The organism is Microcoleus sp., from assembly GCF_041354475.1.
GTDB lineage: Bacteria > Cyanobacteriota > Cyanobacteriia > Cyanobacteriales > Microcoleaceae > Microcoleus.
Map to the genome: position 1 here is coordinate 1 of NZ_JBGJZU010000026.1, position 57,671 is coordinate 57,671.

The 57,671-nt window shown below is 41.5% G+C and carries 45 protein-coding genes and 1 pseudogene (1 of these 46 running past the window's edge); 36 read left to right on the plus strand and 10 right to left on the minus strand.

Annotated elements, in window-relative coordinates; translation table 11 throughout:
* The 23 genes from ACBR23_RS12125 to ACBR23_RS12235 all read left to right on the plus strand — a co-directional run.
* The coding region (locus ACBR23_RS12125; protein WP_371125650.1) for a tetratricopeptide repeat protein at nt 1-1,365 on the plus strand (1,365 nt) is incomplete at its 5' end.
* Nucleotides 1,366-1,508: 143 nt separating this feature from the next.
* A complete protein-coding gene (locus ACBR23_RS12130) occupies nt 1,509-6,704 on the plus strand; it encodes a TIGR04372 family glycosyltransferase (RefSeq protein WP_371119267.1) in 5,196 nt (1,731 codons plus the stop codon).
* 16 nt (nt 6,705-6,720) lie between these two features.
* Nucleotides 6,721-8,748, plus strand: coding sequence for an SDR family oxidoreductase (locus ACBR23_RS12135; protein ID WP_371119266.1), 2,028 nt, complete (start codon nt 6,721-6,723; stop codon nt 8,746-8,748).
* Nucleotides 8,749-8,770: 22 nt separating this feature from the next.
* Complete coding sequence (locus ACBR23_RS12140; RefSeq protein ID WP_371119265.1) at nt 8,771-9,169, plus strand: VOC family protein; 399 nt, start codon at nt 8,771-8,773, stop codon at nt 9,167-9,169.
* A 98-nt stretch (nt 9,170-9,267) separates the two neighbouring features.
* On the plus strand, nt 9,268-10,383 hold the full coding sequence (locus ACBR23_RS12145; RefSeq protein WP_371119264.1) for an FAD-dependent oxidoreductase: 1,116 nt from the start codon (nt 9,268-9,270) through the stop codon (nt 10,381-10,383).
* Between the two features lie 175 nt (nt 10,384-10,558).
* Nucleotides 10,559-11,683 (plus strand): hypothetical protein, encoded by a 1,125-nt coding sequence (locus ACBR23_RS12150; RefSeq protein WP_371119263.1) that lies wholly within the window; start codon nt 10,559-10,561, stop codon nt 11,681-11,683.
* Between the two features lie 197 nt (nt 11,684-11,880).
* On the plus strand, nt 11,881-12,963 hold the full coding sequence (locus ACBR23_RS12155; protein WP_371119262.1) for a radical SAM/SPASM domain-containing protein: 1,083 nt from the start codon (nt 11,881-11,883) through the stop codon (nt 12,961-12,963).
* Nucleotides 12,964-12,969: 6 nt separating this feature from the next.
* Nucleotides 12,970-13,965, plus strand: coding sequence for an FkbM family methyltransferase (locus tag ACBR23_RS12160; protein ID WP_371119261.1), 996 nt, complete (start codon nt 12,970-12,972; stop codon nt 13,963-13,965).
* A gap of 62 nt (nt 13,966-14,027) precedes the next feature.
* On the plus strand, nt 14,028-15,023 hold the full coding sequence (locus ACBR23_RS12165; RefSeq protein WP_371119260.1) for an SDR family oxidoreductase: 996 nt from the start codon (nt 14,028-14,030) through the stop codon (nt 15,021-15,023).
* Nucleotides 15,024-15,027: 4 nt separating this feature from the next.
* Nucleotides 15,028-15,537 carry an NUDIX domain-containing protein gene (locus ACBR23_RS12170; protein ID WP_371119259.1) on the plus strand — a complete coding sequence of 170 codons (510 nt, stop codon included), beginning with the start codon at nt 15,028-15,030 and terminating at the stop codon, nt 15,535-15,537.
* A gap of 567 nt (nt 15,538-16,104) precedes the next feature.
* Nucleotides 16,105-16,764, plus strand: coding sequence for an SIS domain-containing protein (locus ACBR23_RS12175; RefSeq protein ID WP_371119258.1), 660 nt, complete (start codon nt 16,105-16,107; stop codon nt 16,762-16,764).
* Nucleotides 16,724-18,877 carry a TIGR04372 family glycosyltransferase gene (locus tag ACBR23_RS12180; RefSeq protein ID WP_371119257.1) on the plus strand — a complete coding sequence of 718 codons (2,154 nt, stop codon included), beginning with the start codon at nt 16,724-16,726 and terminating at the stop codon, nt 18,875-18,877. The genes ACBR23_RS12175 and ACBR23_RS12180 overlap by 41 nt, the downstream gene beginning before the upstream one ends.
* Nucleotides 18,878-18,946: 69 nt before the next feature.
* Complete coding sequence (locus ACBR23_RS12185; RefSeq protein ID WP_371119256.1) at nt 18,947-19,375, plus strand: DUF5678 domain-containing protein; 429 nt, start codon at nt 18,947-18,949, stop codon at nt 19,373-19,375.
* 30 nt (nt 19,376-19,405) lie between these two features.
* The gene (gene rfbF, locus ACBR23_RS12190; protein ID WP_371115409.1) at nt 19,406-20,182 is read left to right on the plus strand and encodes a glucose-1-phosphate cytidylyltransferase; all 777 of its coding nucleotides are present in this window, start codon (nt 19,406-19,408) and stop codon (nt 20,180-20,182) included.
* The gene (locus ACBR23_RS12195; RefSeq protein WP_371119255.1) at nt 20,179-21,177 is read left to right on the plus strand and encodes a GDP-mannose 4,6-dehydratase; all 999 of its coding nucleotides are present in this window, start codon (nt 20,179-20,181) and stop codon (nt 21,175-21,177) included. The genes rfbF and ACBR23_RS12195 overlap by 4 nt, the downstream gene beginning before the upstream one ends.
* Nucleotides 21,178-21,221: 44 nt before the next feature.
* The gene (locus ACBR23_RS12200; RefSeq protein WP_371120915.1) at nt 21,222-22,451 is read left to right on the plus strand and encodes a methyltransferase domain-containing protein; all 1,230 of its coding nucleotides are present in this window, start codon (nt 21,222-21,224) and stop codon (nt 22,449-22,451) included.
* Nucleotides 22,448-23,014, plus strand: a complete 567-nt coding sequence (gene rfbC, locus ACBR23_RS12205; protein ID WP_371119253.1) for a dTDP-4-dehydrorhamnose 3,5-epimerase — start codon at nt 22,448-22,450, stop codon at nt 23,012-23,014. The genes ACBR23_RS12200 and rfbC overlap by 4 nt, the downstream gene beginning before the upstream one ends.
* Nucleotides 23,015-23,044: 30 nt before the next feature.
* On the plus strand, nt 23,045-23,899 hold the full coding sequence (locus ACBR23_RS12210) for a phytanoyl-CoA dioxygenase family protein (RefSeq protein WP_371120916.1): 855 nt from the start codon (nt 23,045-23,047) through the stop codon (nt 23,897-23,899).
* Nucleotides 23,900-23,921: 22 nt separating this feature from the next.
* Nucleotides 23,922-25,082, plus strand: a complete 1,161-nt coding sequence (locus ACBR23_RS12215) for a methyltransferase domain-containing protein (RefSeq protein ID WP_371119251.1) — start codon at nt 23,922-23,924, stop codon at nt 25,080-25,082.
* Nucleotides 25,083-25,093: 11 nt separating this feature from the next.
* Nucleotides 25,094-25,621: a GNAT family N-acetyltransferase gene (locus ACBR23_RS12220; RefSeq protein WP_371115403.1), complete on the plus strand. Its 528-nt coding sequence runs from the start codon at nt 25,094-25,096 to the stop codon at nt 25,619-25,621.
* On the plus strand, nt 25,608-26,345 hold the full coding sequence (locus ACBR23_RS12225; RefSeq protein WP_371120917.1) for a WbqC family protein: 738 nt from the start codon (nt 25,608-25,610) through the stop codon (nt 26,343-26,345). Before ACBR23_RS12220 ends, ACBR23_RS12225 begins: the two co-directional genes overlap by 14 nt.
* Complete coding sequence (locus tag ACBR23_RS12230) at nt 26,342-27,079, plus strand: cephalosporin hydroxylase family protein (RefSeq protein WP_371115401.1); 738 nt, start codon at nt 26,342-26,344, stop codon at nt 27,077-27,079. Before ACBR23_RS12225 ends, ACBR23_RS12230 begins: the two co-directional genes overlap by 4 nt.
* Nucleotides 27,080-27,083: 4 nt before the next feature.
* Nucleotides 27,084-28,205, plus strand: coding sequence for a DegT/DnrJ/EryC1/StrS family aminotransferase (locus ACBR23_RS12235; RefSeq protein WP_371115400.1), 1,122 nt, complete (start codon nt 27,084-27,086; stop codon nt 28,203-28,205).
* A 103-nt stretch (nt 28,206-28,308) separates the two neighbouring features.
* On the opposite strand, the gene ACBR23_RS12240 is transcribed toward ACBR23_RS12235, so the two are convergent.
* The gene (locus ACBR23_RS12240; RefSeq protein WP_371119250.1) at nt 28,309-32,934 is read right to left on the minus strand and encodes a tetratricopeptide repeat protein; all 4,626 of its coding nucleotides are present in this window, start codon (nt 32,932-32,934) and stop codon (nt 28,309-28,311) included.
* A 371-nt stretch (nt 32,935-33,305) separates the two neighbouring features.
* On the opposite strand from ACBR23_RS12240, the gene ACBR23_RS12245 reads away from it, so the two are divergent.
* The 4 genes from ACBR23_RS12245 (at nt 33,306) to ACBR23_RS12260 (ending at nt 38,189) form a co-directional block, all read left to right on the plus strand.
* Nucleotides 33,306-34,265: a GDP-mannose 4,6-dehydratase gene (locus ACBR23_RS12245; RefSeq protein ID WP_371119249.1), complete on the plus strand. Its 960-nt coding sequence runs from the start codon at nt 33,306-33,308 to the stop codon at nt 34,263-34,265.
* Between the two features lie 117 nt (nt 34,266-34,382).
* Nucleotides 34,383-35,651 carry a glycosyltransferase family 4 protein gene (locus ACBR23_RS12250; protein ID WP_371119248.1) on the plus strand — a complete coding sequence of 423 codons (1,269 nt, stop codon included), beginning with the start codon at nt 34,383-34,385 and terminating at the stop codon, nt 35,649-35,651.
* A gap of 21 nt (nt 35,652-35,672) precedes the next feature.
* Entirely contained in the window at nt 35,673-36,929 is a 1,257-nt protein-coding gene (locus ACBR23_RS12255; protein WP_371119247.1) for a glycosyltransferase, read from the plus strand.
* Nucleotides 36,930-36,986: 57 nt separating this feature from the next.
* Complete coding sequence (locus ACBR23_RS12260) at nt 36,987-38,189, plus strand: glycosyltransferase family 4 protein (RefSeq protein ID WP_371119246.1); 1,203 nt, start codon at nt 36,987-36,989, stop codon at nt 38,187-38,189.
* Between the two features lie 200 nt (nt 38,190-38,389).
* Here ACBR23_RS12260 and ACBR23_RS12265 read toward each other — a convergent pair whose 3' ends face one another.
* The 5 genes from ACBR23_RS12265 to ACBR23_RS12285 all read right to left on the minus strand — a co-directional run bounded on the left by ACBR23_RS12265 (nt 38,390) and on the right by ACBR23_RS12285 (nt 46,414).
* Complete coding sequence (locus ACBR23_RS12265; RefSeq protein ID WP_371115394.1) at nt 38,390-39,424, minus strand: FkbM family methyltransferase; 1,035 nt, start codon at nt 39,422-39,424, stop codon at nt 38,390-38,392.
* A gap of 112 nt (nt 39,425-39,536) precedes the next feature.
* The gene (locus ACBR23_RS12270) at nt 39,537-40,538 is read right to left on the minus strand and encodes an FkbM family methyltransferase (RefSeq protein ID WP_371115393.1); all 1,002 of its coding nucleotides are present in this window, start codon (nt 40,536-40,538) and stop codon (nt 39,537-39,539) included.
* Between the two features lie 105 nt (nt 40,539-40,643).
* A complete protein-coding gene (locus ACBR23_RS12275; protein WP_371115392.1) occupies nt 40,644-43,433 on the minus strand; it encodes a tetratricopeptide repeat protein in 2,790 nt (929 codons plus the stop codon).
* Nucleotides 43,434-44,197: 764 nt separating this feature from the next.
* Nucleotides 44,198-44,740, minus strand: coding sequence for an acireductone dioxygenase (locus ACBR23_RS12280; protein WP_371115391.1), 543 nt, complete (start codon nt 44,738-44,740; stop codon nt 44,198-44,200).
* A 465-nt stretch (nt 44,741-45,205) separates the two neighbouring features.
* On the minus strand, nt 45,206-46,414 hold the full coding sequence (locus ACBR23_RS12285) for a NupC/NupG family nucleoside CNT transporter (RefSeq protein ID WP_371115390.1): 1,209 nt from the start codon (nt 46,412-46,414) through the stop codon (nt 45,206-45,208).
* A gap of 72 nt (nt 46,415-46,486) precedes the next feature.
* Between ACBR23_RS12285 and der the strand changes: the two genes are divergently transcribed.
* The 9 genes from der (at nt 46,487) to ACBR23_RS12330 (ending at nt 54,067) form a co-directional block, all read left to right on the plus strand.
* On the plus strand, nt 46,487-47,851 hold the full coding sequence (gene der / locus ACBR23_RS12290) for a ribosome biogenesis GTPase Der (RefSeq protein WP_341733844.1): 1,365 nt from the start codon (nt 46,487-46,489) through the stop codon (nt 47,849-47,851).
* 338 nt (nt 47,852-48,189) lie between these two features.
* Nucleotides 48,190-49,185: an energy-coupling factor transporter transmembrane protein EcfT gene (locus tag ACBR23_RS12295; protein ID WP_371115389.1), complete on the plus strand. Its 996-nt coding sequence runs from the start codon at nt 48,190-48,192 to the stop codon at nt 49,183-49,185.
* Nucleotides 49,186-50,177: 992 nt separating this feature from the next.
* On the plus strand, nt 50,178-50,447 hold the full coding sequence (pipX, locus tag ACBR23_RS12300) for a transcriptional coactivator PipX (protein WP_340522155.1): 270 nt from the start codon (nt 50,178-50,180) through the stop codon (nt 50,445-50,447).
* 30 nt (nt 50,448-50,477) lie between these two features.
* On the plus strand, nt 50,478-51,143 hold the full coding sequence (locus ACBR23_RS12305) for a YggS family pyridoxal phosphate-dependent enzyme (RefSeq protein ID WP_371119245.1): 666 nt from the start codon (nt 50,478-50,480) through the stop codon (nt 51,141-51,143).
* Between the two features lie 10 nt (nt 51,144-51,153).
* Nucleotides 51,154-51,345, plus strand: coding sequence for a MerR family DNA-binding transcriptional regulator (locus ACBR23_RS12310; RefSeq protein WP_371115387.1), 192 nt, complete (start codon nt 51,154-51,156; stop codon nt 51,343-51,345).
* 221 nt (nt 51,346-51,566) lie between these two features.
* On the plus strand, nt 51,567-52,184 hold the full coding sequence (locus tag ACBR23_RS12315; protein WP_371119244.1) for a cell division protein SepF: 618 nt from the start codon (nt 51,567-51,569) through the stop codon (nt 52,182-52,184).
* 277 nt (nt 52,185-52,461) lie between these two features.
* Nucleotides 52,462-53,307 (plus strand): pyrroline-5-carboxylate reductase, encoded by an 846-nt coding sequence (gene proC, locus ACBR23_RS12320; RefSeq protein WP_340522163.1) that lies wholly within the window; start codon nt 52,462-52,464, stop codon nt 53,305-53,307.
* Between the two features lie 16 nt (nt 53,308-53,323).
* On the plus strand, nt 53,324-53,599 hold the full coding sequence (locus tag ACBR23_RS12325; RefSeq protein WP_371119243.1) for a hypothetical protein: 276 nt from the start codon (nt 53,324-53,326) through the stop codon (nt 53,597-53,599).
* 246 nt (nt 53,600-53,845) lie between these two features.
* Nucleotides 53,846-54,067 (plus strand): hypothetical protein, encoded by a 222-nt coding sequence (locus ACBR23_RS12330; RefSeq protein ID WP_371115386.1) that lies wholly within the window; start codon nt 53,846-53,848, stop codon nt 54,065-54,067.
* A 110-nt stretch (nt 54,068-54,177) separates the two neighbouring features.
* Here ACBR23_RS12330 and ACBR23_RS12335 read toward each other — a convergent pair whose 3' ends face one another.
* From ACBR23_RS12335 to ACBR23_RS12350, 4 genes and pseudogenes are all read right to left on the minus strand, one after another.
* The gene (locus ACBR23_RS12335; protein WP_341739722.1) at nt 54,178-54,786 is read right to left on the minus strand and encodes a Uma2 family endonuclease; all 609 of its coding nucleotides are present in this window, start codon (nt 54,784-54,786) and stop codon (nt 54,178-54,180) included.
* An 86-nt stretch (nt 54,787-54,872) separates the two neighbouring features.
* On the minus strand, nt 54,873-55,553 hold the full coding sequence (gene plsY / locus ACBR23_RS12340; RefSeq protein ID WP_371115385.1) for a glycerol-3-phosphate 1-O-acyltransferase PlsY: 681 nt from the start codon (nt 55,551-55,553) through the stop codon (nt 54,873-54,875).
* A gap of 219 nt (nt 55,554-55,772) precedes the next feature.
* On the minus strand, nt 55,773-57,119 hold the full coding sequence (locus ACBR23_RS12345; protein WP_371119242.1) for a DUF3086 domain-containing protein: 1,347 nt from the start codon (nt 57,117-57,119) through the stop codon (nt 55,773-55,775).
* Between the two features lie 81 nt (nt 57,120-57,200).
* Nucleotides 57,201-57,671: pseudogene (locus tag ACBR23_RS12350) on the minus strand (HNH endonuclease); its annotated part runs 108 nt beyond the window's last position; the annotation flags it as partial.

Below are 57,671 nucleotides of genomic sequence, written 5' to 3' on the forward strand. Positions count from 1 at the left end.
GGATTCGTACAAGCCTACGAAATGCTGCTGAAACTGCAACCGGATAACAGTGACATCTGGGCAAAATTCGGCAATAGTTTGGTGACACTCAAGCGAGAAGCCGAAGCAATTACTGCTTACCAACGGGCGATAGAAATCAATCCGGGATTCGTACAAGCCTACGAAATGCTGCTGAAACTGCAACCGGATAACTGGGACATTTTGTTTAGATTAAGTAATGTCCATGCTAAACAAAACACTTGGAAAAAGGCAATAGAAATATACGAAAAACTGATCTCGATTAAGCCTAATTTAGCAGAAACACACTACGAATTAGCTAAGGCGATAGCACGGAGCCGAAAAATTAACCACTCAATTAATAGTTCCGATACAGATATTACAATTAAACCTGATTTGGTAAAGGAACTTCGCCATCTGGCAGAGCAAATGTCTAAAGATAGTGAATCAAAGCAATTAATTGAATACGATAAACGACTTATAGAAACCTATCCTTACTCTTCAGAGTTCTTTTGGGAAATGGGACGTTTACTTTTAATGGAGAGTAAGCGGGAAAAGGCAATGCTTAACTTTTATAAGTCAAATCAAATCAAATTTTACCAAATGCTTGCCAAGGGAGAGTTAGGGGCAATTTTTGTATGTTCCTTACCTAAAAGTGCAACGATATATATTAGCGATGGGTTGTTGAAAGGATTGAATTTACCGGGTTTGTCATTAAACAGGAACATTGGTGGCATCAATGATTATTATTTGAATTTATCATACCCGGAAAAATTCTACAATTCCATCAATAGGTCTGTAACGTCAGGTGTGTGGGTAGACCATACAAATCCTTCTGAGTGGAATGTGTTTGCAATTAGCCTAACGTTAGACAGATTAGTCGTTAATGTTCGAGATCCTCGTCAAACAATTCTATCTTGGATAGCTCACATGAATAAAGCTAGAACTGAGGGGAATCAAATAGAGTTATTTAGAAACTTCAAATATCCCGAAGGCTATTATTTGATGACATTAAATGAAAAGATAGACTGGGAAATTAACAGCGGATTTTTGCCTTATGCTATCAAGTGGATACAAGGATGGTTAGATGCCGAAAAAAATCCATTATTCCACCCCAAAATTTTATTTACCAAGTTTGATGATTTGGCAACTAATCCCCAGGTTTTTTGGGAATCTATTTTAGACTTTTATGAAATAGAAAAATCACGATTTACTTTTCCCGAACCTCCGAAATTCAAGGAAGGAACTCATTATCGCAAAGGGAGTATTAATGAATGGCGAGAAGTGTTTACTCCTGAACAAGCGGATCAAGCTTCAAGTATGATTCCAAAGGAATTTATCGAAAAGTTTGGATGGTCGGAACGATAACAAATGTTGATATAGCAATCCTAAATCATTTGTGAGTTTCTTACTCCCTCCCCTTGGTAAGGGGAGGGTTGGGGTGGGGTAAAAATTTTACGACTCACTTAGGATTGCTATAGTGTGGTTCTTTAATTATAGGAGGAAAGGAAATGAATGTTAATTATTTACAACTAGCAAACGCTCTCATCAAGGAAAATAAATTAGAAGAGGCTATCGTAGTCTATGCACAAGCTATTGAACAAAATTCCCGATTTTATTGGTCTTACCATAATTTGGGAGAAATATTAGCAAAGCTGGGTCGATTGGATGAAGCTGTTAATGCTTACCAACAAGCAATTGAGTTAAATCCTAGTTCTGCTTGGTCCCACCATAACATAGGAGATATTTGGATAGAACTTGGTCATTGGGACAAAGCTATCGTGGAGTATGACCGAGCCATTAATTCCAACCCAAATTTTTATGGCTTTTACAATAAATTAGGCGATACATTTTATCAGCTTGCACTTGAGGTTAACTCAAAATCTTTGCCTGAATGTGAGCAATTATGTGAAAAATTATTAGAAGTTCTACGACAAATCAGGGATAGCGAAAACTATATCAGTGCTTTAGAATACCTTAGAAATGAAGATTTTTTGGAAACAACCTCTCAATTAAATGATGAGGATTTCTTAGAAAAATCTTATATGAATTACCTAAAACGTGAGCCAGATGATAGTGGGAAAAATCATTACCTTCAACATCTTATGAACGGGATGACTCGACAAGAAATTGTAGCGGGTTTTCACCAATCTCCTGAATTTATTGCAAAGTTAATTTTATCTACTGCTTCTGTATGTCTACAGAAAGCGATAGTCACCTACGATCATGCGATTAATTTAAAACCAAATATTCACAACAGTAATGAGAACTTAGCCAAAGCCATGAATGATTTAGGCTTGGTTCTGGAAAAACAAGGGAAATTCGACGAAGCTATTGAAATTTACCAAAAGATATTATCCCTGCCCCCTATAGAAGAAACCTATTACAACAATAGTTTGGTGACACTCAAGCAAGAAGCAGAAATAGCTTCTGCTTACCGGGCAATCAAACTGAATCCTAAGTTAGTACAAGCCTACGAAATGCTGCTGCAACTCCTACCGGATAACTGGTACATTTGGGCAAAATTTGGCAATATTTTGGTAACCCTCAAGCAAGAAGCCGAAGCGATTTCGGCTTACCAACGGGCAATAGAACTCAATCCTGGGTTTGTACAAGCCTACGAAATGCTATTGCAACTGCAACCGGATAACTGGGATATTTGGGCAATATTTGGCAATAGTTTGGTGACACTCAACCGAGAAGGAGAAGCTATTTCGGCTTACCAACGGGCGATAGAACTCAATCCTGGATTCGTACAAGCCTACGAAATGCTGCTGCAACTGCAACCGGATAACTGGGATATTTGGGCAAAATTTGGCAATAGTTTGGTGACACTCAACCAAGAAGGAGAAGCTTTTTTCGCTTACCAACGGGCGATAGAACTCAATCCTGGGTTCGTACAAGCCAAGGAAATGCTGCTGCAACTGCAACCGGATAACTGGTACATTGTGGGAAAGTCATTAGCAGCTAGCGGTCGATGGAATCAGGCAATTGATAGTTACCAACAAGCACTCCTAATTAACCCTAATCTTGAAGAAGATATAATTTCTAGCCTAGCTGAAGCTTACTTACAATTAGGAATATCATTTGATGAAATCAATCGTCAAGATGAAGCAATTTATTATTGGGAAAAGGTGGTTGAGCTAAAGCCTGACTGGATATGGGGATATCTTTTGATTGGAATTAGATTTTTGTTATGTGGGAAGCGTGAAATCTGGATTGACATACTTCAAATAGCATCCAATATTCAATATAGTTTGGCACAAGTTTATCGACTAGATAAATTGGGATTTAGGTTTCTCGACCCCATCTGGTACGGAGCTATTGGCCATCTAGGTATGTTAGATGGGTATGTAAAGATGAAAATTCTGGGCTGGTTGCCGCAGAATCGCACTCTTGCATTGGTAGATCCTTGTAATACTGCAAATCCTTGTATGGTGAGCTATTGGGGAGAATATATAGAAATAATCTCCGATCCTGTTGCCATCGAAAACTTTTCCCCATTAGTAAGCTACTTGACAGATACTTTATATTCGGTAAAACTCGCTGATGGAATAACAACTATTTACAATGAAATTGCCGCAGCCGTACAAAAACAATGGGAAATAGAAAAGCGTCCACCATTAATTTCCCTGTCAAGTATAGACTATGACCGAGGTTGGAATTGTTTGCAATCTCTGGGAGTTCCTAAAGATGCTTGGTTTGTTTGTTTGCACGCTAGAGGTAACGGGTTTAATGGTGATTATCATCAAGGGAAGCAGTGTCAAGATTATCGAAATGTGGAAATTGAGACATATTATTTAGCGATCCAGACAATAGTAGAGAGTGGTGGATGGGTAATCCGTATGGGGGATTCAACAATGCAGTCTCTACCAGCTATGAACCAGGTAATTGACTATGCCCACAGTCAAGTGAAAAGCGATTGGATGGATGTATTTCTTTGTGCTCAATGTCGTTTTTTCATAGGTACAAGTTCAGGACTATGTATGGTTCCTGAAGTCTTTGGAGTGCCATGCGTTTTGACTAACTGGGCTCCCTTGGGAACAAACAGTAAACCTTGGTACGGTCAAGATATTTTTATCCCTAAATTATATTGGTCTGAAAATAAACACCGTTATCTTGACTTTAATGAAGCTATGTCTCCCCCCGTAGGTCATGCCTTTAGTACCCAGGCTCTTTCCGAGTTAGGTGTTAGGGCTGTAGATAATAGTCCCGAAGAAATTAATGCTGTGGTTATGGAAATGTTGCAAAGGCTTAATGGCCAAGTTGAGTACACAGCTTTGGATCGCGAGTTACAAGAGCGGTATCACTCTGTAGCAAAAGCTAATCATATAGATAATAATGATCATACTTCAATTGGAAGAGAATTTTTGCACAAGTACGCTTGGCTACTACCAGAATCTGGGAAGGTGCAAAAGCGGAAAAAGTTGACAAGCGACATCGATTCCTATTCAGAAAAAGAAAATACTCTCACTTGGAAATTTCTCTTACCTAGTTCAGATTGGGAAAAAACTATTAGCGCTGAAAAATACTTGCGCGTAGGTAAGGCATTATTAAAACAGGACCAAATTTTTGAGGCAGTTGATAACCTTAAAAATGCTGTTAATCTGAGCAGCAAAAATTTTGAAGACAGCTATATAAGCAATAGTTCGGAAGAATACTGGAATTTTGGCAACTTACTCCTAGACAATAATTATCCCGAAGAAGCTATTAAGTATTATCAAAAAGCACTTTCTCTGAACCCAGGCTGGAAAGATGGACTGGCATACCTTTATGATATTTCTATAAAGTTAGATAAGGTTGAAATTGCGATTGATACTTATCAAAAAACAATTATTATCAAACCAGGCTGTCCAGAATCACATTATTATTTAGGTCTATCTCTCAAATATCTGTATGAAAAAAGTGTAACTCCTTTGTCGGTGGACAATGCAATGGCTTATTATCAACAAGCCATTGCCCCACAAATGGGTGGCGTAGAAAAAAATTATAACTCGGTCAAGGACGCGGATAATCTTCTGGAAAAAGCAATTGAAAATTTCCAAAACGCAATCACCTTGAGTCCAGACTGGTCTGAAGCACACTATCATTTGGGCAATGCTTTTTATTTGAAAAAACAGCTAAAAGCAGCAATTGAATGCTATGAAAGAGTGATTACCCTTCAGCCTAACGAGACAGTATACTTTCAACTTGGCAGAACTTTAATGTCAGATAAGCAGCCTGAAAATGCAATTCAAAATTTCCAAAAAGTTTTGGAGTTTGATCCTCACCGTTCAGACGCACATTGGCATATAGGGATGGTATTACATGAGCAGGATAAATTACAGGAAGCAGTAACTTACTACCGAAAAGCTCTGGCTATTCCCAATCAGCCATCTGAACACTACTATTATCTATTTCTTGGCAATGTACTTAGTGAAATTGAGCAGTATGATGAAGCCTTTGTGTGTTGGCAAAAGGTAATAGAACTGAAACCAGAATGGATTGAGATATATGCTTCGATAGCAATTCGATATTGGTTTTTGGGTAAACTTGATGAGTGGTTTAGCGTTCTTGACAGAGGGTTAGAAGTAAAGCAGAGTTTAGCAAAAGCACATCAACTTGACAAGATGGGAATCCAATTTCTTACAGAGGAATGGGCTGAGGCTATTGGTCACATATCTCTATTAGATTACTATGTCAAACAGGCAATTTTGACATCCCAGCCTCTGGAACAGACTATTTTGTTGTCAGACCCAAATCGAATTGCTAATTCTTCCTTGCTGGGTTACTGGGGTTCATATATCAGAATAATTACATCTCCATCAGAAGTTCAGCGTCTACAGCCACTTGCAAGATTGTTGCAATATTCTGTGTTTATCGCCAATCTTCCCAACGGGGAGGTAATTCCTTTCTATCAGGCAGCAGCCAGGGTGCAAAAACAGTGGGAATCTGAAAAGCGTCCTCCACTATTAACGTTATCAAATTCTGATTTAGAACGTGGTTGGTCTGTTCTTCATAATTTAGGACTGTCCAAAGACTCATGGTTTGTTTGTTTCCACATTCGTGAAGCAAGTTTTTATGATGAGCGACAAGGGTTAGCTTCCATTCGTAATGTGGATATTGCTGAATATTCGTTAGCCATTAATTCTATTGTAGCTAGTGGTGGATGGGTGATCCGTATAGGCAGCAGTAAAATGATGCCAATGTCACCGATGAAACAAGTAATTGACTATGCTCATAGTGAAGAAAAAAGCGATTGGATGGATGTGTTTCTTCTGTCGCAATGCCGCTTTTTTCTAGGTTCAAACTCTGGGCCTTGTTTAGTCCCCCCTACTTTTGGTGTCCCATGTGTCCTAACTAACTGGGTGCCGTTGATCACTCGACCTTGGCCTAGCCAAGATATTTTTATTCCCAAGCTATACTGGTCTGAAAGCCAACAAAGATATCTAACTTTTGCTGAAGTATTGTCTCCTCCTTTGAGTTCTATGTGGCATACTAAACTTTTATCTGAGTTGGACATTAAAGTTGTGGACAATACCGCAGAACAAATTAATGATGTTGTGCGTGAAATGTTAGATTATTTGGATGGGAACCTAAAGTACACAGAAGAGGATCAGAGGTTGCAACAGCGCTATGATATGCTTGCTGAGAAGCATAGTAGTTGTTATGGATTGGCCCGGCTAGGACGTGCCTTTTTATCTAGGTATAAAAATTTGTTGCAGTAGGAGGTTATTAATTAGTATGAAAAAAAAGCATAGTCTTGTTGTCGGTGGTACTAGAGGTATAGGACGTATCTTGGTAAAAAAGTTAGCTCAAGAATGTCAAACTGTATCGGTTATTGGCAGACGGGCTCCATCAGAAACAGATCTGCATAATATTGCCAATGTTTACTACTCTGTTGTGGATTTGTTGGATCAAGAACACCTGTATCAAATTTTGGCTGATATTATATCTCAAAACGGAAAACTAAGTAATGTAATTTTTTGTCAACGATATAAAGGAGAAAAAGATGATTGGACAAAACAGATAGAAGTTAGCTTGACAGCGACCAAAAATGTAATTGATAGCTTGAAAAATCTATTTATTGATGAGGGTGAAAAATCTATTGTTATTGTCAGTTCTGCTGCTGGTCATTTCATTGCAGAAGAACAACCTTTAAGCTATCATGTTGCGAAAGCAGGTATCAACCAAATGGTTCGTTTTTATGCTGTTGCTTTAGGCGATCGAGGAATAAGAGTGAATTGCGTTTCATCAGGCGCAGTTATTAAAGAAGAATCCAAGGAGTTTTATCATCAGAATGAAGAACTTCATAGTCTTTATAAAAAGATAACTCCTTTGGGACGGATGGCAACTTCCGAAGATATTGCTAATGTTGTAGAATTTCTGTGTAGTTCAAAGGCATCATTTATCACGGGTCAAAATATTGTTGTTGATGGTGGTATATCTTTACAATGGCATGAGTCATTGGCCCGTCAATTGACACCATTAAATAATTTAAGTGTTTCGACTAAAAGAAAGGAGCAAAAAATGAGTAAGTCAATATTCCGTCGAGATACCTGTCGTTTGTGTGGGAGCCACGAACTACAACTCGTGTTACCATTTGTGCCGACACCAGTTGGGGATGACTACATCGCAAGCGATCGTCTGAATGAAATTCAGGATGTTTATCCAATAGATTTGTTTTTATGCCATAATTGCGGTCTAGTACAGTTGCTGGATGTTATAGATCCAGAAGTGTTGTACAAAAATTTTATTTATACAACTTCAGTTTCTTTAGGTTTAGTTGAACATTTCCAGAAATATGCCGAGGATGTAATACAATGGGTTTGTCCTCCATCTGAAGGATTTGTAGTAGATGTTGGGAGTAATGACGGTACTGTACTAAGGTGTTTCCAAAAAAAAGGTTTACGAGTTTTGGGAATAGAACCAGCCGTTGAAATTGCCAGAAAAGCAACTGAATCAGGAGTGGAAACTTTGCCTGTTTTCTTTAACTCTGCTGTAGGAATTCAAATTAGGGAAGAGCGAGGAGTCGCGAACATAATCACTTCTAATAATACCTTCGCAAACATTGATAATTTAAAAGATATGTTTGCCGGAGTTCGGGAATTACTAGCACCTGATGGGGTTTTTGTGTTTGAAACTGGCTACATAGTTGATTTGCTACAAAAAGGTATTTTTGACTATATTTATCATGAGCATTTGAGTTATTTTTCAGTCAAGCCACTGGAATCGTTCTTTCGAGAAAATGGTATGGAATTGATAAATATAGATCGAGTGTCTCCTAAAGGTGGTTCTTTGAGGGGCTTTGTGCAACTTGCCGGAGGTTTGCGCCCTGTTTCACCCTCTGTGAAAAAACTAATCGAATTGGAGACAAGTCTTGGCGTAGATCGTGCTGAACCTTTTATCGCTCTTGGTGCTAGAATATCTGAAATTAAGCAACAACTAATTGCCCTTCTGAAAAATCTTAAGGCACAAGGAAAGACGATAGCTGGTTATGGTGCATCCGTAGGTGTTACCACGTTCTTATATCTCTTTGAACTTGGCGATTTACTAACCTTTATCGTCGATGATAATCCAGCCAAACATAACCTGTTTACTCCTGGAGATCATATTCCGGTACTTCCATCTTCGGCCATCTACGATCGCAAACCTGATTATGTGTTTATATTAGCTTGGAGATACTCAGAGCCAATTATGAACAGACATCAAGAATATATAGAAGGAGGTGGACATTTTATCTTGCCTTGGCCAGAAATACAAATTAAGTAGTTGACAAAATCTATTAAGCACAATGATTAAAAGACTTTCTCATGCTTGTCTAGGTGCAACTGACCTACAAAAAACTATAGATTTTTACTGTAATTTGCTTGGCTGTCAGGTAATTTATGAGTTTAAAAATCCATATGGTGAATTGTATGGTATATTTATGTTGGTCAAAAATGGAACATTTCTTGAATTTTTTAAAGAACAAGAACCTAAACCTTCTGGTGGTTTATTTAGGCATCTATGTTTTGAGGTAGAAGACATCAATAAATGGGCCGATTTAATTACAGAAAAAGGCTATAATGCCAATGTGTACAGATCAGACCGTGATGGTGCTTGGCAATTTTGGATAGAAGATCCCGATGGCAATAAGATTGAATTTCATCAATATGATGCCCAATCGGTTCAATATATCTATTCAAAATAAAGATATTTGCTTTTTGGCTCAGATTGTGAATTAATGATAATTCAATGTTTTTTAGCAAAGAGTAACTGGTAACAATATGCAAAACAAAAGGAGTAATTATGATTAAGGTACTTGTGATTGGCGGGGGATTTGCAGGCTGCTGTGCTACTCATCTTTTGTCAGATATGGGGTATAGCGTAACCTTGGTTGAAAAAGGTTCATTATTAGGGGGTGGCTGTAGGACTTTTTTCTATGGTGGTCATCCATACACTTATGGACCAAGGCACTTTTTAACCAAGGATGAAAAGTTATTTGACTTTCTAAATAAGTATGTTCCTATGAGGCGCATACCAGATCATGAGTTTTTGACTTACATTGAACGCGATCCTGGATTTTACAATTTTCCCATTCATCGAGATGATATTGACTTAATGCCAGATAGGGATCAAATTCTTTCTGAGTTAAATCAGTTAGATGAGGATAAAGTACAATCTGCTAAAAATTTAGAAGAATTCTGGCTTTTGTCTGTTGGTTCAACTCTTTACAGTAAGTTTGTTGAGTCCTATTCCAAAAAAATGTGGAAAATTGAATCGAATACAGAATTGACTGAATTTTCTTTTACAACCAAAGGGGTTGCTTTAAAGACAGGTGCAACTAAGGCCGCTTGGACAGAGGCAATTTCAGCTTTTCCTGTCAAAATCAATGGTTACGACGATTACTTTGACATTTCTACCGAAAAAGCTGAAGTTCATTTAAACACAACAATAGAAGCTTATGACATAGAAAACTATTCAGTGAAAATTAATGGTGAATGGTTTAAGTATGATATAATTATCAACACAATTTCACCAGATATTGTGTTAAACAATGTTTTTGGTGAACTCCGTTGGATCGGCAGGGAATTTTTTAAGATTGTTCTGCCAGTCCCAGAAGTTTTACCGCCCAAGATTTACTTTCTCTACTACGCGAATGATGAACCATTCACACGGATTGTGGAATATAAGAAGTTCTACAACTATGAAGCATCTTCTACATTGATAGGACTAGAAATTCCTTCATTAAAAAACAAATTGTACCCTTATCCTACGACTAAAGATAGAGAACTAGCCAAAAAATATTTGGATATTCTACCAGATAGGGTATTTTCAATTGGCAGAGCTGGCAGCTACCGATATCTTGATATTGCTCCCATTATTCAACAATGTATGGAGTTAGTAAGCCAACTAAAAGAATAATTGTCTAATTTTGTTCGTTTTGTCCAATTCTATTATTTATAGGGTTTAGACATAAGTTGGGAACAAAATTTAAGCAAAAATTGTCTGCTACGATTGTTTGGGTGAAAACCAAACATGACATGAGCGTTTTCAATGTCGCCTACGTTACACTTACTTTATTTTGGAGAAATGAGTTATGGCTAGTTTGAGTGTTTCTGAATATGACAATAAAGAGCAAGATGCCCTAGCAGAATTGCCGAACAGAATCATAGAAGCTTTTCAACCTGTGTTATGGAACAAAGAAATAGGCTACCCAACAAGAGTCAGTCGGGAATCTGCCTTGTTTAAATACATCGACGTATTGCATGAATTACGATTTGAGAATGATTACGTAAACTTGCTAGGTGGATTAACTCAACATGAATTTGAGTTACTAAAAAAGCTAACATCTTTAGTCTTAGATTTTAGTGAATCTCAATTTCAGCGTAAGGCAATAACCCGAACAAGCTTGCTTCGGATGATTAATGTTTTACGTCACGTTAAGTATTTATTTGGTGATGAGCGTCCAAGAGTATTTGAAATAGGTCCTGGTTCTGGCTACCTAGGTGCAATGTTACTTTTAGAGGGTTATCCTTATGCTGCCACTGATGTAACTCAAGCTTTTTACTTGTACCAAAATCATTTGTGGAACTTTATTTCTAAAGGAAATGTTTTTGAATGTGCAAAAGAAAAAATAACTCCTGACTTACTTGGTGCTATCCCACATGGCAGTGCAGTACACATTCCCTGGTGGGAATTCGTCCAGTTAAAACCAGAATCTGTTCCAGAATTCGATATTGTAACTTGTAACCATGCTCTATGTGAGATGCATCTTGACAGTTTAAGGTTTACTTTAAGAATTGCTCGTTCTTTCTTAGAGAGTCAAAATTCTCTCAAAGCTTTTGTATTTGAGGGATGGGGCTACAAACAGAATACTAAAATTAGCGTAGGTTCTGTAGCCTTGGCTACAGATATGTTTTATCGTTTTGGGTTTTCTTTGGTCTATAATGATTCCCGGTTGACTATTTTTGCCCCATCAGGCACAAAGAATGCAATTGGTAGCTGTCCCTGGGAAGACTTGAGCAACTCTTATGTTCCTAATTACTTTGCTGCTTTAGATAATCCCTTATCTCAAGCAGTTGTTAAGGGAAGACAAGAAACTCAATCTCTTGAAAAAGTAGACATTAAAGATGTTAACACTTTCTATACTGAGTTACTAGGCAGTGAAGATCATTTAAGCCCAGATGAGCATTTCTGCAAATTAGTCAGTAGAAGATACTAAAATAATCGAGAAAAAAGGAGGCGGAAAACATTTATCCATACTTTACTTTCTTTTCTGATTGGGGATAAGCTGTTAAGCATTAAAACTGGGTATGAGCAAAACGCCGAACCCTTACACCTAAATCTTGACAGCGAATCTGTAATTGTGAGCAAAAATGATAGCGACTGTTAAATTCTTTACATTAATGGAGTAAAAAAATGGATAGATTAAGCACGTTACCTCGACCATTTCGCGATATTGAACTTCACCAATCAAACCTAGAATCAGGATTCAATCATTTTCCAAAAAGGAAAGAAAATTATCTCAGATACCAAGCATCTCAAAAAGGTCAGTTGGTTGATTATATGCCTGTAATGCTTGATATAGAGAATGTTAGTCGTTGTAACTATCATTGTACTATGTGTCAAGTAAGTGATTGGAATGGTTACAAGAGAGCTGATGATATGTCCTTTGAGGATTATCAAGCACTGATTGATAGCCAGTATGGATTGATTGAAATCAAGCTACAGGGTATGGGGGAACCTTTTTTGGGAAAGTGCTACTTTGAAATGATAGAATATGCCAGGGAAAGGTATATATGGGTGCGATCAATAACAAATGGCTCGCTTTTACATATCAATGATAATTACAAGCGAGTAATTGATTCAGATGTGTCTGAACTGCACGTTTCAATAGACGGAGCCACATCTGAAACCTATGAGAAGATCAGGCGGGGAGGTCACTTTGAGAGAGTAGAAAAAAATTGCCGACTGCTCAATGAGTACGCTCGGCAAATGAATCGCCTGCGAACACGAATGTGGGTAGTTGTTCAAGAAGCTAATTTTGGTGAGTTAGAAATGTTTCCTGCTCTTGCTTCGGAATGGGGATTCGACCGCCTAACCTTTTCACTAGACTTGAATGACTGGGGACAAGATAAATGGCGAGAAGTTAACGATAAAGTTGATAAGCATAAAGAATTTGACTTTTCTCAAGCTGAACGACTGCTTGCACTGGGTAACAAACATAATATCAATGTTACCTTCTGGTTCCTAGATGAAAAATATGACTCTACTGATGCAAAAAATATCTGTCCCTGGCCATTTTATCGTGCCTATGTTTCTTCGGATATGCGAATTGTACCCTGTTGTATACTAGCAAATCCAGAAGTTTACGAACTTGGCGATGCACGTCAATTAACAAAGGAATGGAATAGCGAAAAAATGCAAGCCTTTAGACGAGAACACCTAGAGGGAAATATCCCCAAAATATGTCAATCCTGCTACAAAAATTCTGGTAAGTAGAACTTTATGAAACCTAGTGAAAGTACAACTGTTGTAATTGATGTCGGTGGACGTTATGGAATGCACCCCTCTTGGTCTGGATTTGCTGCTGATTTACTTTACCTATCATTTGAGCCTGACCCCCAGGAAGCAGAACGTCTAAGGCTTAATAACACTAAACCAGGTTTTGAAGTCGTTGATTTAGCATTAGACAAACAAGCCGGAGAACGTGATTTTTATATCACAAAACATAGAGGTTACTGCTCTTTTTATCCCCCTAATCCTGATTCAGAATGGTTTAAAATTTACCGACCAGGAGAAGGGGAAATCGAATCAGTTATTCAGGTAAAAACTTGTGCTTTAGATGATTTTGCCGAAAGTCGTAAACTTGATATTGATTTTCTAAAAATTGATACAGAAGGTTCTGAACTAGAAATATTAGAAGGAGCAGAAAACCAAGTATCATCTAATGTTTTAGGTATTAGAGTAGAACTTCACTTTGAGGATATTTACAAAGGTATGCCTCTGTTTCCAGAGATTTTTAATCATCTAAGAGCAAGAGATTACTTTTTCCTAAACCTTGACTACTTTGGACGGGGAGTACCACGCCCTACTTTATTTCGTAATCCCAATCCCTTAGTTCCTGATACCGATCGTTACGGAACCTTGATTGGCATGGATGGTGTTTTTTTAAGAAAATATGATTGGGTTTGTCAGCGCTACCAAGGAGAAAGTTTAGAATTGGCCACACTCAAATATGCCTATTTTTGCTTCTTAAATAGTGCAGCAGATGTAGCCATTGATACCTTAATGAGTTTTGTCAAAAACCATACCTTTAGTCCCACCACTAAACAATCTAAAATCTACATTTCCTTGAGAAAAATTTGTACAGAATATTTAGGGCGCTATCGAGTTAACCCAGAGGATATTCAATGGCAAATGGCTCGAACTATTCTCAAAGCAATTTTTGACCTAGAACTAGAAGCAGGTAACAAGTATTGGGAATTAATCCAAAGTTTGTAACCGATGAGTTTATTATCAAATTCAAGGAAGTCAAATGATATCAATATTTGAGGATAAACTGATTGACTACCTCTAAACACTGCTTAGTAACCGGTGCCGCCGGCTTCATAGGCAGCCACTTGTGCGATCGCCTGCTTTCCCTCGGCCACACCGTCACAGGTCTCGATAGCCTGATAGTAGGCCGCCTCGCTAACCTAGAACAAGCAAAAACGCATAAAAAATTTACCTTTATCGAGCAAGACGCAGCCACCATCACCCCCGCTACCCTCGAAGGAATTGACTGGGTATTCCACCTAGCAGGGCTGGCAGACTTAGTACCGTCGATCGAAAATCCCAGCCAATACTACCACTCGAACGTTCAAGGCACTTTTAGCCTGCTAGATGCTTGCCGCCACGCTCAAATCCAACGCTTCGTCTACACCGCATCCTCCACCTGCTACGGCATCCCAGACCAATATCCCACACCTGAAACCTATCCCTGTGCTCCCGAACACCCCTACGGCTTGACAAAGTATTTAGGCGAGCAAATGGTCATGCACTGGGCAAAAGTTTACAAACTCCCCGCCCTCTCCCTGCGGCTCTTTAACGTGTACGGGCCCCGATCGCGCACTACAGGGGCCTACGGTGCCGTATTCGGTGTCTTCTTAGCTCAAAAATTAGCAGGAAAACCCTTCACCCTTGTCGGAGACGGCACCCAAACCAGAGACTTCACCTTCGTCAGCGATGTTGTAGAAGCCTTTGTCACCGCAGCAGCATCGGATGTAACGGGTGAAATTATCAACATTGGCTCCGGCAATCCTCAAAGTGTCCTAACATTAGTGGAACTATTGGGCGGCCCTATCGTCCACATCCCCAAACGTCCCGGAGAACCAGACTGCACTTGGGGAGACATCACCAAAGCTAAAACTCTCCTAGGATGGGAACCAAAAGTTCCTTTCCCCGAAGGGGTAGCCCAGATGTTGGCAAACATCAACCTGTGGCGAGAAGCACCAGTCTGGACACCTGATTCAATTCAGGAAGCCACAAAAGCATGGTTTGACTATTTGGGAAAAACCTAAACTTATGGTTCAAAACACCGCCGCTCGAGTTAATCTGCAAGTTGCAAAAGCATTCATTTATCAAGGCGATCGCCTGTTACTGCAACTGCGAGACAACATACCTGAGATTATAGCCCCGAATCATTGGGGACTGTTCGGCGGTACTGTTGATGAAGGAGAAACTCCAGCCCAAGCGATGAAACGAGAAATCGAAGAAGAACTTTGCTGGATACCGCCCGAACCTAAATACCTGCTAACTTGGGAAGCACCCGATCGACCTTGCATCACCTATATTTTTGGTATTCCCTTGACAGTACAGACTAGCCAATTAACCTTAACGGAGGGGCAAGCCTTCCAACTATTTACCTTTGAGGAATTGACTAAAGTGCTGTTAGTGCCTAAAATCCCTCGGATGCTGCCACAAGTTGTCGAGGCGATCGCCTCTGATGAACTAACCGCAGCTTGGCAGGAGTTCAGCACTAAAAATTTAACATCGGGCATGATATCAAATCCGTTAGTATCGGAATTAATATAACCCACAGTCAGGACACGGCAGTAGCCTTCTTCGTGTCAACTTAACTTCAAACTCAGTCAGAGATTGTTGTTTAACTATCAAACTTCGATCCCCCCTAGCCCCCCTTAAGAAGGGGGGGACAGGAGTCTACTCAAAGTCCCCCTTCCCCCCCTTGGGGGCAGGGCGGTTTCATTCTCAGACAAATCATGGTTTTGTAGGGGTAGTGGATGGTGCGTGCCTACCCTCTTCGTCCACGATTTTGTATGTGTTTGGTGAGATTGGGGCGGGCACTCTTGGCACCGCCCCTACAAAGAATGAAACAGCCCTGCCCTAGCCCCCCTTAAGAAGGAGGGGACAGGAGTCTACTCAAAGTCCCCCTTCTTAAGGGGGATTTAGGGGGATCTAGACTAGGGTAAAAACGAGATTTCTTAAGGGTTTTACTCTTAAGTTGACACCAATGGGATCTTGGAGTGTCCCTACAATTAATCAGGGTAGGGAAACGGCAATGCCGTGTCCTCCGTTATTATCACTGACGGTGCAACCGGAATTGATATGACTCATGAACTAATACCAAAGCTGAAAAAATAAATGCAAACCTTTCCCTCACAACTCCCCTTTGCCACCGATTACTTCCGCCAACTTGCAAATTTAAGCGAAAGTTTTGAAGCGACTGACAAAAAATCTCAGCCTCTTTCCTTTGCCGAAGCAATTAGTCAAGCCGCAGCTTTGGTATCTCAACAAAGCCAACAGCAAAAAAAAGTAATTTTTATTGGCAACGGCGGAAGTGCAGCCGTAGCCAGTCACCAGGCGATAGATTACTGGCGAAATGGAGGCTTTCCGGCGATCGCCTTCAATGACGGTGCTCTCCTGACTTGCATCAGCAACGACTTCGGCTACGAACAAGTTTTTAGCAAACCGATCGCCACCTTTGCCCAAACGGGAGATATCGTATTTGCGATTAGCAGTTCGGGACAGTCTGCCAACATCCTAGCAGGTGCTCGTCAAGCAGCTCAAATGGGCTGTCACGTCATCACCCTATCAGCTTTTAAGCCAGATAATCCCCTGCGTCAATTAGGAGACATTAACTTTTTTGTCCCGACAATGGCCTATGGATTTGCAGAAATTACCCATTTGTGCATCTGTCATTGTATTCTAGATGGGTTGATGAAAGGTTCGTTATCAGCAACAGAAATTGATAGTTCGGTAAATGATGACAGCAAGCTATTTTCAAGCAGCCAACAAACTTAGGCAGGAAGGCAAATTAGAGGAGGCGATCGCGTCTTTCCGCCAAGCGATCGATCACAACCCCAACTTTTATTTGTCTCACCACAACTTAGGGGAAACATTAGCTAAACTCGATCGGTGGGATGAAGCCGTTACTTCCTACGATCGCGCTATTCAACTCAACCCTAATTCGGTTTGGTCTTATTACAATTTAGGGGAAGCCTTGGCAAAACTCTGTCGGTGGGAAGATGCGATCGCATCCTACCATCGTGCCATTGAGCTTTCCCCTGATTTTTATAGATTTTACATTAATTTAGGGGAAGTCCTCTGCAAACAGGGCCGTAGCGAAGAAGCAGCAGCCTTGTACTGTCAAGCTGCGGAATCCTTGGCCCAACACCAGCGGTGGGATGAAGCCGACAATTGTTACAGTCAGGCTATTAAGCTCAATCCATCAGTTAAGGATGACTACCGCAATTTAGCAGAAACCCTGACCAAACAGCGGCAGCTTGAAGTTGCGATCGCTAAAACAAGTAAATCCATTGAAAACGCTCCCGATAGTGCAGAAAGCTACTTTGAATTAGGCAAGCTATTAACACAGCAAAACAGGCGAATAGAGGCAATTGAAAGCTATAAAAAAGCTACCGCCCTCAACTTTGAGTTAGAAGAAGCACATATTAACCTTGTCAACTTATTGATAGAGCAAGCCGAAATAGATGAGGCTAAGCAAAAGCAAAATAAACCCTCTTTAGAGCAAGAGGCACTTTTTAACCTCGGAAACTTACTGATACAGCAAGGTAAATTAGAAGAAGCAATTGAGATTTACCAAAGAGCGATCGCCCTCAAACCCGATTGGACAGCAGCTTACCTCAAGCTAGTAGAAGCTCACATGATTAGGAGCTGGAATTTTTACGATGTCGGTAAATTACACGAATCAATCAGCTCTACTGAACGTGCGATCGACAGATATAACTCCCAGCTTGAAAAGCATCCCCTCGGCAATTTGGGTATCCGCTTCATAACGCCGGAATATTTCACAAGCTGGCCCTGGTTAGGCGCGATCGGACACCTAGCTATCAATATAGATATTTATATAAAAATGGGTATTCTTGGCTGGCGACCTCAATACCACACAATTCTTTTAGCGCCGCCCGAACAAGTCATCAACCCCTGTTTGCTCAACTACTGGCGACGCTATCTCCACATTATCACCGACCCCTCCCTGATTGAGCGTCTGCTGCCATTAGCAAAGACTATGCGCTGCTTGGAATACACCCTTTACCACATCAAACTTGCCAGCGGAGAGATGGTAGATATAGGCTACGCCTTCTCAACAGTTCAAAAACAGTGGCAAACACAGAGCAAACCGCCGCTGCTCGTCCGATCGCCCTCTGATTATGAGCGGGGATGGAACTGTTTGCAAGACCTCGGAGTGCCTAAAAATGCCTGGTTTGTGTGTCTCCACGTTCGAGAAGATGGCTTTCGAGCAGAAGGATTGATTACACACCGCAGTGCTGATATTAATACTTACTCCGCCGCGATCGAGTCGATCGTAGCGCGCGGCGGCTGGGTCATCCGCATGGGCGACCCTACCATGAAACCGCTACCACCGATGAAACAGGCGATCGACTACGCCCGCACTGACGCAAAAAGCGATTGGATGGATGTTTTTCTGTGTACTTCCTGTCGCTTCTTCCTGGGAAGTGCTTCAGGTCTCGCCTGTGTTCCCTTGGTATTTGGCGTTCCCAGCGCTATTACCAACACTTGGCCACTCTCGGGGCGTCCTGCGTCGAATCAGGATTTATTCATCCCCAAACTTGCTTGGTCTGAAGTTGAAAATCGCTATCTCACCTTTGAAGAAGCACTGGCGCCTCGCTTCTTTTTCAACCTCAACAGCAAACTCCTTTATTCGTGGGGCATTAAAGTGGTGGATAATACGCCAGAGGAGATTAATGACTTGGTGCTGGAAATGCTCGATCGACTAGAAGGAAAATTTCAGTACACAGAAGAAGACGAAATTTTACAGCAGGAGTTCAACTCTCTGCCAACACCTTATGGGCCGAGTGCTTTCAATAGCCGGATGGGACGCTCTTTCTTGCAAAAGTATTATAATTTGGGACTGAGGCAAACAGGCACTTGAGGCCCGATACATCGGGAGTCTGTTGATACCCGTGCTGTGGGAACATCCTGAGAGGGGCTGCGGTCTGGTATGTTCGTGGGTGGTGATGGCTTGAGTTCCTTGGGGGCGATGGCAAAACTTACTCCAAATTGTGGTAGGCTTTTGGGAAATCATTCTGGAAGTGCGTTGTCCAGGGATAACTGGGAGTTGCAGCCATTCGGTTGGGTGGTGTTTCGATCGCAAATGAGTTTGAGACGAATATTATGGGCTGAAAATATGGCAGCAGAATATCCAACAGCTAAGGAGTGGTATAAGGCTAATCGCCGTGGGTTGAAAAAATATCTAGGTGAATGGATCGCTTATAATGATCAAGGGGTGATTAGTCACGATCACGATTATCGAAAGATGAAGGATGGCATAGCTCCAAGTTTTCCCAATTTAAGTTATGTGATCGATCGCATACATGAAAGCGAGTTTAGTGAGTCTGTTCGCTTCCCAGGATTTCGCTGTTATAAATAGAGAGTTGATGATGTTTAAAGCTGTGAAACAATGCAAGTAGTTATATTAGCCGGTGGTTTGGGGACACGTCTCCGAGAAGAAACAGAATTTCGTCCTAAGCCCCTAGTTGATGTGGGCGGGCGTCCGATTCTATGGCACATTATGAAGACCTATGCCCACTACGGCTTCCTAGACTTTATTGTGTGTTTGGGCTACAAAGGCAACATGATTAAGGAGTATTTCCTGAATTATGAAGCGATGAATAATGATTTTACTATTTGTCTTGGTCGCCAAAATCAGATTACTTATCACGAGGAACACCGCGAGCAAGATTTTCAGGTGACACTCGCGGAAACAGGACCAGATAGCATGACTGGGGGGCGGGTGAAACGGGTGGAGAAATACATTACTGAGGATACCTTTATGGTGACATACGGTGATGGAGTTACTGATATCGATATTGGGGCGCTGGTGGGTTTTCACAAGGCTCATGGTAAGCTGGCAACTGTTAGTACAGTGCGTCCGATGTCTCGATACGGTATTTTAGATGTGGACAACCAAGGCAAAGTTCTGGAATTCACCGAAAAACCTCAAATAGATGGCTGGGCTAGTGCGGGATTTTTGGTACTTCACCGTAGCATATTTGAGGCTTTGAGCGGGGATGATTGTTTTTTAGAACGAGAGCCACTAGAGCAGTTAGCGGCCCAAGGACAATTGATGGCATACCGCCACGAAGGTTTCTTTTTTGCGATGGATACCTACCGTGAATATAAGTATTTGAATGAACTGTGGGATAATGGACAAGCTCCTTGGAGGGTGTGGGAATGAGTGAATTTTGGCGCGATCGATCGGTATTGGTGACAGGTTGCACAGGTCTTTTGGGTAACTGGTTAGTGGCTGAGTTGCTGGAAAGAGGAGCCTTGGTAACGGGATTAGTCCGTGACTTGATACCCCAATCTCGACTTTATGCTGGAGAGTGGTATCGGCAAATTAATATCGTTCGCGGTTGTGTCGAAGATTTGCCAACGGTAGAACGATCGATTAATGAGTATGAAGTAGATACGGTGTTTCACTTAGCAGCTCAGACAATTGTGGGAGTTGCAAATAGAGAGCCACTGGCAACTTTTGAAACTAATATTAAAGGCACTTGGAATATTCTCGAAGCCTGTCGCCGCGTTGGAGGTGTGAGTCGAATTGTCATAGCATCGAGCGATAAAGCCTATGGAGACCAGCTTGTGTTGCCTTATAGCGAAACTACTTCGTTGCAAGGAGAACATCCTTATGATGTTTCTAAAAGCTGTGCAGATTTAATCAGTCGCGCTTATTACGTCAGTTATGGTTTGCCTGTGTGCATTACTCGCTGCGGCAACTTTTACGGGGGCGGAGACTTGAATTTTAATCGAATTGTTCCGTCTACAATTCGATCGGCATTACGCGATAAGCCAGTAGTCATCCGCAGTGATGGCACTTTTATCCGGGACTATTTTTATGCGAAGGATGGGGTTTTAGCTTATCTCCATTTGGCTGAGCAAATGGACAGGAAAGAAATTTTGGGAGAGGCATTTAATTTCAGCAACGAGCTGCAAATTTCTGTGCGGGCCATGGTAGATCATGTTTTGAAATTGATGGGTAAGAGTCATTTAGAGCCAGTCATATTGGATCGGGCTAAGAATGAAATTAAACATCAGTATCTTTCGGCAGATAAGGCGAGAAAAATGCTCGGTTGGGAATCTAAATATCCTCTAGAAGAAGGGTTGAAAGAAACAATTGAGTGGTATGAGCAATTTTTGATGGATGAAAATCCCTGTCTCATCAGCCTGTGATTAAAGGTACTCAAAACTCAAAATTTTTAAAGGGGGCTAATTCTGTGCCATCTAAATGTCGTTTTTGTAGTCACCCATTGGAGCATACTTTTGTAAATCTGGGGATGTCGCCATTGGCGAATGCTTTTCTGTCTCAAGAGCATCTGAATTGTGCACAGAAATTCTATCCGCTTCATACTTATGTCTGTGCTAATTGTTTTTTAGTACAGTTAGAAGAGTTTGAATCACCAGATAGCATCTTCAGCGACTATGCTTACTTTTCTTCCTATTCAGACTCTTGGCTGCGCCATGCTCAGAAATACACAGAGTTGATGGTGGAGAGGTTTGGATTTGACGAAACCAGTCAGGTAATTGAACTCGCTAGCAATGATGGCTACTTACTCCAGTATTTTCAGCAGCAAGGAATTCCCGTATTGGGGATTGAACCTGCTGCAAATGTAGCTAAGGTGGCCCAGGAAAAAGGGATTCCAACTTTAGTCAATTTTTTTGGTGTAGCAACGGCTAAAGAGTTGGTTTCAGAAGGGAAGCAGGCAGATTTATTGCTGGGCAATAATGTGTTGGCTCATGTGCCTGACTTGAACGATTTTGTGGCGGGGATGAAAATTCTCCTGAAACCAAATGGCGTTTTGACAATGGAGTTTCCTCATGTATTGCAACTAATTCAAGACAATCTGTTTGACACGATTTATCACGAGCATTTCTCTTATTTTTCGCTGTTGACGGTTGAGAAAGTTTTTGCAAGTCATGGTTTAACTTTGTTTGATGTGGAGGAATTACCGACGCATGGGGGTTCTCTGCGGATTTATGGGAGGCATAGTGAGGTCGATGGAAAAATTAGCGATCGCGTCACGGAATTGAAAGCAAAAGAAATTCAAGCAGGGCTCAACCAACTTGAAATTTATGTAGGATTTGGCGAACAGGTTAAGTCTACTAAACGGCAAATGCTCAGTTTCCTAATTGATGCCAAAAATCAGGGCAAATCAATTGTGGGCTATGGAGCACCGGCGAAGGCTAATACGCTGCTGAACTATTGCGGTATCCGCACGGATTTGATTGATTATACGGTGGATTTAAGCCCGCACAAGCAAGGTTTGTTTTTGCCGGGAACTCAGATTCCGATATATAATCCAGATAAAATTCGGGAGACTAAGCCAGATTATTTGGCTATCTTACCTTGGAACATTAAGGATGAGATAATAAGTCAGATGGATTATATCCGCGAGTGGGGAGGTAAGTTTGTGGTGTTGATTCCTCAAGTGGAGGTAATCGCGTGAAATTAACTGAAACGAAACTTAAGGGAGCTTATGTTATTGAGGTAGAGCCCCTAACAGATGAGAGGGGATTTTTTGCTCGCAGTTGGTGTCAAAAGGAGTTTGCCGAACATGGTTTGAATCCTAACCTAGTGCAGTGCAATATTTCTTTTAATCTGAAAAAAGGTACTTTGCGGGGGATGCACTACCAGGCTAAACCGCACGAAGAAGTGAAGTTGGTTAGGTGTACAATGGGTGCGGTCTATGATGTCATTATTGATCTGCGTTCAGAGTCATCGACGTTTAAGCAGTGGGTTGGGGTCGAGCTAACTGCTGACAATCGGAAAATGCTTTATATTCCTGAAGGAATGGCTCATGGGTTTCAGACTTTGGTAGATAATACAGAAGTTTTTTACCAGATGTCTGAGTTCTATAATTCTGAGTCGGCTACTGGGTTAAGATGGGATGACCCCGATTTTAAGGTAGAATGGTTGATTAAACAGGATTTAGTTATTTCCGAAAAGGATAAATCTTATCCTTTAATAGAAATAACCAATCTGTTTATCACTGAGCTAAAAGGTTATTGAATTTTACTTCAATCAAGGGAGTTGTTTATTTTGATCAAAGGAAATAATAATTTGTTAACTGAACAACAAGTGAGCGAATTTAATCAAAATGGCTTACTTATTGTCAAGTCTTTTTACAACCTTGAACAAGAAATAGAACCCATCCAGTATAGGATTTATCAAATAATTGGAATTGTCATTCACAAATATCAATTACCAATCAATCAGTTGCCATTTTCTCCTGATACTTTTGATTATGGTTATTTAGATTTAATTAATTTCGACCGCAAAATAGGCGGAGAAATATACGATGCTATTAAGCAAATTCCTGAATTTATAAGGCTGGTAGCTTCTGAGTCTCATTGTAAGCTACTTTCTCAACTAAGACAAACTAATCTACCCGGTATTGCTGCTGGAGGTTATGGTATTCGCATTGACAATCCTTGTGAGGAAAAGTATAGAGCTCCTTGGCATCAGGATTATCCTGCACAATTTCGTAGTTTAGATGGACTGGTATTTTGGAGTAGTTTAGTTCCAGTTACTTATTCTTTGGGGCCTGTTGACTTTTGTCTTAAATCGCATCATGATGGTTTAGTAAGAGTTCATACTAAAGATCCAAAAAATCCAGAAAAATCAGGTGCTTATGCTTTAATTTTAGAAAATGAGGAAAATTTAATTAATCGTTATGAGCGTGTATCACCTGAAAGTAATCCTGGAGATTTGATTATTATTGATTTTCTTACTATACATAGATCGGGATTGAATACAGGAGAACGATCAAGATGGTCAATGCAAATGCGCTACTTTAATTTTAATGATTCTACAGGAATTAAACTAGGCTGGCCTGGTTCTTTTGCTACAGCTACAAATATCAAAAACGTACATCCTGAATTGTTTTTAAATTAACTAGCACAAAAGGAGAAATAAAATGACTAAATGCAATGTTTGTCAAAACTCTATTAAGCAACCAGTATATGTTTCTACAGGAAATATATCTATCACTTCTTTGTGTCAAATATATCCAGAAAAGACAGAGGTATTTTTCTGCGAAAACTGTGGTCATCTTCAAACAACTGAAATAACTAATTTGGAAGAATACTATGATACGATATATAAGATTTTGATTGATTCAGAAGAGGAAGATCAGTTATATAAAGTCATTGAAGGGCAAAAAATATTTAGGATCGATCATCAAGTGAAAGTGCTTCTTGATAAAGTATCTTTGCCTCAGCACGCTAAAATACTTGACTACGGATGTGCCAAGAGTGCAACATTAAAAAAATTAGGTCAAACTAGACCTGATATAATCCCCCACTTATTTGATGTTAGTGAAATGTATATTCCTTTTTGGGCAAATTTTGTTAAGCCTGAGAATTGGGCAACCTATACAATCAAACCACATTGGTATGGATATTTCGATTTAGTTACTTCATTCTTTGCTCTTGAACACGTTGCCAACCCAAAAGAAATGCTAAAAAACATTAGCCAACTACTAAAACCCGGTGGTTTGTGCTATTTTGTGATCCCCAATGTATATACTAATCCGGCTGACTTCGTAGTGGTCGATCATGTTAATCATTTTTCCGAAACTTCTTTAAAATTTTTACTCAAAGAAGAGGGTTTTGATTCAATTGATATTGATGCTGAATCTCATGCAGGAGCTTTTGTAGTAGTAGCACGTCATTCGGATTCAGATGAGCAAAAATCTGTTCTTTTAGACAAGCAAAAGGTAAATCTTTTCCAAAAAAAAGTTAACAAAATGGCTGTGTACTGGCAAAATATTGCTGAAAAAATACTCGTATTTGAAGAGCAGCATACAAAAAATTCAGCCTCGGCTATATACGGATCAGGATTTTACGGTACTTTTATTGCATCATGTCTTAAAGATATTGGCAAAATAGAGTGTTTTATTGATCGTAATCCTTATCTACAAGGTAAGTTATTATTGGATAAGCCAATTGTCGATCCTCAACAGATTAGCAAAAATATTGATACTATATATGTGGCTCTGAATCCAGCGACTGCTGTTAAAAGCATAGAACAGATTGAGTTTTGGAAAGATTGCAATTTTAACTACTTTTATCTTTAAAGGAGGTGTTTATGCTTAATGGAGATATGATATGTTTGCGCGAACCCTGGGAATCAGATATCAGTTTACTTGTTTCGATTAGAAATGATATAGATTTACAAATTAAGTTGATGACTTTTCCCAAGGCAAATACAATCCAAAGAGTTAAAGACTGGCTAACAAATCATCTAAATAACCCTCAAACAGTGTTTTTCATTGTTGCCACAAAAACTGATAATAATCCTTGTGGATATATTCAACTTGTCAACATGGATTTTATTAACCGTTTTGGGGAGTTGGGAATTTGTTTGGTACAATCATCACAAGGTAAGGGTTATGGAAAAGATGCTATTCAAGTTTTAGAAAAATATGTGGAAGAAATATTTAATATCAGAAAAATAATTTTAAAGGTGCTTGCTGACAATCTGAATGCTATAAGTCTTTATGAGAGATTAGGGTATTCTAAAGTAGGTTGTTATCAAAAACATTTTTATAATCAAGGGAATTTTTCCGATATTGTTCTAATGGAAAAGTTTTTAGATTTAAGTGGTAGATGTTAAAGATATAATCAACATGAAAATAGTAATTTCTCAGCCAATGTTTTTTCCTTGGGTTGGCTTGTTTGAACAGATTCAACTGGCTGATATATATGTTCATTATAACGACGTTCAATTCTCCAAAGGAAGTTTTGTTAATCGAGTCCAAATTAAAACTAATAAAGGTTCTCAATGGTTAACAGTACCTTTGCAAAACTTGACTCTCGGACAAGAAATTAGAGAGGTTGAGCTAAGTCAAAAAAAATGGCGTGCTTCCCATCTTGCTTTTCTTTCTCAGTCCTATGCTAAAGCTCCATATAAAAATGATATGATTAAGTTAGTTGAGCAAGTTTACAATAATGATTATACTGATCTGTCAGAACTAGCTATAGCAAGTATAGAAACTGTATGTAGATATTTGGGAATAGGTAATCATACAAATTTTTTATACTCTTCATATCTAGGAATAGAAGGAAAAAGCGATCAGAGAGTATTGGAGATTGTCAAATATTTGAAAGGGACAACTTATGTAACTGGTCATGGGGCAAGAAACTATCTCGATCACGAATTATTTGAAGGAGAGGGTGTTAATGTGGAGTATATGAATTACCAAAAGAAAGCATACCCGCAATTACATGGCGGTTTTACACCTTATGTGTCTGTCTTAGATTTAATTGCAAACATGGGTCAAGAAGGTGGTAAAATAATTAGTCCAACAACTATAAATTGGAAGGAGTTTCTCAAATGAACGAGATGGAAAAATTTCTCAGCCAAGTGGCTACTAATATTGAAGGATTGAAAGCAGATCAGGATATTCAAGCACTCTCCCGGATTTGGGTTCGAGAAATCTCGCCTCACAAGTATCCATATAATTTTACTTGGATGGGACGACCAATAATCCAATTTCCTCAAGACATCATGGCAATGCAAGAAATTATTTGGGAAGTTAAGCCGGATTTGATTATTGAAACAGGAATAGCTCATGGAGGTTCCTTAATACTTTATGCTTCAATGCTGGAATTAATTGGCGGAGATGGTGAAATTTTAGGGGTGGATATTGACATTCGACAACACAATCGTGTAGAAATAGAAAGTCATTCTATGTTTAAACGGATCGCAATGATAGAGGGGTCTTCAATAGATGAAAAAACAGCACAGAAGGTCTATGATTTTGCTGAAGGCAAAAATACAGTATTAGTTTTACTGGATTCAAATCATACCCACGATCATGTTTTGAAGGAATTGCAACTTTACTCTTCGCTGGTCACTAAAAACAGTTACTTGGTCGTATTTGATACACTTATCGAAGATATGCCTGATAATCTTTTCCAAGATAGACCTTGGGGAAAAGGCAACAATCCTAAAACAGCAGTATGGGAATTTCTCAAGACGAATAAACGTTTTGAAATTGACAAAAATATCGAAGCTAAATTGCTTATTACTGTTGCACCTGACGGTTACCTGAAGTGTGTGGAGAATTAAAAAAATGGAACGCATTCCTGTTGCTGGCCCTTGGATCACTCAGAAAGAGATTGACTATGTGACTGATGCTGTTACTAATGCTTGGTACAACAACGCTAATATATACCACGATCGATTTGAGAAAGCTTTTGCGGCTTATGTGGGACGAAAATACGCGATTAGTTTACCTTCTTGTACATCAGGTCTACATTTAGCGTTACTGTCTCTTGGGGTAGGAACTGGAGATGAGGTGATTGTTCCTGATATTACTTGGATAGCAACTTCTGCACCTATTACTTATGTAGGTGCGACTCCTGTTTTTGCAGATATTCATGAAAAGTCTTGGTGTCTGTGTGCTGAATCTTTTGCCGATCGGATTACACCGAAAACCAAGGCAGTGATCATTGTCGATTTATATGGCAATATGCCAGATATGGATGCGATTCTAGAACTTGCAGAAAAACATGGTATAGCTGTCATTGAGGATGCAGCAGAGGCGATCGGTTCTGAGTATAAGGGTAGAAAAGCTGGTAGTTTTGGTGAAGTGAGTACCTTTAGCTTTCATGGTTCCAAAACTTTGACGACTGGTGAAGGGGGGATGTTGGTAACAGACAGCGACGATATATATCAACGTTGCCTTTTCCTTCGGGATCACGGCAGAGATCCCCACAGTAAAATGTTTTGGAATACGGAAGTGGCGTACAAGTACAAAATGAGCAGTATGCAAGCAGCTTTGGGGTTAGCTCAACTTGAGCGGATTGAAGAGTTGGTCATCCGCAAGCGTCAGATTTTTGATTGGTACAAAGAATCTTTAGGCGGTCTCTCTGGCATAAATCTGAACCATGAGGCAGAGGGGGTAAAAAATACTTACTGGATGGTAACAGCAATTCTGGATGAAAAGTTGGGAGTTCAAAAACCCGAGTTAATTGAGCGGCTCAAGGAAAAAGGTATTGATGCTAGACCTTTCTTTAATCCCCTCAGCACTCTACCAGCGTACCAAGGAGTTTTACCAGAACCTCAGCCTCAAAATACGGTATCTTTGAGTCTATCCCCATTTGGCATAAATTTACCTTCAGCACTGAATCTCACTCAAGAGCAAGTCTATTATGTTGCGGATTCTTTAAAGAAATGCTTGACATCTCCTTGAAAAAAAGGAAGCTTTAGAAGAGGTTAGACCCACCTTAAGAGTTTTTCTGAGAGGGGAGGGTTCAAGAGTCAATACCCCTCTCCTAGGAGTCTTTATCAGATGATTATTTTTCCTCCTCATTCAACTGCTTTACTATTTTAATTACTTCATTATAAATTGCCTGCCAATCACAATCATAGTTAAAGTCGGAGTAATCAACGATACTATCATTTGGTATCAATAGTTGTGGCAATATTTTTTCCAAATTTGGTGTATTTGATGTCGCATAGTATTTTCCATACTCATTGAGTATTTGAGTGTGTGCATACAACACCCCTGGTTTGTGACCTATCCATACTGGATACATCAGTCCTGCTCCCACTGGTGATATATGTAAATCTATAGCCTTAGCCCAGACCACAGTTTCGTAAGTGGTGGCACCGATCGCACTATATGTATTGATAGTAGGAGGGATAAGAGCAAGTATTTCTTCCATTATAGCTTTCTCCTTTTCAATTGTAGACCAGCTCGTACTTAGAGAATCCTCTTTTCCTGTCAGACTCCATCCATCAAACACAACTCCCAAATTCGGAAAATCTGAATATAATTTCGTAATAATATTCGCTATTCCTTCTGCTTGACCTAGCCATACCCTACTACTGGTGCGAATTTGAACACCGAGAAGTGGAAAATATTTCTTCGCTTGTTTCACTTCTGTCAAAAAATCTTGATTACATTTTTTTATGGAAGCATCGCCTACTCTCTTTACTAATTGATCGTTAATAAATATACCATTGACCCTAAAAGCAACATAATTATTATCCAATACAGTTGTAAAAACATCCCAAACATCTTCAACTTCAATGAATTTGTCAGCAGAAATCTCGGGGAAAACTTCCCGGCAACTGAAGTAGTCCCCAGGCCCTGTCAGGATTTTATCAAGTTTATGCTGGATTTTATTCTCTATCAGAACATGAATACCTGCTAAGTCTTGCCACAAATAATGTCCTATATTGAAGCCTAAACCTATAACATCGACTACTTGTTTATCAGGCGTTGATATATAGTTTATTACTTTTGACCAAGCTCCTACCATGTAACTTTTAAGTAGGTTTACGCTGGCTTGTGGAGCAAAATGAACTAAATGAGGGTGGAAATGTATGATTAATTCCTTTTTAGGAATGTAGACAAGCAATTTTGTTCCATGAACGAAACCAACCATTAAGTAAAATACTTCTTGACCAACAAAGCGATAAACAAAACCTTGTAAATCATGCCCTCTTTCTTTTACAGGATTCTGTGCATGATTGATTACAAATGACTGGTTAGAACGCAAAATCTTCCCACTAAATGGACAAACAGCATACATATAACCAGTTTCTACTAAGCTTTGTTGATAGCACTCAGGTTGTAGGATAATTTTTCCTAGCAAATCGTGAGACGATTCTTGAAAACTTTTGATGTATAGTTGTTCCCACTCAAACTTATCTTCCCTATTCACCATCAAGTTGCCTAAATTAACTCCAATAGCTTCCAAATATTCAATATCTGGCTTAGTTAAGAGATCTAAAACCATTACCCTGTAATTAGTCTGACTAAAATATTTATATACTTTATCTTGATTTATTTTTGTTGGATAATCCAGTTGTTGTTGTTCTAAAGGAGTTATCTGGTTAAATGTTTGCCAAATTTTATCATAAATGTCTAGATAATTTGATTGTTGTTGATTGTTGGCAATGGTTTCAGCTAAATACCGTTCTAAGTTTAATCCTACGGCTTTTTTGTAGGCACGACAAGCATCAGTTTCACCTTTTTTTTGAAGATGTTTTGCCAAGCTTATGTAGTAACTGACATCTCGATCGTTCCCATGTTCAACCAACAAACTTATTGCAACAAAATTAATGGCAAAACCTATGCCTTTACCCCAATAGCGAACGGAGAAATCTTGTGCATTAATTAAATCTATAAATAACTCAAGTGGTTCTTGCAACCGATGAATTTCATGTTGATAAATTACCCAACCTTGATTAATGGTAAATTCAAGATTAAACCCTACTTTTTGGTCATTTTGATTCGCTAATTTAAGAGAATCTTCTAGCCAACTAAAGTCGATTTTGATACGATATAAACCATCAGGTAGATTTATGCCAGGACTATAGCCAACTTCTGCATAGTTTCCGGGCGCACTTATCAATTGCTTACCTTGAGGACTAGCTACTAATGTGCCAGAAATCAGATTGATTGTTTCGGGTGAAATGTGCCATGTATTTATTCCTTGCAGCTTACTTAAAAAACAGCTTTCTTTATTGAATTCTGGAGTAATTTCTACAGCTTTTCGCCATTGATATATAGCCCATTCTAAATCATTAACTTTAGTTAACTCTGAATTTAGCTGCCGCCAAATATCTCTTTTTTTGTCTTCGGATTTAGCCTCTTCAAGTTCAGTTAACATTTGCTTAACTGGCGTTGGCTTGGCAGTAAAAAAATGTCTATACTTATCGGCATTTTCTCTAAGATATTGAGGAATGTCTTTAGAGTTTATATTTTCAATATCATAAGAATGATCTCCACAAAATAAATCCTCTAAGGATTGTCTGCAAACATCATACTTTAATCTTTTTATTCCTTGTGCTTCTGAATGGTCTGCTTCTGAATGTGCAAAACTTTGAACTTTATATGTATGAGATTTTTGACTCCCAAACCAAGTAAAATGCCATCCCCCCTTAAATAGGTAGGGATGTTCAAATTTTTTATTTTCGTTTATATATGCTGCTTTAACATTTTCAGCACACATACCCGCATCAGATCGTCTTATTTGATTAGGTGTTCGTCCTAACAAGTCTTTGTACTTACAAGCTACTGTCCCACACCACCACTCACTACCTAAATTGTCAACATTGTGATAATAGATGTCGTGAACAAAGATTACAAATTCATTGCTCAAAAGTAATTCGGCTACTTCTTCTATTTTTTGTTTTCTGGGAATTTCATCAACATCACTAATTAAAATGATATCTTCATCCTGACATTCCAGTTCTATCAAAGCCAAGCCAATGCAGTCCCTTTGATAAATTTCAAGAGGCCATCGATCGTTATTTTGGACTTCTGGCATATCATCGACAACATAGTGAATTATGCGATCTTGATATTCAGCAAACTCATGAATAAACTCTTTATAGTATAAAGGCTTTGGTTGTCCACTATAAGTTTTTGTTGCTTCCACCAAAATAAATTTGTCTACGACATCCTTTAATTCCTCTATTCTAATTTTTAGAATATCTATTTCGTTAAAAAAGGTAAAACAGTCATAAACGCGAGGCTTTCTGGCATACGTTAGAGAGTTACATTCTTCCTGGTCAACTATGGTGGTATTTTGCTGCTTTAATTGAGAAGCACGATGGAGCGCTAGTATAGCACGATCAATTTTGCCAGGCTGTTTAAGGCTATTACCTAAGTCTTGGTAATACTGAACACCATAACTGTTGTTGCTAGGGTGATATACTTGGGTTATTTTTATCAAGTTTATAGCAAACCCTAAACCCGTTGCTATAAACCTTATTTCTAAATCTTTGGCATTCAGCAAATCTATAAAAAATGTATGCTCCTTATAGGCATTAGAAACTATGTCATGATAAATTACCTCACCTCTTACACTCGCTCTAGTGACCGTCAAATCATATTTAAATCCACCTTCAGCTTCTCGAACGGTATCAGTTAAATTTTCCTCAATTAACCAATCAAAGTCTATGTTTATCTTATATAAACCATCTGGCAAGTTAGTTATAAAAGGACCGTAGCCAATTTGTCCCTGATTGCCCGACTTACTAACTAACTGTTGGCCTTTAGATGAATCTGTTAATTCACCAGAAATTAACGTAATTTCTTCAGGCTTAATCTGCCATGTATTTATTCCTTCCAGTGTATTCAAAAATGTATTTTCTCTATTTAGTATAGGACATACCCCCAAAGAGTTTCGCCATAAAGATATGGCATCTTCTAAGTATCCTCGTTTAACAAGAAGTTCTCCTAATCTGTTGTAAGGATCTACCTGATCGGGGGCGAATTTAATAGCATAATGATAAGCTGCTACAGCCTCTTTTAAATCTAACTCCATTGGCTTTTGCAACGTTTCTGCTAAACTTGGCGACGTCCTCTCATCATCAGGGTTTAATTTAATCGCTTGCTGAATCTCTAAGAGCTTGCGACAAGCTTTCACGTCATCAGGATTTAACTCAATTGCTCGACGGTAAGAAGCGATCGCCCCTTCCAAATCCAACTGAGTTCGCTGTTGCAGCAATTCCCCAAGTCTATACTGAATCCAATCGGCCTCTGGCTCAAGTTCACTGGCGCGCCGGTAAGCCGCGATCGCCTCATCCAACTGATCCATTTTTGCTAAACAATTACCTAGCCCCACGTAAGTCCCAAAATGTTGGGGATTAAGTTCGATCGCCTTACGGAAGGCTATAACCGATTCTTCCCACTGTTCCTGTTGAGCTAGGGCATCCCCTAAGTGATGGTAACTCCAAGAAAAATCCGGGTTAAGTTCTATGGCGCGACGAAAAGCTGCGATCGCTGCTTCAAATTGACATACTTTTGCTAAAGCTTCCCCTAAATTGTGGTGAGACCAAGAGTAGTCAGGATTTAGCTCAATGGCAAGACGGTAGGCGGCGATCGCCTCCTCCAAATTACCTTCTTCTAAAAATTGATTTCCATTACTCAAATAGAGCGTCGCAGTTTCATTTTTATTCATTTCACTTAATTTTTTTTTAATGTTAGTTATATTTTCAGTTTGACTTGGGCTGTCTTTTAGGTTTAATTAAATCCCAGCCTACAACCTAAGCTTAGGGAATTAATAAAAATTTAATACTATCTTGACTTGATAAAATCTATAAAGTATAGATAGTTTAAAATTTCACACTTTGTACACGATACCAGACTATACGCAGTTTAGCAAAGTTCCTGACTTGAAACAAATTTACGCATCGTCAAATATACTAGGGAACACTTGATCCAAATGTCAAGTCAACTACCAAAATCTGGCTTCAGTGTGCCTGCATATGTACTAAACTGAGCAAGCACCAAACAGGCGGCAGTCATCAGAGAGTTTTTAGAGGCAATTCTATGAAAAAAGCAGTAATTTGTGGTATATCCGGCCAAGACGGAGCTTATTTAGCGAAATTGCTCCTCGAAAAAGGCTACTCAGTCTGTGGCACATCGCGAGATGCCCAAATGTCAACCTTCAACAACCTCACCCGCTTAGGCATCCGCGACTCAGTAAAGCTAGAATCCATGTCCCTCAATGACTTTCGCAGCGTTTTGCAAGTGCTTGCCAAAATCCAGCCAGATGAGGTGTACAATTTAGCAGGTCAGACTTCCGTGGGACTGTCCTTCGAGCAACCAGTGGAAACCCTAGAAAGCATTGCCACCGGGACACTGAATCTCCTAGAGGCAATTCGGTTTACAGGGGGCAAGATTAAATTATATAATGCCAGCTCTAGTGAGTGTTTCGGCGACACCGGAGGCAAAGCCGCCGACGAAAGCACCTCCTTTCACCCCAGAAGTCCCTATGCAGTTGCCAAAGCAACAGCATTTTGGGAAGTCGCCAACTATCGAGAAGCCTACGATTTGTTTGCTTGTTCTGGTATCCTATTTAATCACGAATCTCCTCTGAGACCAGCCAGGTTTGTGACCCAAAAAATTGTATCAGTAGCTTGCCGGATTGCGGCGGGTAGTCCAGAAAAGCTGCAATTGGGTAATATTTCTGTACAGCGGGACTGGGGTTGGGCACCCGAATACGTGGAAGCAATGTATCTGATGTTGCAGCAGTCAGAACCCGATGATTATGTAATTGCTACTGGGGAGAGCCATGCCTTAAAAGAATTTGTTGCTCAATCCTTTGCCACTTTGGGATTAGACTGGGAGGAACATACAGTCATAGATACCAGTTTGTACAGACCGACAGAAATTGCACTGGGCAAAGGCAACCCTGCTAAGGCGAACGAAAAGTTAGGTTGGCAGGCCAAATATAAAATGCACGATGTAGTAAAAATGATGGTGGAGACCCAAAAGGCTAATTTTTAATAAATTAGTCACTCTTCTACCAAATACCTAATCAACCCAAAATTAAACTTAATTGGGTAGAAATTAAATAGTGTGAAAGCCTATTCATAAACATTGAGAAAGCAAAAAACAAGACGAATGTTAAATCATCAAGTAAATAATTCTTTGGGTGTAAATTTAGCAGGTCATATAACTGGTGATTTTGGGCTAGGCGAAGCAGCTAGAGGCACTCTCCGAGCAATGGAAGCAGCTAAAATTCCCTTTGCTATCACCGATTTAAAGGTGGGTGGGCAACCCAACTCCGATACCAGTTATCAAAACTTTTCCAACGATAATCCCTATCCAATCAATATAGTCCAAACCAACCCGAATTGGGTTGAACAGATTTTAGCTGGATACTTTCCCGGTATTGGTTCTGAATATTTCAAAGGCAAATACAATATAGGTGTCTGGTTATGGGAATTGCCAGTATTTCCGAGTGAATGGCAATGGGCATTTGATTTATTTGATGAAATTTGGACTACCAGTAATTTTTGTGCAGAAGCATTTTCCGCTGTCTCCCAAGTTCCTGTACTCAAAATTCCTGTGAGCCTTGCCTTCCCCCAACCACTATTAACCAGAGAAAACCTCAATTTACCTAAAGATAAGTTTATTTTTCTATTCATGTTTGACTTTGGCAGTTCCTTTGAACGGAAAAATCCCTTTGCCACTGTTGAGGCATTTAAACGAGCTTTTGGTAAATCAAATCAAGATGTTTTGCTCGTGCTCAAGTTTGCCAATGCTCATCTTTTTCCGCAACGGCGACAGGAATTAATTGATTTGGCTGAAGGTTGGTCATCCCTTCAGTTTATAGACGGACATTTGCAAAAAGCAGAGATTCATGCTTTGGTTAATAGTTGTGATTGTTATGTATCTCTGCATCGGGCTGAAGGCTTCGGTTTAACAATGTCGGAAGCGATGTACTACGGCAAACCAGTAATCGCCACCGCCTATTCATCAAATATGGAATTTATGAATGTTGGCAATAGTTTTCCGGTTAAATACGAACTGGTGACAACAACTGAAGATTATGGAGCTTACCCGAAAGGTAGCGTCTGGGCGGAACCTGATATAGATCATGCTGCGTCTCTAATGAAGTCTGTATTTGAAAATTATCAGGAAGCTCAGAAAGTAGGAAAAATAGCATCTCAAGAAATTCGGTCTTTATTAAGCCCTAAAACCGTAGGTGTAAAAATCAAAAATCGCCTGGAATTCATCATGGCAAACCTCAATCAATCCCAATTATCAAATCGGTTCCATGAGCTTCAGGCAGAAAGAGATTTATTAGCTCGTCAAGCCCAAGCTTGGAGGCAGACAGCATTACAAATGCAAACAGAACTAAAACACTTTCAGTTTCATCATCATTAGTAAAAAAGTACAAAATTCGCTATGTTGCAGAAAACACAAAATTCTAATTTTGGCATCAATGTTGCAGGTCACGCTAGTGGCGAATTTGGCATTGGAGAAGGCATGAGAGGCACTCTGAGAGGACTCGAAGCCGTAGGCATTCCCTTTACCATCAGGGATATTAAAGTAGATTGGCACAGAAATCTCGATTCTACCTACACTAATTTCTCTGACGAGCAACCCTATGCTATCAACCTCGTTCATACGCCACCTATAGGCGGAGTAATGGAAAGTTTAGGTTCAGATTATTTTCAAGGGCGATACAATATTGGTTATTGGGCTTGGGAATTGCCATTGTTTCCCCCTGGTTGGCTATATGCTTTTTATTCATTTGATGAAATATGGACTCCCAGCAATTACTCTGCTGAAGCCATTTCTGCGGTATCGCCTATTCCCGTGGTCAAGGTTCCACACAGCATTTATCTTCCCGATACTTCCTTGGGTAGAGAAGCTTTAGGCTTGCCGAAAGACAAGTTTATTTTTCTGTTTTTATTCGACTATCATAGTCGGCTGAGTCGTAAAAATCCTCTAGGCACAATCGAAGCATTTAAACGAGCTTTTGGGAAATCAAACAAGGATGTCTTACTCCTGATCAAGTCTTCTAATGGGAAGTTTCATCCTGAACTGCAAGAGCAAATTTTGTCGCACACAGAGGGTTGGTCGTCAATTCAATTTATAGAAGAGCATTTGCATAAAGAAGAGCTTCATGCCTTAATTGACAATTGTAACTGCTATGTTTCATTGCATCGCGCGGAAGGGTTTGGCCTGACGATGGCGGAAGCGATGTTTTATGGCAAACCAGTAATTGCCACTGCTCACTCGGCTAATATGGAATTTATGAATGTCGGTAATAGTTTTTTGGTGAAATACGATATGGTGACAATTATTGAAGACGATGGGCCCTATTTTAAAGGAAATGTCTGGGCTGAACCCGATTTAGATCATGCGGCATCCTTAATGCAGTATGTCTTTGACAACTATCAGGAAGCAGAGCAAGTAGGAGCTAGAGCAGCCAGTGAAATTAGGTCTTTGCTGAGTCCACAAACTGTTGGTAGCAAAATTAAAATTCGTCTGGAAGACATTATGAGCAGGATAAATCATCCTACACGATCGAGTCGCCTCCGTAAGATTCAAACAGAAACAGGTTTATATCAATCCCAAGTCCAAGTATGGAGGCAAACAGCACTGCAAATTCAAACGGAACTAGAGCGGTGTCAAAGGCTAGGTTCGATTAAGTAGTAGAATTGATCCGGTTTCCAGAATAGTAAAAATGTTAGAGGTAGATTAAAACTGGCTATGATAAGTGAAGGACTAAATTATTCTTTTGGAATCAATGTTGTCGGTCATGTGACAGGGGAATTTGGACTCGGAGGTGGCGTCAGGGGTACTCTCCGAGCCATAGAAGCAGCAGACATCCCCTTCGCAATCAAGGATCTGAGGGAAGATACGCAGCGAAACTTAGATTCTAGTTACACAAATTTCTCTGAAGATAACCCATATCCCATCAACCTCATCCATACAAACCCTCACAAATCATTACTGGATTTAATTAATCCTGCATATTTTAAAAATCGGTATAACATTGGATTCTGGGCATGGGAATTGCCAAAGTTTCCTGATTTTGGGCGGTTTGCCTTTGATATATTTGATGAGGTTTGGACTTACAGTAATTACACGGCTGAAGCCATAGCAGAAGTATCGCCTATTCCTGTTCTTAAGCTACCACCTAGCATTTCTATCCCGCCAAATTCATTGGGCAGAGAAGTTTTGGGATTACCCGAAGACAAGTTTATTTTTCTGTTTATGTTTGACATTGGGAGCGGCTTTGAACGAAAAAATCCCTTGGCTACTATTGAGGCATTTAAACGAGCTTTTGGGAAGTCTAATGATGATGTGTTACTGATCGTTAAGTATCGACCCCATCCACTGTTTCTCCATCTGCAAGCACAACTAAAAGCCCAAGCAGAGGATTGGCCATCTATTCAGTTTATAGAAGGGGATTTAAAGAAAGAAGAACTCCACGCCTTAGTTGACAATTGTAACTGCTATGTGTCGCTACATCGGGCTGAAGGGTTTGGTTTGACGATGGCGGAAGCGATGTACTACGGCAAACCGACTATCGCCACGGCCTACTCGTCTAATATCGAATTTATGAATGTTGGCAATAGTTTTCCAGTGAAGTATGAACTGGTGAAAACAACTGAAGATTATGGGCTTTATCCAAAAGGAAGTATCTGGGCGGAACCAGATATCGATCATGCTGGTTCCTTAATGCAGTATGTGTTTCAGAATTATTCGCAAGCAAAACAAGTAGGAGCGAGAGCAGCCTCCGAGATTAGGTCTTTATTGAGTCCGCAGGCGGTGGGAAAAAAAATAAAAAGTCGCCTTGAATATATTACAAGGACAATAGAAGAAAAAAGCTGTTTTGAATCCCAGGCTCAAGCTTGGAAGCAAGCAGCCTTGCAAGCTCAGGTGGAACTAGATCGCTCAAAGCTTTAACGGCAAAATACTCACATTGCGTGAGTATTTTGCCATATCTACATCAGCAAAAAATGTTTTCAGTATAGCGGTTCTCAGATAAATGAGGTACGCTGAAACCCTGTATTATCAAGCTTTATAGGTCAAAAATCGTACCTCACCTTTTTGATAAAGGCTATATAACTTATTGAGCAAGTAAATGTAGAAAATTGACAACGTAGTTACAAAGGCAGAGCCATTAGGTCAAGGTGTATTCTGTCAAAATTCACTTTTTCTGCGAATTCTTCCCAGAAATTTATTACGAATTTAGTGTCAGGAGCTTCCGTAATTTTTCCTCCTTCTTCTACTCTTTCAATAATAAATAACCGATAACCATATTGTGTGAGTTGTTCCAAATATTCTTGGGGTTCAGTTTTATTATAAAAACGAATGCACCAAGGATGAAATTCTGTAAAAATAATTGGCTTATGTTTCCTAATAAGCAGATCCATACCACGAATTGCAGAAGGTTCATGTCCTTCGATATCCATTTTAATTACGTTAATTTCTTGTTCATTTTGAAGCAATTCATCAACTACCATTGAGGGTACAAAGTAACAATTTTCTCCCTGAAATAAGGAAGCATCAGAAACAGTACCGTTTGAGCCACCTGTTGCCAAGGTGAGAATCTGCCTAAAATTTGAAGCTGCAAACGGATAGATTGTAATATTATCAAAAGGGTTTTCAACTATACTTGAATAGAGTAGTTGTAAATTCTGTGGATTTGGTTCAAAGGATATGACTTTGCCGCCATCTTGAACAATGCTGGCTGCTAGCAGAGTAAAATAACCGATGTTAGCTCCGATATCGAGAAAAACATCGCCTGGTTTTAAATGTTTGACAATAGCATCTGTAACATGAGGTTCATAATTTTTGGTAGTAATAATTGTTTGTCCTACAGCCGAATCATTAGTCATTGCATAAATTTTAAACTCAGGCAACTCAACTAATACTCTCCCTGCCGTACCGGGAAGGAACTGCGTACCAGAAGGATGACGCTCCTGAAATTCAATTGACTGCATCATTCTTTGTATTGCGGTACTTCGACTCACACCACTTTCGATCTGGTCTAACCACACTTTTAACCCATCTGGATCGGCTTCCCGTTCAAATATGACCCAATAAGCCATCCATAGATAGCTTTTGTCGCTTTTGACATGAGTAGATAAAGTTTTTTGAATGGCTGCTTCCAGATGCTTTGCTGCTTCGGGGTTCATGATGGTTCTTTTGATAGGTATGAGTGTATTTTAATGGACTTTTTTAAGCATCAACCTGGAAAATACAGGCTAGTTTGCGATCGCTACTTGCTTGAATATCTCTAATTTATGGTTACGAAGGCAAAGCCATCAGGTCAAGATGTATTCTGTCAAAATTAACCTTTTCGGCTAGTCTTTGCCAGAAATCCATCACAAATGTCGTGTCAGGAGCTTCCGTAATTTTTCCGACTTCTTCAATGATAAACAAGCGATAATTATACTGTGTCAGTTGTTTTAAATACCCTTCACCGACAGCATAGGGATGAAACTCAGTAAAAATAATAGGTCGGTGTTTATTGATTATCCTCTCCATGCCGCGCAGCGCAATAGGTTCATGCCCTTCTATATCCATTTTAATTACATTAATTTCTTTTTCTGATTGCAGCAATTCATCCAGTACCACTGATTGCACTAATTGATAATTTACAGATTCCTCTGATAACTCGACTACCCAACCATTAGATCCTGATGTCATTAATCTGAAAATTTGTTGAGAATCTGAAACTGCAAAGGGATAAACTGTAATATTCTTAAACTGATTTTCAACGATACTTGCATATAGCAGTTGTCTATTGTATTGGTTGGGTTCAAAAGATATTACTTTCCCCTCATTTTTAACAATGCTTGCTGCTAGGAGAGTGAAATAGCCTATGTTAGCTCCCAGATCGAGAAAAACATCGCCGGATTTTAAGTGTTTAACAATAGCATCAGTCACATGAGGTTCATAGCTTCTGGTACTAATAATTGTTTGACCAACGGCAGTGTCATTAGTCATGGCATAGATTTTAAAATTTTCCAGTTCGATTAATACTTGACTTTCTGTACTTGCAAAGCTCTGCGTGCCTGCTGGTAAGCGGTGTTGAAATTCATTAGACTCAATCATCTTTGCAATTAAAGTAGGTCTAGTCCATCCTTCTTTTAGCTGGTTTAAAAACATAGCTATTCCCTCTGGATCGGCTTCGCGTTCAAAGATTACTTGATATGCCATCCATAGATAACTTTTATCGCTTTTAGCATGAGTGGATAAAGTCTTTTGAATGGCTGCTTCTAAGGACTGAGCTTCTTCAGGGTTCATGGTAATTCCTCTACTCTCTATCAATTGATTTGATTGCTTCTAGTGGTAACTGGGAGGTTTGAGCCTGCACAAACTTATAAAATACAGGCTCAATTGCACATAAAATTAGAAAATCTTGGGTTCCAACTCTAAGGCGTGACGGTAACAAGAACTCGCTTCATCAATTTGCCCTTTCTTAGTCAAAACTTCGCCTAAATTATAGTGGAACCAAGAGAAATCAGGTTTTAATTCAATGGCGCGGCGGTAACAAGCGATCGCCCCCTCCAAATCTCCTTGATGCCTGAGCATATCCGCTAAATTGTTCTGGATATAAGGGTCATCAGGTTTTAACTCGATCGCGCGACGGTAACAGTTCATTGCTTCCTCACGCTGACCTTTTGCACTCAAAGCATCCCCTAACAATTGGTAAGGTTTATACTGATTTGGTTGAACCTCAATAGCGCGGCGGTAACAGTTTATCGCCCGATCGGTATCATTCTTTTGCGCGAAAAGCATCCCCAACTGCAATTGTGCTTCACCGCATTCGGGGTTAACCTGCAACGCCATCTGATAAAAGACGATCGCCCCATCAACCCAATTCTGCCGCACCAAAGCATTCGCCAACTCCACATACAGCCCCGCATCATTCGGCGCAATCTCCAAAGCCTTATGATAAAGTTGCACATCATCAGGATTCTCTGCGATCGCCCTTCGATACAAACCCATCGCATCCTGCAAATCCCACTGCGATCGCATCCTCAAAGCATCAGCCAACTTCTGCGAAATCCACGGCAAATCCGGCTGAATTTCCGCAGCACAGCGATAAGCAACGATCGACTCATCCCACCGTTCCAACTTCTCAAAAGCCGTCCCCATGTTGTAATAAGTCCACGCAAAATCGCGATTCAACTCCGCCGCGCGACGATAAACTGCGATCGCATCCTCCCACCGTTCCATTTCCAACAGCACATCACCCAACTTGCTGTGGGACCAGAAAAAACTCGGATTCAGTTCATTAGCCCGCTGATACGCAGCCACAGCCTCATCCCAGCGTTCCAATTTCACCAAAGCTTCGGCTAAATTGTTGTGCGCCCAAAAATGGTCAGGATTAAATTCGATCGACCTTCGGTAAGCAGCAATCGCCTCATCCCAACGTTCCAATTTAATCAGCGCATCGGCCAAATAATTGTGAGACCAACTAAAATCAGGATTTAACTCCGTTGCTTTCCTGTATGCTTCTACCGCCTCATCCCACCGTTCCAACTTCAGCAACACATCCGCTAAATTGTTATGAGACCAGCTAAAATCAGGATTTAATTCGATCGCCTTCCGGTAAGCATCAACAGACTCATCCCACCGTTCCAACTTCACCAAACACTCAGCTAAATTGTTGTGAGACCAAGAAAGTCCGGGATTACTTCTAATAGCATTGCTGTAAGCATCTACCGCCGCTTCCCACTGTTCTTGACCCTTGAGAATTTCCCCCAATTCGTGATAAGCAGCACCAGCATTTGGGTTCAACTCAACAGCGCGCCGGTAACAATCTATTCCTTGATTTACCTTACCTTGCTCGATCAAAGTTTTGGCTAAATTTTCCAAATCCTCAGCGGTGCCAGACTTAGGATCGATCGCAAAAGCTCGATACGAACACTCGGCCGCCTCCTCCGACTTCCCTAACTGCGTCAACAGCTTGGCAAAATTGCGGAAAGCACCGGCAAAATCTGGCTTCAGGGCGATCGCCTTTTCGTAGGCCGAAACCGCTTGTTGCCACTGTTCCTGCTGGGCACAAATGCTACCATAATTAGCATAAGCTTCCGCAAAATTCGGATTAATTTCTATTGCCTTAACATAGCAAGTTTTAGCATCATCTATTTTGCCACCAGCTTGCAAGGCATTACCCAACATTTTATATAGAGGCGCATCCGGCTTAATTTGTAGCGCTTTTTTGCAAGCCGAAATTGCCTGTTCCAATTTCCCCTGAGCAAAATAGCCCTCAGCCAGTATTTTATATGCCTCTGGGTCTTCGGTACTAATTCCCCCATTCACAGGTGGCTGAACCTGTTGTTTAATTTGTTGTTTAATTTGCTCAGGTATTTGTTGCAATATTTCTTTCGGTAGTTTTCGCAATATTTGTTCAGGTATTTGTTGTGGAACCTGTGGTTGTTGAACTTGTGGCGGTATTTGTGGCTGAACTTGTGGCGACTTAACAGCACCATTTGTCCCATTTGCCCCAGCCAAAGTCTGCTCTCCCTCGCTACCATTTCTCGCATGAGCAGCGTTCAACTCGATCGCCCTACGATAATATACAGTCGCTTCCTCCAACTTGCCTTGTTTTTTCAGCGCCTCACCCAAACTTTGGTAAGCCGTCGCCAAATTCGGGTCCAACTTAATTGCCCGATCGTAACAGGCGATCGCCTCCGGCAACTTTTCCTGGCGAAAAAAAGCATCGCCCATGCTCAAATGTTCCGACGGTTTCGCCTTTTCTGGTTCCAAAGAAAATGCCCGATACCAGCATTCCTGAGCTTCCGCCGGCTTACCAACTTCCCCAAATACTTTTGCTAAATTCCGGTATACTCCTGCGAAATTCGGCTTAATCGCGAGGGCCTTTTGATAAAATGCGATCGCCTCCTGCCACTTTTGTTGCTGAGCACAAATGCTACCCAAATTGGCGTAAACCTCGGCAAAATTCGGTTCAATTTCAATCGCCTTGGCGTACCAGTGTCGTGCCTCTTCGATGCGGCCTTGAGCCTGTAGCGCGTTGCCCAAAGTCTTGTAAGCCGGTGCAAAATTGGGGTGAATCTTCAAAGCTTGCTCGCAGGAGGCGATGGCTTCTTCCAATTTCCCTTGGGATAAATAGGTTTCTCCCTGTTGGTTAAAATTAACGGCTGTGGATTCTGTGTTGACTGTCGTTGACATAGGAGTGGTGGCAACCGAGGCAGGAATTAACTAAGGTCTTCAAAACGCAAAACGATTATAGCCCGTCTTGACACCAAATCTAGCAATCTTGTTCCAGCAATGTTAAGTTTTTTTGATGGATACATCATGTCTCCACCTAGGATCTAATGTGGGGGCGGGTTTTACGCCGAATCTGCCCTACCCACACACCATCGACATCAAACCGCCGAACCCCACCCGATCGATCATCCCAATTAATCGCATCTTTTGAAAGATATACATTGAGTGGGGGCGGGTTGATTAAGTTTGTTTGTTTTTTACCTATATTATTTGTAAAACCCGCCCCTACCTGGAACTGTATGGTTCAGTTTTTCGTGGGGCGGGGGCGGGTTGATTAAGTTTGTTTGTTTTTTACCTATATTATTCGTAAAACCCGCCCCTACCAGGAATTTTATGGTTGATTTTTTCGTGGGGCGGGGGCGGGTTGATTAAGTTTGTTTGTTTTTTACCTATATTATTCGTAAAACCCGCCCCTACCTGGAACTGTATGGTTCAGTTTTTCGTACATTCATTTAGCGGGGGCGGGTTGATTAAGCTGGTTTTTTTTTACCTATATTATTCGTAATATCAATTCCGGTTGTATCAGAATGATTTAACCACAGAGGACACAGAGGACACAGAGGGAGAGAGGCGGGGGCGGGTTGATTGATATGGTTTTTTTTTTACCTATATTATTCGTAAAACCCGCCCCTACCAGGAACTGTATGGTCAATTTTTTCGTACATTCAGTTCTTGATTTTCAATTGCCTTTTCGTATATTGAGGCACCCACCCTTGAGCCGTGGTGTAATACTGCACCGCTTTCAAGTACAGCGACGCCGTGAGATAAAACCAATGTTCGGTGTTGGGAGGAACTTGAATATATTCCTGTGATTCCAACAATAATTGCACCTCAGAACCGTTAGGATATACAAACCCAAACACACATTCGCCGGCCAAAACATGAATGACTTCTGCATCGGCGTGGGTATGAGTACGATAGCTTTGAGTCATCAGCCCGTAAATCTGTGGCGAACCAGGGTGCAGCACTTTTAAGTCACACCACTGACATCCACCTGTGAATTTGAACATTTCAAATTCGCTTTTCAATGCTGCGAGTATCTGCTGTTTTTCTGTTACATTGAGCAGGTCTTGGACTAGCAGTTCTTGAATCGCAGGAGTTTTGTCGATCGCCAGACGGTCTATCTGAATGTTTAAACCAGCTAGTTTGTTCGCGATCGCCCCAATTTCCCTGTATATCGTACCATCATCTAGTTGCAGAACAGCCATAGTACACCACCTACTGTGTTGTTGAGCTTTGAGGAAAATTTAGCTTTCCCTTGACCTATAGTGTTATACCAATTTAATGGGTCGTTGCATATATTTCGATCCCCCTAAATCCCCCTTAATAAGGGGGACTGTCGATCGGAATCTTGTCCCCCCCCTTAGTAGGGGCGGTGCCCCCGTGCCCGCCCTCTTTATTAGGGGGGATCGGATTCTACGGGGCCTCATAAAAAATTGGTGTTACAGATAAAAATTCTGACTATTTACCATCATAGCCGATCGCTACAATTTGATGTCTAGCCTCTAAAACTCTTAAGTAAATACCATAAATTAAAGAAAGTTTTGGATTATTTAATTTTTATTTAATATACCAATCTTTTAGGTGGTGAGGACCTGGAAGGAAAAGGAAAAATTTGTGCCCATGAGCACAGAAACCCATGAGCAACCAAGAAAATGCTCAACCTATGGCCCTTACAGCAGCATTCCCGCAATACAAGCAGTCATGAAACAAGCCACAGAACCAGCAATCATCGCCCTGACAGCCAACTGAGCCAAATCGCCCTTTCGCTGAGGAACCATCGCCCCAATCCCCCCAATCTGAATCCCAATCGACCCAATATTAGAAAAACCGCACAAAGCATAAATTGTAATAATTTGCGATCGTTCCGAAATCGCCTTTTGTTTCACCAAATCCATCAAATCCAAATAAGCAATAAACTCATTTAAAATCGTCTTTTTACCCAAAATCATCCCCACCTTGCCACAATCCGCCCAAGGCACCCCCATCAGCCAAGCAACGGGAGCCATTAAATAAGAAAAAATCCATTCCAGCGATAATTGAGGCAAACTAATCAACCCTCCAAACCAACCCAAAACGGCATTAAAAAAAGCCAACAAACCCAAAAAACCAATCAGCATCGCCGCCACATTAGCCGCCAATTTCAACCCATCACTAGCACCAGAAGCCGCCGCATCCACCGCATTTGCATAAACCTGTTCCACCTTCACCTCAACCACCCCAGCAGTCAGGGATTTTTCCGTTTCCGGGTACAGCAATTTAGAAATAGCCAAAGCCGCTGGTGCGGACATTACCGAAGCGGCAATTAAATGTTCCGCAGCCACTCCAAAAGAAATATAAGCCGCCATTACTCCCCCCGCAATCGTCGCAAAACCACCAGTCATTACAGCATGAAGTTCCGAGAGAGTCATGGTCGCCAAATAGGGTTTAATTAACAGAGGAGCTTCCGTTTGTCCGATAAAGATATTCGCAGCACAAGAAAGGGTTTCTGCACCGGAAGTTTTCATGGTTTTCATCATCCCCCAAGCCACCACCTGCACCACTCGCTGCAAAATTCCGTAATGATAAAGTAGACTAATAAACGAAGAGAAAAAGATAATTGTTGGGAGAACTTTAAAAGCGATAAAATGTTCGGCAAAATTGTCACCGAAGACAAACTTAGCCCCGGCATCAGAAAAATTGAGAAACTGGGTGACTAAATCTCCCAAAAATTTAAATAGCGCCAAACCCGGAGCAGTTTTGAGAATCAAAATAGCGAAAATTAGCTGTAAAGCAATTCCCCACAGTATCGGCGGCCACTTAACTGCACGCCGATCGACTGAAAAGGCATAGGACAGCCCAACAAAAACCACTAACCCCAATACAGAAATAAGTCTGTCCATATCAGTCACATTCAGCCTATAATAAAAGGTCAAACATCAAAATTACAAAGCAGCCTGATTGCTGCTACCTTTATGCCTCTACCTATAGTTGCTATTATTGGACGCCCCAATGTCGGCAAATCGACCATTGTCAATCGCCTAGCCAACAGCCAAGACGCCATCGTCCACGACGAACCGGGAATTACGCGCGATCGCACTTACAGACCAGCATACTGGGGCGATCGCGAATATCAAGTAGTAGACACCGGCGGGCTAGTATTCGACGACGAAACCGAATTTCTGCCCATGATTCGCGAACAAGCCATGGCCGCCCTCGCAGAAGCCAGTGCAGCAATTTTCGTAGTTGACGGAAAAGTGGGACTGACTGGGGGCGACGAAGCCATCGCCTCTTGGCTGAGACTGCAAAAAGTCCCCGTCATTCTAGCCGTCAACAAATGCGAATCGGAAACTACCGGACTCACCCAAGCAGCAGATTTTTGGCAATTAGGGCTAGGAGAACCTTACCCAATTTCCGGCATCCACGGCAACGGTACCGGCGAATTGCTCGACCAATTAATTACTTATCTTCCCACAGAAGTATTACCGGAAGTAGAAGAAACTAAAGTAGCAATTATTGGCAGGCCAAACGTCGGCAAATCCAGTTTGTTAAACGCATTTCTGGGAGAAAACCGCGCCATAGTCAGCCCAATTTCCGGGACAACTCGCGATGCGATCGACACCATCGTCAAGCGTGGCGATAACACCTACCGTTTAATCGACACGGCCGGCATTCGCAAAAAGAAAAATGTCGAATACGGTGCAGAATTCTTCGGGATCAACCGCGCCTTCAAAGCCATCCGTCGCGCGGATGTCGTGCTGCTAGTAATAGATGCCATTGATGGTGTTACGGATCAAGACCAAAAATTAGCCGATCGCATCAGCCAAGAAGGTAGAGCCTGCATCATCGTCGTCAACAAATGGGATGCCGTAGAAGACAAAGAATCCGATACCATCTACGAGTACGAAAAAGAAGTCAGAGCTCGACTTTATTTCCTGGATTGGGCAGAAATGATTTTTGTCAGCGCCATGACAGGACAGCGAGTAGAAAAAACCATTGAATTAGTAGATAAAGCATCCAGCGAACACAAACGCCGCGTCACCACCGCCGTGATTAATGAAGTCATAGAAGAAGCCACAAGCTGGCACTCCGCCCCCGTGACACGCCAAGGAAAACAAGGCAAAATCTATTACGGCACTCAAGTGCGATCGCAACCACCAACCATCGCCCTATTTGTCAACGACACCAAACGCTTCACCGAAAACTATCGCCGCTACATGGAAAGCCAATTTCGCAAACACCTAGGCTTTACAGGCACACCAATGCGGTTACTTTGGAGAGGCAAAAAAGTTCGTGAATCAGAACAAAGCAGCACAAACAGAGCACTCCGGGTCAAGTAATTCTTGATAGTGTTGATTTTGAATTTTAGATTGAAAAAAAAGCTGTTTGATGATATAATTAATTACGATTTACAGCCAAAGACTTCATCTAAAATTCAAAGCTTTTATTAAAGAACAAAAGTTAAAAAAAATGGGTGCATCTCACTTTGGCAAATATATTCGTAGGGGCGAAGCATGACCGCAGTAAATCTGTGGTACTCACTAATAAAATATCTGCGGTCATGCTTCGCCTAGGCAAAATCGGGATGCTGCACAAAAAATAAATTAATCAACATTCAATCACCAAAAAATAAATAAATTGAAATTAATTAAAAAATCTAACATCTAACAAACACAAGATGGATTTATTGAGATCGCTTCCCATTGGACTATACCTCGAACAACCCATAACTTGGCTCCACCGCCTCGACCCGCGAGTCAAACTAGCCTGGTTGATGACATTCCTGATTGCGCCCATACTCGCCAATCCAATCTGGCGATTGATGCTAGTGGGAATGTTAATCATCCTGACACTAAGTGCAGCAATTCCCCTCCGCGTGTGGAAACAGCAAATGGGAATGTTGTTGCTATTCTGCTTGTTAGTATTTGGCCTGAGTACGATCGCCCCTGATGCACTCCCATCGGAACACCAGCCCCGTCTCCCCGCCGACGAATTAGCCTTTTCCCAGCAGCCGAAAACCCTCCCCGAACCCACTAAACCAAAACCCTGGTACGAACCCTTTAATTTAGACTCAAAATCTACAACCCAAAAGCCCAAATCCCCAACCCAAAAATCTCTCCCTCAACCCACAAATTATAATTACGTTTTACTCAAGCAAGGCCCGATCAAGATCACTCGCAAATCCCTAGATTTAGCTATCAACGTTAGTACCTTATTTTTTACAGTAATTTACAGCACCAACCTCTATCTCCTTACCACAGCCAGCGAAGAAATTACCACTGCGATCGAAAACTTAATGCAGCCCCTGCGCCGCTTGAACTGGCCGGTGACAGAAATAGCTTTAACCTTAACTTTATCTTTGCGCTTCATTCCCCTAGTATTGGAAGAAATTCAAAATTTAGTGCGATCGGTCCGAACCAGAGCTATAAACTGGAAAAAACTAGGATTGAGACGCGCTGCTCAAGTATGGTTGATGATCGCCGAACGATTGTTAGAAAACTTGCTTTTGCGAGCAGAACAAATTGCTAGCGCCATGCAAGTTCGTGGCTTCACCAGTCCCGATCGACATCGCGTAGCATGGCACCAGTTGCACTTAAAAATCCGAGACTGGATCGCGATCGCCTGCTTAATAGTTCTCTGGAGTGCCCGCTTAGTTTGGGGCTGGGACAGTTGAAATTGAACATCTATCTAGGGATATATATACTAGACGTTCGACGCATTCAAGCCACAAAGCGAGGGATTGGGCGATCGCTTTGTGGAAAAAATTTACACGCCCGCCGCACAAAAAGATTGTGCGCAACTAAATTCTCAACATAGCAGCATTAAAGGTAAAATGAATCGAGTTTCGTAGAACCAACTAGCAGAGCGCGGGCCAGCAAAAGAAGCCGTTGTCAAGGCCCTAGGCACGCAGGGCTGTTTCATTCTTTGTAGGGGCAATCCCCCCGTGGTTGCCCCAATGCCTGAAATGACTGAAAATGGTCTGTGGGGGGGTAGGCACGGGGGCACTACCCCTACAAAGGGGTAGGCACGGGGGCCATTGGTGTCAACTTAAGCCTGAAAGCCTTGGTATCTCTCGTTCATAGCCAAGTCTAGATCCCCCTAAATCCCCACCCCCCCCTGCCCCCCCCAAGGGGGGATGGGGGAAGGGGGACTTTGATCGGACTCTTATCCCCCCCTTCTTAAGGGGGGCTAGGGGGGATCTAGATTTAATAGTCAAACAGCAGTCTGTGGCTACCTTTGACCTTAAGTTGACACCAATGGCACGGGGGCACTACCCCTACAAAGGGGTAGGCACGGGGGCACTACCCCTACAAAGGGGTAGGCACGGGGGCACTACCCCTACAAAGCCCTCGTTTTTTGGAGAATGAAACCGCCCTGCCTAGGCACGGGATGGCGGGGACTACGCTATAAAGATAAAGATGTCGAAGTTGAACGATCGGACAGTGGAGCCCCAAAGGTGGGACTGCACGGAACAGACTCAGCACTAGCCTCTACTTGGGGAAATTGCCAGTCGCAATTGAGCCTCAGCCACTACGGAGACTAATGTACGGCTACCGCGATCGCCCTTTGCAGCCCGCATTCAACCACCTCCGTCCCACCTGAGAGCGAAACTCAAATCTAAAATCTAAAATCTAAAATCTAAAATTGTCCGATTGTGAGCTTTTAATGACTACCGAAACCTACCTTAATCATCCCAATTTTGGCCTTCTATTCAGGGTGTCTCAGGTTGAAGACAGCCAAGAATTATTTACGACTCTATACGCCCAACGCCTGTTTTTTTTAGTAACAAACGGCCCTGGCGGTTTGAGATTTGAACCCATCAGTCGTTCCGATGCTCGCCTAATGGTCGAAATTCGCCTCCGCACTCTCCGCCGCAGCGGTCAATATAAGGAGTACGACCAATTGCAGATCGTTCACAAGCGAACTTTTCAATAAAAAATTGGTAATTGCCGATCGGTTTTTTTTATGACTATTGCCTCTCGGATTGCTACCATTCGCCAACAATTGCCTGACTCAGTAAGGTTAATTGCCGTTACCAAACAAGTATCTACTGATGCGATTCGGGAAGCCTACGATGCCGGAATTCGGGACTTTGGGGAGAGTAAGGTTCAAGAAACCGCCGAAAAACAAAGTCAACTCCAAGATTTGCCCGGTATCAATTGGCACTTGATCGGCCACTTGCAGGCAAACAAAGCTGCCAAAGCTTTAGAGCAATTCCAGTGGATTCACTCTCTCGACAACTTAAAACTTGCGACTAGACTCGATCGACTAGCCGGGGAACTATCCTGCTCTCCCCAAGTTTGCTTGCAAGTTAAAATTTTGCCCGATCCAGACAAATACGGCTGGACTATCCCCGAACTACTGGCAGACCTTCCCGAACTCAACAGATGTCAGCACCTCAAAATTAAAGGTTTGATGACAATACCTCCCCTCGGATTAGATGACTCACAAATCCTAGAATTTTTTAACACTACCCGCCAACTTGCTGACCAAATCCAGCAGCAAAATTTGCCCCATATTCAGATGGAGCAACTCTCGATGGGAATGTCAGGAGATTATCACTTGGCTATTCAAGCCGGTGCTACTATGATACGGCTAGGACAAACCTTATTTGGTTCTAGGAGAGGATGACATCGCATATATGCTAACATTCGACTCATGGCATAGGTACCACTCAGAATCATCGGTCGAATTTCTGGGCTTGCATCCTCAAACACTAAGAAGATACGCCAAGGTCGGGAAAATTAAAAGCATCAACAACGAGGCTAAGCAAAGGCTCTACGATGTACATTCCTACCAGCGCCGTGCCATTGGAGTTAGCCTTGTCTGCTAATGCCGACTTAGTTCACCAAAACAGCGAAATCAACTCGCCAGATTGGTAGAATTCATGTAGCAGCCAGATCCAGAGGCAGAAATCATCAAAGATATCAGCTCTGGTCTTAACTTCAAATGTTAGCAAAAAAGTATCGGTTAAATATCAATTAGTCAGCAACCCGTGACTTACGCGCAAGGCGAGTATAGTGGGGGCTGCAAAGTCGTTATGGAGAATAAATCATGAGCATTTTTTCCAAGTTAAAAGATTTTGTGGGCTTTAACAACGAAGAAGAGTACGATGGCGAGTACGATGAATTGGAGGAGGCGCGCTATCAGAACGCCTATCAACCTCCTGAACCGAATCCCGCAGCAGCAGTGGCGGCTGAAGAAGAACGTCGCCAAAATCGCAGAATGCGGGAGAGAGCAGTAGTAGGACCGACAAATACAGATGTTGTTACACCAACCGGGGGAGTAGGGTCAGTAATGAATAACGTGATTGGAATGCCTGGAGCTATGAACGGAGTTTCGGAAGTGGTAGTTATGGAGCCGCGCACTTTTGAAGAGATGCCGGCCGCAATTCGAGCGCTTAAGGAACGGAAATCTGTGGTCTTGAATCTGACGATTATGGACCCAGACCAAGCACAAAGAGCTGTAGACTTTGTAGCTGGTGGTACTTACGCCCTTGACGGTCATCAAGAACGCATTGGCGAAAGTATTTTCTTGTTTACACCTAGCTGCGTTCAGGTAAGAACTCAATCTGGTGTAGTTCACGAAGTACCTCCAGCTCAAGGACGGCCCCGCACTGCGGCTCCGGCACCGACAGTCTGGCCAGCAGAACAAGCTCAAATGGCTCAGTAGTCATCAGTCAGTAGTCAGTAGTTAGTAGTCAGTAGTTAGTAGTTATTAACTAATAACTACTGACTCCGGCATCAAGGCGGGAGACCAATAACATGAGTAATATCAAATCCGTTGACATCGGAATTATGATTTCTCTCTTCTCTTTCTCTGTGTCCTCTGTGTTCTCTGTGGTTTAATCATTCCGATACAACCAGAATTGATCTAACAACCAATCAGTAGTAAAAATCTAAAACAAATAACAAATAACAAATAACAAATAACAAATAACAAATAACAAATAATTATGATAAAATTTGGTACGATCGGCGGTGGAGTCATGGGAGAAGCTCTCTTATCCCGCTTAATTGCACAAAAAGTTTATTTGCCCTCGGAAATATTGGTGAGCGAACCACAACTCCAACGCCGCCAGTTTTTGACTCAGAAATACGGGATTGGCACAACAGCTAGCAATCTAGAGGTGGCTGCTGCTACAGAAGTGCTGTTTTTGGCGATTAAACCACAAGTTTTTGAGACTGTTGCTTTGGAATTGGCTGTGGCGGACGATCGCAAACAGGGAAATAATGGAGAGACTGCTAATACTAAGTCAGAAGCGTTAGTAGTGTCGATTTTGGCGGGAGTACCATTGAGCAAGCTCGAACCCGCATTCCCAGGGCGGGGAGTGCTGCGGGTGATGCCCAATACTCCGGCGACGGTGGGGGCGGGCATGAGCGCGATCGCCCCTGGAAAACTTGTGCAACCGGCGGATTTAGAATTAGTAAAGCGGATTTTTATGGCGGTGGGAGAAGTGGTGGAAGTCCCTGAAAATATGCTGGATGCGGTTACAGGACTTTCGGGTTCAGGGCCAGGTTATGTGGCGATTTTGATCGAAGCCTTGACAGATGGCGGTGTGTGTGCTGGTCTGCCACGGGCGATCGCCTCCCAATTAGCCCTACAAACAGTATTCGGTACGGCGAAACTATTACAAGAAACAGGAATGCACCCAGCAGAATTGAAAGATAGAGTCACAAGTCCCGGTGGCACAACGATCGCCGGAATTGCTAAACTCGAAAGTAATGGCTTTCGATCGGCGCTGATCGAAGCAGTGAAAGCAGCTTGTTTGCGTTCTCAAGAATTGGGAAAATAACCACAGAGAATTTAAAATGGCTTACAGCGAATTCAAGCTAAAGGAACTTGTCAAGCAATTCGACTTAACTCTCCAGGAAAATCAAGATTTATTTGCCCATATATCAGAAGTAGAATCTAGCGAAATCGTGACGTACTCCCAACATCAACCGAAGCGGTATGATGTGGGCTTATCAAGAGTCCGGCAAAGGATATCAAGAGCTTCCTTCGAGGTACTCCAATTGTTTCCCTCCACAGCATTTTATAGTGAGGAACACGTCCAGCCCCACTTGTCACATGAAAAAACCTTTTGACTGAAACCTAGATTATTATTCTGCGATATCAGATAGGAGTATCTTAGCATAATTGTTGCACATTTGTTCGTCTCGTCATCCACCTGCCCACTGCTCAAAGCGTAGCTTTGAGATTGTGAACAGGTGGAATCCTCGTCTCACGCGCCTTTCATCCCACACTAATCGAAGCGATATAGTGTGGGGATTCCCGTCTGACTAGCTAAAAAAGAAGATATTAAGGCTGGTTTCGGGCAGTGTGCAGCCGAGATGTTAGCCGCTCAATTATTTAATGAGGAAGAGGGAAATCAGATTCCGATTATTTATGGAGCTGTGACATCGGGTACTGTATGGAGATTTTTGAAGTTAGAGGGACAGATTGTGTCTATTGATGCGATCGAATATTACCTGAGAGATATTGGAAAAATTTTGGGGATTTTGTTAAGCGCGATACCCAGTGCCCCGACTTCGCCGAAGTTGTCAGGAATCTAATAGGTCGATCGCATTTTACAACCAGATTATTTTTATTGTAAATATCTACAGCGTGCATTGTCATCTCATGTTGCAATCCATCCTGCAAACCTTTAATTAGCTTGAGCTAATTATCCACAATTAAAAATTTGCTTGGCGGTCAAATTCAACTCAGAGAACACCGCTGATTCAACCCTTTCATCTCCCCGAAACAGCTTAATTTGATACTCACCATCAACTAACTGATAAACCGATAAAGTCGGCTGTTTCGGAACACCAATATAACGGCTACCCCCTAAACCCAAATAATCTACAATCCAATATTCAGGAATTCCTAATGCTTCATAATCAATCATTTTGTGTGCATAATCATCGCGCCAATTGGTGCTGACTACTTCAACAACTAATTTAATCGAATTTACCTGAGTAATAACTGATTCTCTTTCCCATCGATACTCATTGGCTGCTACGGCTTGTTTATCTAATACAATCACATCTGGATCGTAACCAGAGTTGTCGCTAAATTTAATTGTACATTCCTTCGGAATAAAGTAAGGAAGTTGTAAGCGCCTAATTTCTAAACCAAACTCAAAGGACTGAAAACCTGCGATCGCTGAATGTTTACCAGTTGGATTTGGCATTTCAACAATAACTCCGTTATGTAATTCATAGCGTCCGTTTTCTGGTTTACATTCCAGAAATTCATCAAAAATCATTAACTTGGATATCGCTTGAGTCATGGTAAAGTCTCCAATGCTCTAAGATCGTTTGATTCTGATTCAGTAGTCAACAGTAAAAAATCATGTCGGTGCAACTGGAATTGATATCAATCGCTAGCTGCTGTTTCCAATTTCTCCCCAATCCTCGGTTCTGTCCCGTTCAATAGCCGCTGAATATTGCTGCGGTGCCGCACAATTACAAATACGCCACCCGCAATTCCAAACAATACATAAGCTAGCGGCTGATTTAAAACAAACATCAATCCAGCAACGCTAATTGCACCCATAATTGAACTCAAAGAGACAATTCGTGACACTGCAAATACGATCGCAAAAATCCCGAAAGTTCCTAAACCTACTGGCCAATATAAACCCAGTAAAACTCCCAAACTTGTAGCGACAGATTTGCCACCTGTAAAGCCCAGCCAGATAGATTTGCTGTGACCTAAAACAGCACATAAACCTGCTAAAGTTGCCATCCAAGGGATGACTGTTTCAGTATTTTCTAAACCTGCGGTGGTTGCTAACTGCTGGGTAAACTTGAGAGCATAAATGTAGCGAACAAGGGCGATCGCACTTACCCCCTTCAACACATCAACCAGCAACACCGCCAACCCCGGCCACTTCCCCAAAGTCCTCAGCACATTAGTCGCACCAGTGGAACCAGAACCAACCTCTCGAATATCAATTCCCAGCATCCATTTACCCAAGGCGTACCCAGTCGGAATCGAACCCAGAAGGTAAGCTGCAATTAGCAATGCGCCATTTAAAATTATCCAGCTAGCCATGTTTTGATTTTAGATTTGTTGTACAGAAGGAAGAAGGAAGAAGGAAGAAGGCCCTTCGACTACGCTCAGGGAACGCTTCAGGAAGAAGGAAGAAGAACCAATTCTGGTGAATTCACCCCTGAATTGATTCAGTCCGCGGAGGCGAACTTTGTTTGTATAGCCGCGAATTCTATTCGCCCGGAATTGCGAGAATTGGTGGTGTCAAAACCGGGCTTTATCTCAAAAATCCTTAGCAGCTATCAAACTTTGCGGATCGGGAGCAAAAGCTAGCCACAGCGGAAATTGCAGCATTGACAAACTAATTAAATCCTCAGTTTCATCAATCACAATTAACGGTAATTTGCCATCTTTCACCAAGCGATCGGCTTTTTGAGCCAAAGCCTCCGCAGACTCGAACATAATAATCCCACGTTCCGGGCCAAAATCGCTGCGAGTAATCCCCAAACAATCTTGCAAACCCCGGCGCCATTCTCCCAAACGTTCTGGACTGTTGGCCAGTACCAAAGTCCGCACCCGACTACCATAGACGCTGGTGAGCACAGAAATAATTGTCGAAGTAATCAGGATATTTTGCAAGCGCGAACCCATGGTCCGCAAAGCACCCCTTCCTCCTTGGGTAAAAAACCAGTTAGAAACTCGTTCGGCGTGGATGGGTTCAAAGGTGCGGCGGAGTTGCCAAGGCGGGCCATAATAGTCCGGGAGAGTGCGATATTGATCGAGAGTGCGACGAATTTGCTTGGCTTGTTCTTGAAATCCCTGTTCGGAAAATCTGGGATTGATAGGCGCTGAGGAGGAAGATTCTTCCACCGTAAATTGCTGTGTTCTTTCCGGCACCGGCGGTGTCAAATCTAAGAGTTCGGCGGTGGCGGCTAAATCCTGCAAACTACCTACTAGATAGTCTTTGAAACCCTGGACTCGAATTGCTAAATCTTGGGAAACGCCTGCGAAAGTGGTTCGCATTTCTTTTTGAATGCGATCGCGCCGACGTTCGAGTTTTTCTACTTCTATTTGTAACGTTTGTTTACGCTGCTCTAATTGAATCAAGCCATCTTGCACTAAACGCCCGATCGATGCTTGAGCCTCACCCAATGCTTCTTTGGCTTGGACTTTTTCGGATTGGAGAGTAGCAATTTTCTCGGTCAAATCTTGTGCTTGTTGTTGCAATGCTTGGACTCGCTCTGCCAAGTTTGCGGTAACATTTTCTGGGATATCTGTGACCCTTTCTCCCACAAGGGTTGGGGTAGAGTCTTTCTGCGACTCGATTTGAGCGATGGGGGACTCCTCCTGGCCCTGGTATAACTCGGTAGGAGGCGCAATTGGGGCGAGGGCACTTGCTGCGTCAACGAATTGGGCGATTTCGGAATCTGTCGCGCTTAACTGGATGTCTGTTTCTGGCCCAATTTGGCCGAGGGGTTCTGGTTTCTCCATCTCAAGGCTTGGTAAATCCTCTGTGGGCGATGGGAGTTGGTTCAAATCCTGATGCACGGGCAAATTAGACTCGCTCTCAACGGTTGGCGCGATTGGTTGTGCTGGTGTTTCTGGGGTTGGAGATTCGTCTGAATTCATAAAAAAGTCCGGTAAGTGGGAAACTCAGTGGCTTCAGCCCTGAGAGGGAAACGAGACGAGGGAATTCAGTCCCCGTCATTCTTAAAATGCGTAACTGTAACCATCTTTTTTGTGGACGATTTTACAATATTTATAGCTAATCCCTTGCACCAATTCTGATGCCGAGATATTGAATGAGCCCGTCGTCCTAACTGCAACCCGACCAACATATTCACCTATTTTTTTACCACTGGTGACGACTGCTTTTGCAATGTCACCAGTCTGAAAACCTCTAACAAACTTGTTTCTCGGAACGTACCGAGATGGAAAGCCAAATTTGTCTGTGCGACACATTTGACGAGTTCCGTGTCCTGTCGCCTTGATTAGCAATGGCTTACTTGTTAGTACAAACAATGATTCAATTTGACCGACACAAGCAGCATCAAGCCAATGAGTTTTAGGTAGTTGTAGTCGAGTACGATTGAACTTGGTCAGTCCACCTGAACCAGTCAAAACGGGCAACAGCGTTTCTTTCAGTCGAGAGAACAACGCCCATCGAGTTGAATTTACAGC

Excerpts from the sequence above, each read along its gene's own strand:
- ACBR23_RS12130 (WP_371119267.1), top strand. The coding sequence starts at position 1,509 with ATGAATGTTAATTATTTACAACTAGCAAACGCTCTCATCAAGGAAAAT.
- ACBR23_RS12135 (WP_371119266.1), top strand. The coding sequence starts at position 6,721 with ATGAAAAAAAAGCATAGTCTTGTTGTCGGTGGTACTAGAGGTATAGGA.
- ACBR23_RS12140 (WP_371119265.1), top strand. The coding sequence starts at position 8,771 with ATGATTAAAAGACTTTCTCATGCTTGTCTAGGTGCAACTGACCTACAA.
- ACBR23_RS12145 (WP_371119264.1), top strand. The coding sequence starts at position 9,268 with ATGATTAAGGTACTTGTGATTGGCGGGGGATTTGCAGGCTGCTGTGCT.
- ACBR23_RS12150 (WP_371119263.1), top strand. The coding sequence starts at position 10,559 with ATGGCTAGTTTGAGTGTTTCTGAATATGACAATAAAGAGCAAGATGCC.
- ACBR23_RS12155 (WP_371119262.1), top strand. The coding sequence starts at position 11,881 with ATGGATAGATTAAGCACGTTACCTCGACCATTTCGCGATATTGAACTT.
- ACBR23_RS12160 (WP_371119261.1), top strand. The coding sequence starts at position 12,970 with ATGAAACCTAGTGAAAGTACAACTGTTGTAATTGATGTCGGTGGACGT.
- ACBR23_RS12170 (WP_371119259.1), top strand. The coding sequence starts at position 15,028 with ATGGTTCAAAACACCGCCGCTCGAGTTAATCTGCAAGTTGCAAAAGCA.
- ACBR23_RS12175 (WP_371119258.1), top strand. The coding sequence starts at position 16,105 with ATGCAAACCTTTCCCTCACAACTCCCCTTTGCCACCGATTACTTCCGC.
- ACBR23_RS12180 (WP_371119257.1), top strand. The coding sequence starts at position 16,724 with ATGATGACAGCAAGCTATTTTCAAGCAGCCAACAAACTTAGGCAGGAA.
- ACBR23_RS12185 (WP_371119256.1), top strand. The coding sequence starts at position 18,947 with ATGTTCGTGGGTGGTGATGGCTTGAGTTCCTTGGGGGCGATGGCAAAA.
- rfbF (WP_371115409.1), top strand. The coding sequence starts at position 19,406 with ATGCAAGTAGTTATATTAGCCGGTGGTTTGGGGACACGTCTCCGAGAA.
- ACBR23_RS12195 (WP_371119255.1), top strand. The coding sequence starts at position 20,179 with ATGAGTGAATTTTGGCGCGATCGATCGGTATTGGTGACAGGTTGCACA.
- ACBR23_RS12215 (WP_371119251.1), top strand. The coding sequence starts at position 23,922 with ATGACTAAATGCAATGTTTGTCAAAACTCTATTAAGCAACCAGTATAT.
- ACBR23_RS12220 (WP_371115403.1), top strand. The coding sequence starts at position 25,094 with ATGCTTAATGGAGATATGATATGTTTGCGCGAACCCTGGGAATCAGAT.
- ACBR23_RS12230 (WP_371115401.1), top strand. The coding sequence starts at position 26,342 with ATGAACGAGATGGAAAAATTTCTCAGCCAAGTGGCTACTAATATTGAA.
- ACBR23_RS12235 (WP_371115400.1), top strand. The coding sequence starts at position 27,084 with ATGGAACGCATTCCTGTTGCTGGCCCTTGGATCACTCAGAAAGAGATT.
- ACBR23_RS12240 (WP_371119250.1), bottom strand. The coding sequence starts at position 32,934 with ATGAATAAAAATGAAACTGCGACGCTCTATTTGAGTAATGGAAATCAA.
- ACBR23_RS12245 (WP_371119249.1), top strand. The coding sequence starts at position 33,306 with ATGAAAAAAGCAGTAATTTGTGGTATATCCGGCCAAGACGGAGCTTAT.
- ACBR23_RS12250 (WP_371119248.1), top strand. The coding sequence starts at position 34,383 with ATGTTAAATCATCAAGTAAATAATTCTTTGGGTGTAAATTTAGCAGGT.
- ACBR23_RS12255 (WP_371119247.1), top strand. The coding sequence starts at position 35,673 with ATGTTGCAGAAAACACAAAATTCTAATTTTGGCATCAATGTTGCAGGT.
- ACBR23_RS12260 (WP_371119246.1), top strand. The coding sequence starts at position 36,987 with ATGATAAGTGAAGGACTAAATTATTCTTTTGGAATCAATGTTGTCGGT.
- ACBR23_RS12265 (WP_371115394.1), bottom strand. The coding sequence starts at position 39,424 with ATGAACCCCGAAGCAGCAAAGCATCTGGAAGCAGCCATTCAAAAAACT.
- ACBR23_RS12270 (WP_371115393.1), bottom strand. The coding sequence starts at position 40,538 with ATGAACCCTGAAGAAGCTCAGTCCTTAGAAGCAGCCATTCAAAAGACT.
- ACBR23_RS12275 (WP_371115392.1), bottom strand. The coding sequence starts at position 43,433 with ATGTCAACGACAGTCAACACAGAATCCACAGCCGTTAATTTTAACCAA.
- ACBR23_RS12280 (WP_371115391.1), bottom strand. The coding sequence starts at position 44,740 with ATGGCTGTTCTGCAACTAGATGATGGTACGATATACAGGGAAATTGGG.
- ACBR23_RS12285 (WP_371115390.1), bottom strand. The coding sequence starts at position 46,414 with ATGGACAGACTTATTTCTGTATTGGGGTTAGTGGTTTTTGTTGGGCTG.
- der (WP_341733844.1), top strand. The coding sequence starts at position 46,487 with ATGCCTCTACCTATAGTTGCTATTATTGGACGCCCCAATGTCGGCAAA.
- ACBR23_RS12295 (WP_371115389.1), top strand. The coding sequence starts at position 48,190 with ATGGATTTATTGAGATCGCTTCCCATTGGACTATACCTCGAACAACCC.
- pipX (WP_340522155.1), top strand. The coding sequence starts at position 50,178 with ATGACTACCGAAACCTACCTTAATCATCCCAATTTTGGCCTTCTATTC.
- ACBR23_RS12305 (WP_371119245.1), top strand. The coding sequence starts at position 50,478 with ATGACTATTGCCTCTCGGATTGCTACCATTCGCCAACAATTGCCTGAC.
- ACBR23_RS12310 (WP_371115387.1), top strand. The coding sequence starts at position 51,154 with ATGCTAACATTCGACTCATGGCATAGGTACCACTCAGAATCATCGGTC.
- ACBR23_RS12315 (WP_371119244.1), top strand. The coding sequence starts at position 51,567 with ATGAGCATTTTTTCCAAGTTAAAAGATTTTGTGGGCTTTAACAACGAA.
- ACBR23_RS12325 (WP_371119243.1), top strand. The coding sequence starts at position 53,324 with ATGGCTTACAGCGAATTCAAGCTAAAGGAACTTGTCAAGCAATTCGAC.
- ACBR23_RS12330 (WP_371115386.1), top strand. The coding sequence starts at position 53,846 with ATGTTAGCCGCTCAATTATTTAATGAGGAAGAGGGAAATCAGATTCCG.
- ACBR23_RS12335 (WP_341739722.1), bottom strand. The coding sequence starts at position 54,786 with ATGACTCAAGCGATATCCAAGTTAATGATTTTTGATGAATTTCTGGAA.
- plsY (WP_371115385.1), bottom strand. The coding sequence starts at position 55,553 with ATGGCTAGCTGGATAATTTTAAATGGCGCATTGCTAATTGCAGCTTAC.
- ACBR23_RS12345 (WP_371119242.1), bottom strand. The coding sequence starts at position 57,119 with ATGAATTCAGACGAATCTCCAACCCCAGAAACACCAGCACAACCAATC.